Genomic DNA, 48,432 nt, shown 5'->3' with positions numbered 1-48,432 from the left:
ATAACAAACGTGTTCCAAACCATTACGGTCTCGGAAAGTTCCTGTTTTAGGGTTGAAAGAACGGTATTTTTTCTTGCAATAGTTAAGCCAATCAGATTCTAATGATTGCTGGAGTGGCTCATATGCCACCGTTTGCTGCACTTGATAAACTCTTTGATTTTGCGGAACTTTTTGATAAATTACCTGATTTTGTGGTACTATTTGATAAACCACTTGTGGCTGTTCTGGTTTTTTTAAAATTGTACCAAGAATCGTACCTGTTGCAAGACCAAGAATACCCACCGCTAAAGCATCTCCTGAGTTATCTATATGAATATTACTGTGTTTTGTCTTTTTGCGCTCGACGTAATGATATGTTTTGTTTTCAACATGATGATAATGGTGGTGGTGGTGATGATGGTGTTGTTGTTGTTCCGTCTTACTATGTTTGGCTACAGACCTTTCATGTTTGGCTTTAAATCTTCTCTTGTCGTCATCAGAACTCTTGTGGAAATCATCAACAAACTTTTGGAAATCATCAGATAAAAAGCTACGTTTTTTATCAGAACAATGGGAGCGAGAAAAACCGCAAGGCAGAATATCAGCTTTCTTCCTCATTTCCCTTATCGCATCATCTGTTTCTTTACGCATCTTCCTCATCATATCATCTATTTCTCTCGAGATAGAGTCACTACGATTCCATGCCATATCCGCAAGCGTTGCATTTAGCGGCATCAAAACGGTCACAGTTGACATTGCTGATAATACCGCTAACCTGATCACTTTTTTCATAATGATGCTCCTTGTGTAAATTCGTATTTTTCACATCCTACACGTTTCAAACTGAATAGAGCCTGAACAATTTTGGACTTTATTGTGACAAAAAAATAAAAATTTATTTAGTTAAATCTATCGCGGAGACAGTAAAATGAAATCATAACAGAATTTTGATTTCAATTAATGTACTCTGCTTGAGGTTAATTAATAAGTTTGTATTGAGAGTCCACGATTTTTTACTATGGAATATAAACTCTTTATTTAGGGATAATTTTTTATTGTTTGGTACAATATGAATTGAACAATAGGGATATGAATAAAAGTTATCATTTTTTATCATAGGCTTATGGTGCTATGATAAAGTCTTATTTTACTTTATTTGTATTATAGGACAGTGTCCTATTTGAATATTTTCTTGTAAGGATAAATAATATTGAGTTAGATATCAGAGTATAACTGTATAAAGATAATATATTTTAGAAATTTTTTATAAAATGTTCTCTCTCATGTTGTTTTAGACAAATTGAAGCACCCTTGATGTTGGAGGTTGTCTATTTTTCGGATAACGCTGTTTACTTTTGAGCTTTCGTCTTTTTTTAGAAGAGCTGAAGATTATTTTATGCGGTTTGAAATTTTTTGCTCCTTCATTGATTGCGTTTTTTTCGTTTTATTGTTGCTTGATTAGGGGTGTTTTTACGAGATTTTCCTTTTTGATTTTCCAAAATACCAGTGTCCATGGTTGGTCCCATGTGTGCAAGGTTTGGTTTGGAGAAAAGACTTGGTTGTAATACGCGCTCATGGGTGGATTGTTCGCTATGATGTGTTAAGGGATTTTCCGCGAGTTCTAGTTCTATCTTTTGTAATTGTTTGATTTCATCGCGAAGGTGTGCTGCTTCTTCAAAATTAAGATCAGCAGCTGCTTCATGCATTAATTTTTCGAGGTGTTTAATATGAGATGCTAAATTGTTGCCAACCATATTTTTTTTCTCGATGACATCAGGGATATTTGTACGAATATGGTTGTTTTCATAGCCTGAATTGAGAATATCTCCGATATTTTTTTTGATACTTTTCGGTGTGATATGGTGTTCTTCATTATAGGCTATTTGTTTTTGTCGACGTCTTTGTGTCTCCTGTAAGGCTCGTTTTATGGAACCAGTGATCGTATCTGCATAGAGGATAACACGGCCATCTACGTTACGTGCAGCACGTCCGATTGTTTGTATGAGGGAAGTTTCAGAGCGCAAAAAGCCCTCTTTATCGGCATCTAGAATGGCAACAAAACCACATTCTGGAATATCTAAGCCTTCTCGGAGCAAGTTGATACCGATGAGGACATCAAAGGTGCCAAGCCGAAGATCGCGTAGAATTTCAATGCGTTCTAATGTATCAATGTCGGAATGCATATAGCGTACACGAATACCTTGTTCGTGGAGATATTCCGTTAAATCTTCGGCCATACGCTTGGTTAGGACGGTCACTAGTGTGCGGTAGCCTTTTTGAATTGTTTTACGAATTTCATTCACAACATCATCGACTTGATTTTTGGCTGGACGAACCTCTGTTGGTGGGTCAACAAGCCCTGTGGGGCGAATAACTTGTTCTGCAAAAGTACCGTGAGATTGTTCTATTTCCCACCGTCCAGGTGTTGCGGAGACAGCAATCGTTTGTGGGCGCATAGCATCCCATTCTTCAAAGCGCAAAGGACGGTTATCCATACAAGAAGGGAGGCGAAAACCATATTCTGCTAAGGTTGCTTTTCTGCGAAAATCACCTCGGTACATACCACCAATTTGGGGAATGGTTACATGGCTTTCATCGATAAAAACAAGAGAATTGAGTGGAATATATTCGAATAAAGTTGGGGGTGGTTCACCGGGATTTCGTCCTGTTAAATAACGTGAATAATTTTCAATTCCCGGACATGAACCGGTGGTTTCCAACATTTCCAAATCAAAAACTGTACGTTGTTCTAAACGTTGTGCTTCTAAAAGACGTCCAGCTTCGTTCAACTCATCGAGGCGTTGAACGAGTTCCATTTTGATAGATTTCATCGCTTGGTTAAGTGTTGGGCGTGGTATTACGTAGTGTGAGTTGGCATAAATTTTAATTGATTGAAGATCGCCTGTTTTTTGTCCGGTGAGAGGATCAAATTCCGTAATTGTTTCCACTTCATCGCCAAAGAGCGAAATACGCCAAGCACGATCTTCGAGGTGGGCAGGGAAAATTTCGATTGTATCCCCTCGTACACGAAAGGAACCACGAACGAAGTTGATATCTTGTCGATAATACTGTTGAGAGACTAAATCAGCCAAGAGTTTTCGTTGATTGAGTTTGTCCCCTTTTTCTATTTCGAAGGTCATGGCCGTATAGGTTTCTACGGAACCAATTCCGTAGATGCAGGAGACAGATGCGACGATAATAACATCATCACGCTCTAAGACAGCGCGTGTTGCAGCATGACGCATCCGGTCGATTTGTTCATTAATTGAGGATTCCTTTTCAATATAAGTATCTGAGCGTGCAACATAGGCTTCTGGTTGATAATAGTCATAATAGGAAACAAAATATTCGACGGCATTATGGGGAAAAAAATTTTTAAATTCCCCATAAAGCTGCGCTGCTAGAGTTTTATTGGGAGCTAAAATCAGAGCTGGACGCTGTGTTTTTTCAATGATATTGGCCATTGTATAGGTTTTCCCTGAGCCGGTAACACCCAAAAGCACTTGTGTACGTTCATTTTTTTGAATTCCCTCAACCAGAGTTTTAATGGCTTGAGGTTGATCTCCCGCTGGTTTAAAAGATGTTTCGAGTTGAAATGGAATACCACCTTCAGATTTTTCAGGACGAATGGGGCGGTGAGGTGTCCATAATGCACCATTCTTAAAAAGAGGATTACCTGAAGCAATAAGAGCAGAAAGAGCTTCTACTGTTGCAGTAACACCATTTTTCATTGTTGTATCCTTTGATAGAAAAGTGCTGGTGATTTTAAAGAAAATACTAATTTTTACAAATTTATTACGACAACAGCAAAACGTTATTGAACAGATTTGTTTTGGTTTATTGGAGCCTTCATTAGGATATTGATCAAGTTTTTTATGAGACAAATTCTTCGAAGTATTTCTTTGGAAGGAGCATATTTGTGGTTGTTCGTGAACACTATTGTATTTTTGCCATGATGATATTCAAGAGGGCATAAGTTATTATGGCTGTTATGGAGAATAATCGGTACGTTTGGGCATTAAAGACATTGTATATGTGTGATAAAGATCATTTCCATCTTTAAATGAAAGATAACGAGATGACACCCAACCTATTTGAGTGTTATATCGGATATGGCACCAATTTCCTTCACAGTTTTTAACAAAAACTAATTCTCCAGCAGAGATTAAGCCGCAAAGTGCATATTGAGTGCTGGGACCTGTTCTAAAATTAAGATTTCTCGTAACAAAAGCATCTGCTGCCTCTGATATTGTTGTGGCTAAAAAGAAAGAGCCAAACATAAAAAAAATGACGATTTTTTTCATTTTTCTGTAAAGAATTTCTTTAGAGATTTTCTATCCTTCTCTCTTCATATTCTATATAATTTCTTTTACTAGATTATGATAAAACAGAAAAAAATACAATTCTTTCTTCTTTAGGACACTTTAAAGAGAAGAGTGAAGTTTAACGTTTTAAACACCAAAATGAGATGTTTTAATCACTATTTGTGCATGTTTTGTTTCCTTTATTTATTTTTATATGGAAAACAGCGATACTGTACTATATAATAAAAAAGATCGTAGTTTTCGGATTCCAAAAGTAATTTTGGAAGCCGTTTTTTGTATTTTTATTAAACCTTCCGTGTAATAGAAAGGGACGGATTATGGAAAAAGTTCCGATGACTACAGCTGGTTTTGAGAGTCTTAAAGAAGAGTTGCGTTGGCGTCAACAACAGGAGCGTCCGCGAATTATTGAAGCAATTTCTGAGGCGCGTGCGCATGGTGATTTATCTGAAAATGCTGAGTATCATGCAGCTAAAGAAGCACAAAGTCATAATGAGGGGCGTATAAATGAGCTTGAAGATTATATCGCACGAGCAGAAGTTATAGATGTCTCGCGTCTTTCAGGTGACAAAATAAAATTTGGTGCAACCATTAAACTCTTGGATGAGGATACTGAGGAAAAAAAAGTGTATCAGATCGTAGGGGATCAAGAAGCTGATGTAAAGGTTGGTAAAATCTCTATTTCTTCGCCTATCGCACGTGCACTTATTGGCAAGCAAGAAGGTGATGTGATTGAGGTGAATGCACCAGGTGGTGCGCATAATTACGAGATCATTAAGGTTCAGTACATCTAAATAACATATGGATTATTATGCGTGTATCTTTGGACGAAACTGAAATTATTGCGCCTCACTTTAAAAGGCGTTTGTCGGGAGTAACATCTACGATTATTCAGCTTATTCCACTGCAACGCGAACAGGGTGTGCGTATATCCACTTTGGGGTTTGGTTTACCACGAACTTTGCCAACTCTTGCCTTTAGGGACCTTTTCGGACTTTGGAAAAGTCCGAAAGGGAAGCCGTTTCGTATTTGGCATGCGCGACGCAATATTGAGATGCTTTGCGGGGTGTTTTTACGCGATGTTTTGCGAATGAAGCTTAAACTCATCTTTACTTCGGCATCTCGACGCGAACACAAGCCTTTTACCAAATGGTTGCTTCGTCGTATGGATAAAGTTATCGCTACTAGTGTATGTACGGGAACCTATCTAGAAGTGCCTCATAAGGTTATTATGCATGGAGTGGATATTAGGCGTTTTTCACCCCCAAAAATTCCTGATGATTACTTTCCAGCAACTGGGGTACCAGGAAAATATGCGGTAGGATGTTTTGGGCGCGTGCGCTATTTAAAGGGTACTGATTTGTTTGTGGACGCGATGATAGCATTATTGCCTGACTATCCCGAATGGACAGCACTTATCGCTGGTCGGACTACAGAACAGCATTATGGTTTTGAAAAGAAATTACGACAGAAGATTGCTGAAGCTGGTTTAAACGACCGCATTATTTTTCTTGGTGAAAGGCTTGATATACCTGTGTGGTATCGCCGTTTATCACTTTATGTAACTCCTTCTCGTTTGGAAGGTTTTGGTCTGACACCATTGGAGGCAATGGCATCACAGACGGCTGTAGTGGCGAGTGATGTAGGAATTTTTAAAGAATTGGTGGTCGAGGGAACAGGAACGGTTGTTCAAGCAGGAGATGGAGCGGCTTTAACAGCAGCAATTGAACCTTATTTTGCTGATGTAGAAAAAACATTGGCAGCCGGAAAGAAAGCTTTAACCCATGTTCGTACTCACTTTCCTTTGGAAAAAGAGGCAAGCAAGATTGGAAGTGTTTACAAAGAACTGTTTGCAGAAAAAACACTTTGATTATTATATCAAAAATCTTTTTGAGGAATGATAAAAAGTATTTTTCTTAAAGGTTTTTCATAGTCATTAAGAAAACAGCTCAATGATATAAATGTTATTTTACAAAATTTATATTGTCTTTAGTAGAACACTATAAGAAGTTCCCAAAATTTTGGATAAAAGATTAAAAATGTATACGCTTGAGAGCGATATGTAGTTTATGATAAAGCATACTACGAGAGAAGAAAGCTACTTTTATTCATTGATATTTTAGAATAAGAAAATAATGCTTTAACTCAAGTCTGGGGATTTATGCACTATCTTATACGGTGTCGTGCTGATATTGTTGGTTTTGTAAGACTTAAATAGATAGCAAAAAAAACGTTTTCTTGTCTTAAAAAGATAATGATGGTATCTCCATGGATAAAATAGTCGTACATATTTTCAATAAATTCATAATAAGATGGATTTAAGATCAATATATATATATATGATTTTTATAGATAATTTACCTTTTCAATTTGAATAAGAGCTTTGAGTACCGTAAGATTTTCTCATGTAAAATCTGTTGATATTAACAATGAGAGCTATCTTCTTGTACATCACAATTGGAAGAAGGCATGTGGTGGATAAAAACTATTGAAGACAGGGTGTAAAGAGATTTCTTATAAATTGTCTGAAATGCAGGCTGTTACGACATTAATAGAAAGAAAATAATATGGTGGTACTAATTTATATCTTATTTTTTGGTACCGACTTGCACCTTATTGTTATTTAAGTAAAAATGATGGTGCCCATTTTATATCTTTCATGAGGGCTGTCGTGAAATGGGGGTGATGAGTATTGTGAGATGTTTTTTACAAGCTTGTGAGTTCGTAATATAATAGCATTTTTTTCTATAAGGGTGTAACTCTATTAAAGAGAAAAAACACTTTTATCAGCAAATATTCATATTTTTTGCATGAGAGATTATTCCTAAAAAAGAATGTTCTATGCGTCCACTTTATTTGATAAAGAAGATCAATAAAGTGAAGTTTTATATGTTATGGCTTTGAAAATATTGGTATTTGATTGTTTTTGTTGAATTATTTTTATATCATTGATATGATGATTTGTATGGAAATTTTAGAAAATCTTCAGTGGATTGAGTAAGGGGTGAATATTATGACGCATACTGTTCTCGCCTTTTTATCTTGTCAATTTTTTATCATGGTAGCATAAAATACTCTATACATTAGAATTGTTCACGCCAGAAAGCGGGAATAAAAAGGACGAATATTGTTATGATTTCAAGGCGTCCAGCTAACATTAGAAAACTTAAAATCCATAAAGCATGATCGTTGATTGTAGAGAAATTACCAGTGGGGCCAATAATATCTCCAAAGCCTGGACCAACATTTGAAAGTGCGGTTAAGACCCCCGTAAAGGCAGAGGTAAAGTCAAGACCGGTTGTAAGCAAAAGTGCAGTGCCGATAACAAGGCAAAACATATAAAGACAGACAAAAAACAAAACGGCTTGAGCAACATCATTTGATATATTTGAGTGATCGTAGCGCGCTTTTACAACGACATTAGGAGAAAGAAGTTTTTCTATATTTGTTTGTGTAATACGCCAAAGAATAATGAGGCGATTGATTTTCATGCCACCAGAAGTAGAACCAGCACATCCGCCTGTAAAAGAAACAATAAAGAAAATTCCAAGCGCAAACGGTCCCCAAAGTTGATAATCTTCAGCGCTGTAACCGGTGGTGCTAATAATGGATGAAAGGTGAAAAATGACATCAAGGAAAATCAAGTGGAACGCGCGATGATCATAAAACCGTAGCCATGCCGCTAAAGCAAAGCTGAAAAGGAGAACGATATGGAGAAAAACAATCACTTGTGGGTCAAGGAAGCGTTTAGAGTGTCCAGGAAGGACTAATTTAACATAAAGTACGAAAGGTAAAGCAGAAAGCAACATGAAGATTGTTGAAATAATTAAGATGGCTGGTGTATCAGAAAAATAGCCAAAAGAAGCATCATGCGTTGAAAAACCAGCTGTTGCTACTGTACTCATTGCATGGTTAATGGCATCAAATAAATTCATGCCTGCAGCAAAATAAGAAAGCATACAAGCCAATGTTAACCCAACATAAGCGATGATAATTCCGTTAGCAATTTGGTTGATGCGAGGCAATATTTTTTCAGATTTATCAGATGATTCCATATGAAAAAGTCGCACGCCACCCACACGCAGTGAAGGCAAAATTAAGAGGGCTAAACCGATAAAACCAATGCCCCCAATCCAGCATATAAGAGAACGCCATAATAAAATACTTCGCGATAAATTATCAAGATCAGAAAGGACTGTGGAGCCTGTTGTTGTAATTCCAGAAACAGATTCAAAAATGGCTCCTGCTAGAGAAATGGGAAGAGGAGAAAGATAAAGAGGTAAGGCACCTACGATGCTTCCTGTAAGCCAAAGACAAACAGTGAGCATAAAGCCAAGCCGTGCTGAAAAGCGACAAGTAGCTCCCTTAGTTGCTAAAAGAATCAGCGTTGCTAACATGGTGGTTATGGCACAAGAATAGAGAAAGCTTATCCAATTACGATTGTTGTCGTGCAAATCCACAAAAATTGGCAAAAGCATTGCTCCTCCCATGATTAAGGCAAAACGTGCACAGACATTGATAATAAATTGAAAAATGATCGTTCCCTATCTTTGTATCTCTTTTTATTATGGTTTTGTGCTCATAAGAAGTTACATTTTTCTCTTTATAGGATAAGGATTAATTCTTAACATTAGCGTGCCTTGATGAATTAGTAATCAGACCTTTTCATAAAACTTGAAAAGAAGTATACATAACATAATTAGGGCTCTTGAAAAATATTTTTTTAAAAGGCTGCATTCCGTTATCATTTATAGAATAATTAATTTATAATAAAGTGAAGGGGATTTAATGGTACAATCGCATATTCGTCTGCTGATTATTGGCTCAGGTCCGGCTGGTTATACAGCGGCGGTCTATGCAGCAAGAGCAATGCTTAAGCCTGTTTTGGTGACGGGCTTGCAGCAGGGGGGACAATTGACAATTACAACTGATGTTGAGAATTATCCAGGTTTTGCAGATCCCATTCAAGGACCATGGTTGATGGAACAAATGGCAAAACAAGCTGAGAATATGGGGACAAAAATTGTTTATGATACAATTATAAAGGCTGATTTGTTGAAGTATCCTTTTGTCTTATATGGGGATTCAGGAACACAATATTCTTGTGATGCACTGATTATTGCAACAGGAGCTCAAGCGCGCTGGCTTGGTTTAGAAAGTGAACAGACCTTTATGGGCGGAGGTGTTTCCGCTTGTGCTACATGTGATGGCTTTTTTTATCGTGATAAGGACGTTATTGTCGTGGGAGGAGGAAATACGGCTGTTGAAGAAGCACTTTATTTATCGCATTTGGCTAAAAGTGTAAGCGTGGTTCACAGGCGGGGGCAGTTTCGGGCAGAAAAAATTTTACAAGATAGGTTGCTGGCTTGTAATAATGTGCGTGTTCTTTGGGATCATGTGGTTGAAGAAATTGTGGGGCTGCCAGCTCAAGATTCAATGGGCGCTGTTGTAACAGGGGCACGTCTGAAAAATGTTAAGACAGGTCACGAGATGAAAGTGAATGCAGAGGGCATATTTATTGCCATTGGGCATGATCCTGCTGTTTCTCTGTTTGAAGGACAGCTGAAACAAAAACGAGGCGGCTATTTATGGACAGCACCCGACTCAACAGCAACAAGCATTGCTGGTGTTTTTGCTGCTGGGGATGTGACAGATGAAACATTCCGCCAAGCTGTAACAGCTGCGGGAAGAGGATGTATGGCAGCGTTGGAAGCAGAACGGTTTTTGGATATACCCAGGCGTTAGTCATTCATTGAGAACATAGAGAATATAGAGGTAGAATTAATTGTGGCGCCACCGTTGGATTGGGATAAGTTAAGGGTTTTTCACGCTGCAGCAGAAGCGGGATCTTTTACGCATGCTGCTCAAAAACTTCATTTATCTCAATCAGCCGTTTCACGACAGGTTTCGGCTTTAGAACAAGAGGTTGGGGTATCCTTATTTCAACGTCATGCGCGTGGTTTGATTCTTACAGAACAGGGAGAAACTCTTTATCGTACAGCTCATGATGTTTTGATGAAGCTTGAAAGTGTGCGTTTGCAATTAAGTGAAAGCTATGCAAAACCAACGGGGCACTTGCGTGTGACCTCGACCTTTGGAATGGGGGCAGGGTGGATTGCAGAGCGTATGCCAGAATTTCTTAGTCTTTATCCTGATATGCAGGTTCAGCTTTTGCTTTCCGATGAAGAGCTTGATTTGACAATGTGTCATGCGGATTGTGCTGTTCGCTTACATCAACCCAAACAACCTGATCTTATACAAAGAAAACTCTTTACAATTCATATGCATGTCTATGCTTCGGAAAAGTATATTGCAAATTATGGAAAGCCGGAAAAATTGTCTGATCTCGATGAGCATCGTATTATTTCGTTCGGTGAACCTGTTCCACCTTATTTGTCTGGTTTAAATTGGTTGGAAAAGGCTGGTAGAAGTGATGGATCATTGCGCGTTTCAGTTTTACAAATCAACAATATCATCTCAATAAAGAATGCGCTTATGCGTGATCTTGGGATTGCTGTGCTTCCTGATTATATCGTCAATAATGATGAGCATTTAGTGCGTCTTTTTCCTGATATGGTTGATATTCCTTCTTTTGATACTTTTTTTTGTTATCCTTATAATTTAAAGAATTTGGCAAGGTTAAATGCTTTTCGAGATTATATTTTTTTAAAAGCTCGCCAGTGGTCTTTTTAATATTAATATCTTAATTTATAAGGAATAATTAGCTGTTTTGCAACTTGAGACTCCCGTAATATTCTTTCGTTTCAAATTTGCCTATATTGAATCAATTAAAATTATTTGTTGCACATTAAAAGTGGAGGGAGTCCGTACGGGTAAATATTTTTGAAAAGAGGGATAAATGTTTTTTATGAATACTAGCAACCGTGAGGGTTATTATATATTGAAAAATGGACAATCGTGTGATGGTGTAGTTAACATTTTTACTATTTAATTAAAGAGAGTGGTACATGATGGAGACAAATTTAAAGCTATGTGTTTATTGCATAGCAGATACGCTTAAGTCTTTATTGTGCTTTTCCTTATAAAATGACATAGAATACTATCTCTTGATTATGTTGCCTCCCAGTTTCGTTTTCTTGAGTGTTCCCTTACGAAGATCTATCAGATTGATTTTATCTCTGAGGATTTTCCAAATTTGCCGGACATATGTCCGGCTTTTTTTTAAATTTTTGAAAGAGTCCCTAGAAATTGCAATATATGGGAAGATGATAAAGAAAAAATTTCGAAACTGGTGGATATCCAACAATTTTTTTAAGAATACTAAAATTCAATGAGGAGTTTGAGAGGGGATATTCTATTGTACTGTAAAAGTCTGTCTTTTAGGGGTGTGATATAAAATATTTAAAACCTTATACATGAAGTGCTTTTTATTAGAATGTGAGGTGAATATTTAAGGCAGGTCTTGTTCATAAAGCCTATGAAGTAAATCAAGTAGTTATTAAATAGAACTTAAAGGAAACTGGATTGCTTACACAACGATGGGAGGTGGCTTCTTCTTCGTTTTAGGACGAAGAAGAAGCTGAGAAATAGAAGAGATTTTATTGTAAGGGCCTTTGATTATAAGGGCAATTGTGTTTAAAAGTGCTCGGTCTTTTTTAGAGTTATAAATTGAATGGAGAAAGTAGAATAGGCTTGTCATCTCTTATGATAATAGACCGATTCATTTATTTGATAGCTAAATTTTTTTGATCTTTATCTACAGCATCTATTTTTGTGTTTATTCATAGATATTTTTGCTGAATCGATAGATTTAGACCATGACACAGTTTCAGATATTTTCTCGGATATACTAACATTCGGCAAAAAACAATCACAAGAGATGATATTAAAAATTTTAAATTAAACTGTTGCAAAAACGCTGTATACGTATACAAGCTTTTTCAAGTAATTCTTCTGATGTTGCATAAGAAATACGAAAAGTTGATCCAAGTCCAAAAGCAGATCCTTGGACGACAGCAACAGCTTCTGTTTCTAGAAGCGCTATGGCAAAGTCTTCATCATTCGTAATACGTTGACCATTGGGTGTTTTCTTTCCAATAAGTCCGGTGCAAGAAGGATAAACATAAAAAGCACCCTCAGGCGTTGGACAGTGAATGCCAGGAGCTTGATTTAGCATGGAGACAACGAGATCACGGCGTGCTTGAAAAATACTTTTATTTTTAGCAATAAAGTCTTGTGGCCCGTTGAGTGCTTCAACCGCAGCCCATTGTGAAATGACACTTGTTCCAGATGTTTGCTGTCCTTGAATGGTATCCATGGCTTTAATGAGTTCTTGTGGTCCGCCTGCATAACCGATTCTCCATCCCGTCATCGCATAGGCTTTAGAAACACCATTCATTGTGAGTGTACGCTCATAAAGCGCTGGTTCTACTTGAGCTGGAGTCACAAAGGTAAAACCCTCATATGTGAGATGTTCATATATATCATCGGAAAGGATATAAACATGAGGATATTTTACTAAAACATCTGTAAGTTTTTTCAATTCATTATGTGTATAAGCGGCACCTGATGGATTTGAAGGAGAGTTAAAGATGAACCATTTGGTTTTGGGGGTAATGGCAGCTTCTAGCTCTTGTGGTTGGAGTTTATAAGAAAATTCGGCTTTTGTTTCTAAAAAGACAGGCGTACCATCGTTGAGTGCGACCATTTCTGGATAACTAACCCAATAAGGGGATGGAATGATGACCTCATCTCCTTTATTCAAAGTTGCCATGAATGCATTAAAGAGAATTTGTTTTCCACCGGTACCAACAATAATTTGTTCTGGTTGGTAAAGAAGATTATTTTCTCTTTTAAACTTTGCAGAAATTGCTTGGCGCAATTCTGGAATTCCTGATATGGGAGGGTATTTTGTTTCTCCCCTTCGAATAGCTTCAATAGCCGCGTTTTTGATGTTGTCTGGGGTATCAAAGTCTGGCTCTCCAGCACTTAAAGCAATAACATTGCGCCCTAATGCTTTTAAATGGCGGGCCTTTTGAGAAGCAGCAATTGTTGCAGAAGGTTTGATACGAGACAGTTTGTCGGCAATAAAAGCCATAATTTTAAATCCTTATATTATATCAACAAATGGTTATTGCTTTAAGGATATTCTATAAGAGATTATATTGTATGCAATAAAAAACTTCCAAAATACTCTTACACGGGCTTTATATTCTTCTTTTTTGAGATATTTTACAAGATAATCTCTTCGTAGATTTTATGAAAGTTTTTGAGGAAGTATAAGAGAGGTTTGATAAATTGTGCAAAGGAGATAAGCAGTCTTTTATTTTAACAAGGTAAAATAATGCTTTATACAAAATAAAAAAATCTTCGTCTTTACAGACGAAGATTTCTAAATAAAATATTGCAGAATTTAAACTTTAAAGTGCTGCAAGGTTACCAGCGGCAAATTTTCCTGAACGACGATCTTGAAGAACATCATAAGAGATTTTTTGCCCTTCATTAAGACTGTTTAGACCTGAACGCTCGACGGCAGAAATGTGTACAAATACATCTGCACTACCATCGCTAGGCTGAATGAATCCGAAACCTTTTGTTGTATTAAACCACTTAACTGTTCCTGTAGACATAGGAAACTCCTTAGAATATATAATTATATTGAGCATTGAAGCTTTCATTTCTTCAATACGGTTGTAGATCGAAATTAGGTGGGAGAAGTTTCGTCGAAAGTGCAGATTGCACAGGAAAGAAAGTCACGTAACCGAAAATTCGATGAAACCTCTATAAAAGTTTTTAGAACAAAAAGCAAGTCTTAATCAATTTTTATATAAAGAAAAAATAAGAAAACAGTGTATATTTTGCTAAGTAGAAAAAAATTCAACTAAAATAACTTTGTAGTGAACGTACCTCAAGGTGCCTTTTTTTGAGTGCTTTGATCGCTTCTACGACGGCTTCGGCTCCAGCTATTGTTGTATAATAGGGAACATTTTGCATGAGTGCTGCATAACGTAATGATTTTGAGTCTGAGATGGCACTGGCAGTGCTAGTTGTATTAAAAATCAATTGAATTTGGCGATTACGAATAGCGTCTTCAATATGGGGGTGTCCCTCTAGAACTTTGTTAATTTTTTTTGCTTCAACGTGGTGTTCGGTGAGAAATTTTTGTGTTCCACTTGTGGCGACAACAGAAAAGCCAAGCTCAGTTAAACGTTTTACAGGATTTAAGATGCGTTTTTTATCTTCATCCCTTACAGAAACGAACAAAGTTCCCTTTTTAGGGAGTTTTACACCAGCTCCAAGTTGGGCTTTAGCAAAAGCAAGCGAAAATTCATAGTCAAGTCCCATAACTTCACCGGTTGAGCGCATTTCTGGACCAAGAAGTGTATCAACACCTGAAAAACGAGCAAAAGGAAATACTGCTTCCTTGACGGCAATATGTTGTTTTTTTTGCAAAGAAGGTAATCCACCATAAGCTTCAAGAGCATCATGAAGCGTTTCTCCTGCCATAATACGTGCAGCCATTTTAGCAATAGGGCGACCAATCGTTTTTGCAACAAATGGGACAGTACGTGAAGCACGGGGATTGACTTCTAAGACATAAATGGTGTCATCTTTTATAGCATATTGTACATTCATTAAGCCGCGAACATGAAGTGCTTGTGCTAATGCTTTGGTTTGGCGCTCTAATTCAGTAACTATTTTATTTGAGAGCGTATGGACTGGTAGAGAACATGCTGAATCACCAGAGTGGATACCAGCTTCTTCAATATGTTCCATAATACCAACGATTAGTGTTTCGTTACCATCACATAGACAATCAACATCTACTTCAATTGCTTCTGTTAAATAGGTATCAAAGAGAAGCGGATTTTTACCAAGCAATATATTGATTTGTCCTGTTGTGTCGTTAGGATAACGGACTTTGATATCTTCTGAAATTAATTCAGGGACACTCTCAAGTAAATAATTTTGTAAGCTACGTTCATCACGAATAATTTGCATAGCACGTCCTCCTAAAACATAAGAGGGACGTACAACCAAAGGGAAGCCTAGTTCGTGGGCAATGAGGCGTGCTTGTTCAATGGAGTGGGCAATACCATTTTGAGGTTGTGTTAAATTAAGTTTAAATAACAGTTTTTGAAAGCGGTCTCTATCTTCTGCTAAGTCGATAGCGTCAGGTGAAGTACCTAGGATGGGGATATTGTGTTTTTCTAGAGCGCTTGCCAATTTCAAGGGTGTTTGTCCGCCAAATTGGACGATGACTCCAACCAAATCTCCTTTTTCCTGTTCTGCTTCTAAAATAGCGATAACGTCTTCTGTTGTTAAAGATTCAAAGTAAAGGCGATCAGAGGTATCATAGTCGGTTGAAACTGTTTCAGGATTACAGTTAATCATAATCGCTTCAAATCCTGCATCACGCAGTGCAAAAGCAGCGTGGCAGCAACAGTAATCAAATTCAATACCTTGCCCAATGCGGTTTGGTCCACCGCCTAAAATAGCAATTTTTTTGCGTTCAGAAACGTGTGCTTCCGAGTGCTCTACACCTGCAAAGGGAACTTCATATGTTGAATACATATAGGCTGTAGGAGAAGAAAATTCAGCGGCACAAGTATCAATCCGTTTGAAGACGTGTTTAACATTCAGTGATTTACGTAAAGCTGCGATATAATCGGGTTCTTTCCCTGTAAGGGAGGCTAATCGCGCATCTGAAAAGCCCATAGCTTTTAACATACGTAAATTATCTGCGTCTTGGGGTAATCCATGAATGCGGATACGCTGCTCCATTTCAATGATGGAGGCTATTTGTTCTAAAAACCACGGATCAATTTTGCTAATTTGGTGAATCTCATTTAAGGGTAAGCCTGTGCGCATGGCTTGAGCAATATAGCGTAGACGATCAGGGCTTGGTATGGCAATGGCTGAGCGTATAGAACTTTTTTCATCACCTTCAGCATGCTCTGGAATCACAATTTCATCAAGACCCGTAAGCCCTGTTTCAAGTCCACGGAGTGCTTTTTGTAACGATTCTTGAAAAGTGCGTCCAATTGCCATGACTTCTCCTACAGATTTCATCGCAGTTGTGAGGACAGGTGATGAACCGGGAAATTTTTCGAACGCAAAACGAGGAATTTTTGTCACAATATAGTCAATAGAAGGTTCAAATGATGCTGGTGTTGCACCACCCGTGATATCATTTTTTAATTCATCAAGTGTATAACCAACAGCCAGTTTAGCCGCTACTTTGGCAATGGGAAACCCCGTTGCTTTTGAGGCAAGCGCTGAAGAGCGAGAAACACGCGGATTCATTTCAATAACAATGAGGCGCCCATTTTCAGGATTGACAGCAAACTGTACATTGGATCCCCCCGTTTCAACACCAATTTCTCGCAAAACAGCAATCGAAGCATTACGCATACATTGATATTCTTTATCGGTTAAGGTGAGAGCAGGTGCTACAGTGATCGAATCACCGGTATGAATCCCCATTGGATCAATGTTTTCAATAGAACAAACGATGATACAGTTGTCGTTCTTATCACGAACAACTTCCATCTCATATTCTTTCCACCCTAAAACACTTTCTTCAATTAATACTTCTGTTGTTGGTGAAGCTTCAAGCCCACGTTCAATAATTTCATAGAATTCAGAGCGGTTATAAGCGATTCCACCACCAGTTCCACCAAGGGTGAATGAAGGACGAATAATAGCTGGAAGCCCAACAACATCAAGAGCTTGAACTGCTTTTGCTGTTGCATGAGCGATATAATGTTGTTTGCGATCAGCTTCGGTATGTCGCCAGTTGCGCTCAAGTTCTTCGAGTGCTTTGTCAAGCGCAGCACCAGAAAGTTTTGCTTTAAGTTCAGCACACGTTTTTGCGTGTTGTTGGCGATTTTCTTCTTTCAGTTCTGTTGCATTGGCTAACATAGAGCGTGGCGTTTCCAAACCGATTTTTGCCATCGCTTGGCGGAATAAAGCACGATCTTCAGCTTTATCAATAGCATCAGCATTGGCTCCTATCATTTCAACATGATAGCGGTCTAGAATACCCATACGCTTTAATGATAAAGCAGTATTGAGGGCTGTTTGTCCTCCCATAGTGGGCAAAAGGGCATCGGGACGCTCGTGAGCAATAATTTTGGCAACTATTTCAGGAGTAATGGGCTCTATATAAGTTGCATCAGCTAGATCTGGATCTGTCATAATCGTGGCAGGATTAGAATTTACCAAAATAATTCGGTAACCTTCTTCTTTTAATGCTTTACAGGCTTGAGTGCCTGAATAATCAAATTCACATGCCTGACCAATGATAATAGGTCCTGCTCCGATGATAAGAATAGATTTTATATCTGTGCGTTTGGGCATGACTTTTTCCTATGACAAATATCTGTGTGTGATTGTTGCGGGCAAAATATTTTAGTTCTGAGGCTACCGTCATTTTATAAGTTAAGTGAAAAAGAAAGTAAGCATTAAAATACCTTTTCCATGCTTTTTTTCATAAAATTGAAGATAAATTTCTTTTTTGAGTTGAGTCATCTCGTCAGTTTATCAAAAGTATGACCTTTGATAAAAAATAATAACAGTGCTCCAACAAATTAGAATATTCAAGCATACTGTGGAGCATAAAAAGCCGGAACATCTTTCCAATCCATTGCCGGCATACTTTCTTTGTGTTTTATGACGTTTTTTGCTTAAGAGAGCACGCGCTTTTTCTGTTGCTTGTAAAACATAAGCTATTATTTATGGTTCGATGGGATTTCGTAAAATAAAATGGGAAGCTTATCGTGTTGTTCCGTAAAATACTGCCGTTTAGAGTTGTGATATAAGGTATGAAAATTTACCACATTAAGGTGTTTTTGTTAGAGTGTATGATAGAATTCAGAGCAGGATTTGTCTGTAGAGAGCTTATGAAATAAACCATATCAAATGGGTTCAGTTGGAATCTGTTATATAAAAAGCAAGATTGTTGATAGATCAGCTCTGGTCGAAGTTTCCGTCTTAGGGTAGGAAGAAAGTCAATCTATGTATCTTTCCATTTCATAAAAAGGTGAGAGTGTATTTAATACAATGGCTAAGGAGATAATTTCAGAATGATTTTGTTTGTTTTTAAAAGATAGTGAATACTCTCCCTTTACTTTATGGATGATGTTCAAAACTTTTTAAAATATAAAGAAGGCTAAAATGCTGAATATTTCCCAAACGAGAGTATTCTGTCTGAAAGATGTATCAATAGGAAAGCTTTTGGTGGCTAGGTCTCAAAAAGGGATTTGTCATATAGCGTTAGGAGACACTATAGAGCAATTATTACAGGAGTTTACGATACGCTTTGGTGATGTACAACAAGTTGTAGGTGACAATACATTTAAGAGAGAAGTTGCCCATATTATAGCCATGATAGAAACACCTAAGCTGGTAAAAAAATATAATTTTCCCTTAGATATAAATGGTACAGTTTTTCAACGACAAGTATGGGCAGTATTATGTGATATACCATGTGGTGAAACAATTTCATATGAGATCTTAGCATGCCGTATTGGTATGCCGAAAGCTTTTCGTGCCGTTGCTCATGCCTGTGCACGTAACGAATTGGCTATTATCATTCCGTGTCATCGTGTTGTGCGTAAAAATGGTTTTATTTCAGGGTATCGTTGGGGGGAAAAACGGAAACAGATTTTACTACAACGGGAACAAAATGGAAAAATTTAACTTTGTGTGATGGGCATTATAATCGTTACAGTTGTTCCTTTCATTTCTTTTGAAGTAATTTCAAGTTTTCCTTTGTGGAGTTCTAGCAAGGAGCGTGAAATGGCTAATCCAAGACCTGAGCCCGTATGAGATTTAGTGAGCTGATTTTCGACTTGTTCAAAAGGTTGCCCAAGTTTTTTAATTGCTGATTGGGGAATACCAACGCCTGTATCTGTAATTTTAAAAATAAGGTTATTTTTTTTCTTGAAAGCGCAGACATCAATATTTCCGCCAGAAGGCGTAAATTTAACGGCATTAGAGATGAGATTAAGGAAAATCTGTTTCATTGCACGACCATCAACTTCAGCATGAAGTTCTGGGGTAATGTTTGTTGTAACAACAATATTTTTTTCTTGAGCTTGAGGTGTTAGTGTTCGTACTGCTTCACTAATGATGGGCTCAAGATCGGTATTTTTACAATCAAGCGTAAATCTTCCTGCTTCGATTTTTGACATATCAAGGATGTCATTGATAAGGGTTAGAAGATGGGTTCCTGAATTGTAAATATCATGCATATATTCCTTATAGCGTTGTGAACCAAGAGGACCAAAAGTCGATTGCAACATGATATCTGAAAAACCAAGAATAGCATTCAGAGGCGTGCGCAATTCATGAGACATATTGGCTAAAAATTCTGATTTAGCCTTATTAGCACTTTCGGCGCGTTCTTTTTCTGCTTTCAGACTTTTATTAAGTTTTTCAACTTCTGTTGCGCGTTGTTGAGCACTCCCTCGCGCGCGCTTGAGTTCTTGAATGAAAGAGAAAAGACGCCTTTCACTGTCTTCAAATTTTTCCTGTTGTTGTTTAAGCTCAGAAATGTCAGTACCAATACAAACCAATCCTCCATCTTGGGTTCGTCGTTCGTTAATTTTGAGCCAACAACCATCTGCCGTTTGGCGAATACTGGTTAAGTTACCAGTACCATCATCTTTAAGGGGATATTCACTGAGTGCAGGGCGTGCCATGGCTTCGACGGTTGCACGTTGGATACCTGATTGGAGAATTTGTTTAGGAATAGCGGCATATTCGCAAAATTTGCTGTTGGACATGACTAAACGTCCTTCAGCATCCCACAAGACGAAAGATTCTGAAATGTTTTCAATCGCATCACGGATACGAAGGTCGGCTTGCGCTGTTTGTTCAGCCAATTGTTGCTGTTCACTAATATCGAAGGAAATACCAACCAAATGGGGTTCTTCTTCTTCAGTAACTTCGGCACGAATGCGCATCCATACATAATGACCATCAGCATGACGCATAGGAACGTTAATATCGATATGCTTTTTTTTACCGCTCATTAATTCCTGAGCAAGGTCAAAAAAATTCGCATCATTTGGATTGATAATGGCGCTAATTTGGGAAATTGAGAGCAATGCATCTTGAGGGACATAGCCGAGCATTTCGTACATTGCTCGTGACCAGTAGACGCGTCCACTTGCCATATTCCAATCCCATAGTCCACAGCGTCCACGCATCATTGCCATATCAATACGGTTTTGAATTTTTTCTGAAACAAGATCTGTTTTGCGTGCTCGTACAATTTGGTTGTAATAAGCATAAAGAAGAGCAAGGATAACGCCACTAGTTCCAATGAACATGGTTATATTTAACGAGAGAGCTTTCCGCCATTCCATGTAAATATGTTGCATTTTTTCACTGATGAATACCCCATATTGTCCATTTTCTGTTTGCTGAAAGGAAGCGAGAGCAGGAATATCTTTTCCTATTGTAATTTTCATGATTCCAGCATGTTTTCCTAGAGCTTGTAAAGTAATGCTTTCAGAGGTAAAATTCTGTAAGGGTTTTCCTAAGACAATCTCGGAACTTGATGAAGCTAGGACATTGCCTTTTTGATCGACAATAGCAATAACAGCGCTGGTTTTTATAAAACCTTTGTTACGAAAATTAGTCAGGATATTTTGTAAATGATTATGAGAAAGAGCAGCAGCTTTTCCTTGTCGAGTGGCGGCAAGTAAGTCACGGTCGATTGTATTGGTAATATGAGAAGCTAAGAGAGCGATGGTAGAATGCGTGTTTTTATCAATTGTGTTGCGCCAATCATAGATTGATAGGAAACGGATTGCTGCTAGTATAACAAGAAATGCAAGAATTACAAATGGGAGTGAACGTCGCAGCCAAGGTTCAATAAAAAGAAGTTTTTTATAGGCAGAACCAGAAAACAGATTGGTACGCTCTGTCCGCTCCTTGCGACTTTGAGCGCTTGATTTTGAATCAGCATACATCTCCCTTGGCGCATTATATGCGTCCAATTTAGCCATTTCGCGTTCCTTTAATTCTGGAATAATGTGATTTAAAAACTGCTTCGATATTCATAGTAACCCCATCGAGTGCAATGAATCAAAACAGGAGTCTTCTGTCCAGTCTTTTTTTAAAAAAAAATAATTTTACTTTTATGATTTTGGAATATGAAAAGAAAAAAGTACTTTAAACGTGATCTATAAACAGGCTTAGATTGCCTGTTTATAGATTTAATGATGATCGAATAGTTTATAGAATTTATTTTAAAAAATATTATAGCATATTGATTTAAAATAATTTTTTGTTTCAAGTAAGCAGACGGTTGATGATATCAGCAACATCGCTTGATAATTTTGGCGCAGCAGCAATCATTTTTAATTCAGTTTCAAGTTTTTGTTGTCGAATAGGTTCTAATTGTCGCCAAGAGCGCATCATTGTTAATAATCGTGAAGCAAGCTGTGGATTTTTTTTGTCAATTTCCAAAATAACTTGGCAAAGAAAATGATAAGATGCTCCATCCATCCTGTTAAAGCCCGTGAGATTGTTAGAGGCAAAAACACCGATTAGAGAACGTACACGATTAGGATTATCTTGTGAAAACAGCGGATGTTGCATGAGCTTTTGAACATTCTCGAGTGTTGATGTGCCAGCAACCATTGCTTGAATAGAAAACCATTTATCCATGACCAAAGGGTCATTCTGATAGCTGTTTTCAAAATCATTTAAGGCATTTTGTGCCTGCTCATTTTCATTAAAACGCTTCACGAGAACAGCGATACTCGCCATACGGTCAGTCATATTATCAGCTGTTGCATACTGTATAGCAGCTCGATTTGGATTGGCTTCAGCAATGGAAAGGTAATCCAGTATGATATTCTTTAATGCTCGCTTTCCAGCTTGTGCAGTGTTTGGTGAATAGGGCTCTTGGGTTTGCATTTGTCCATAGAGTTTTGTTAAGAGCTCTTGGTGAGTTTGTGCAAGTGAAACTAAAAACTGATTGCGGACATAATGAATACGATCTGGGTCAATATTTTTACCGATTGTATGAGCAAGCTCAACTTCACTAGGTAAATTTAAACAGAAGGCACGAAATTCAGGCTCTAAGGTTTCATCTGTTATGATCGTTTCAATCAGCTTTAGCAAAGCAGAAGGGAGTGTTGCTTTTTCTTGTGTTTTATCTTGAATGCTTTGAATCAAAGCTTGCGTCATTAAATGATTAAGAGATTGCCAGCGATTGATGTGATTGTCATCATGTTGTGCAAGAAAAATAAGTTCTCTTTCATTGAATGGAGTGTGTAGAATGATTGGTGCTGAAAAGTCTCGCAGCAGTGATAAAACGGGTTTTTCACGCAGTCCCTTTAATGTAAAGGTTTGGCTTTCCTTGGATAAAAGCATAACATCTGATTGAATATTTGTATCTGCTTCATAGGTGAGGTTTTCTCCGTTAGGTCCTAGGAGTCCAAAAGCGATAGGGATAAACATGGGCTTTTTTGTTTTTTGTTGTGGGGTAACGGGAATATGTTGCTTTGCATGAATTGTTAAAACACCATCGCTATAATGACTATCGATTTCTACATTGGGTGTTCCTGCCTGTTCATACCATAGCATGAATTGGGAGAAGTCTTGACCAGACACTTCAGCAAAACAGGTAATAAAATCTTCAATTGTACAAGCTTGTCCATCATGACGTTGAAAATAAAGATCAGTGCCTTTACGAAAAAGAGTAGGACCTAAAATAGTCCGTATCATGCGAACAACTTCAGCACCTTTTTCATAAACAGTTGTTGTGTAAAAATTATTAATTTGGCTATATTGACGAGGACGCACAGGATGCGCAAGAGGTCCTGCATCTTCTGCAAATTGCGTTGCTTTTAATGCTTTTACATTTTCAATTCGCTGTAGGCTGCGTACATTTTGATCTGATGAAAATTCCTGATCACGATAAACAGTGAATCCTTCTTTTAAACAGAGTTGAAACCAATCGCGACAGGTAACACGATTACCGCTCCAATTATGAAAATATTCATGTGCAATAACACGTTCAACATTTCTATAATCCTGATCGGTTGCTGTTTCAGGATCGACAAGAACATATTTATCATTAAAAACGTTAAGGCCTTTGTTTTCCATTGCTCCCATATTAAAGTCGGAAACAGCAACAATATTGAAAACATCAAGATCATATTCGCGCCCAAAACATTGTTCATCCCAACGCATGGAACGTTTAAGAGCATCCATTGCATAGGTTGCGCGTTCGGTTTTTCCTTTTTCTACATAGATACCAAGCTCGATACGTCGTCCAGATACAGTTGTAAAATGGTCTTCTAACTTATCAAGATCTCCACCTACTAAAGCAAAGAGATAAGATGGTTTGGGATAAGGATCTTCCCAAATGGCAAAATGGCGATTATTTTCTAAAGTTCCTGTTTCCACCAGATTACCATTTGAAAGCAAGATTGGGATTGTTTGGGTATCTGCTTCAATTTTCACTCTATAGGTAGAAAGAACATCTGGGCGGTCGTAAAAATAAGTAATACGACGAAAACCTTCCGATTCGCATTGTGAGCAATAAACACCATTTGAAAGATAAAGCCCCATAAGTTGGCGGTTGCTTTCAGGATTCAGTTCCGTAACCAATTTCAATGTAAAAGGAACCGTTGGTGGCGTTGTAATTTCTAAACGTGAAGGCGTCACTTTATAAGTGTTTGGGGCTAATATCTCATCATTAATAGAAACGGAAATTAAAGTAAGATCATCACCAGAAAGAACAAGAGGTGTTAATTCTTTTGTATCGTGACGGGATTCAATAGACAATATGGCTGTAACATAGGTTTTTGTCGGTGCTAATTGGAAAGAAAGTTGTGTTTTAGGGATAACGTAAGGGGTTGGTTGGTAGTCTTCCAAACGATAAATAGATGTTATTGGCTGTTTCATAGTTTTTTCCCATTTGTATTTTAAGAGTTAAAGAAGGGTGTGTTAATTTTAGAAGCAATATAGGATTAAAGAATTACAAAAGGCTGTCGAGGCGATTTTTTACTTCTAAGAAGTCTATCCATGTAAGCTTCTTTTGACTAGGGGTTCTAAGAAGGTAAGCTGGGTGGAAAGTTGGCATAACAGGTATTTTTATATTATCCTCGCTTTCATAGATATGCCATTTCCCTCTTGTTCGGATAATCCCATTTTGAGATCCAGTAAGAAACTGTGCAGCAACGCCTCCTAGTGCTATAAGAACACGAGGACGCGCTAAATAAATGTGCCGTTCAATAAAAGGGCGGCACAAGGCAATTTCTCTTGGTGTTGGTGTACGATTTCCTGGCGGACGCCAAGGAATAGTGTTGGCAATGTAAACATTATTTCTTGTTAAGCCAATTGATGCGAGGATTTTATTAAGCAACATCCCAGCTTTTCCCACAAAAGGAATTCCTTGTATATCCTCGTCTCGTCCTGGTGCTTCGCCTATAAGCATCAGGGGGCTTCCTGCTGTTCCATCTGAAAAACAGGTATTTTTTGCTGTCAATTTTAATGAACAGCCATTAAATGCAAGGAGAGCAGATTTTAATTCATCAAGTGTCTTTGCACTTTTTGCACTCTCTATAGCTGTGGATTCATTTTGTATAGTCCTAGAGTTATGCAGCTGATGATGATCTAATTTTACGGTTGGAGATGTTTTGGGAGATGCTTGTTGATTATGAGAAATGTTCACGACAGATATTAATTTTCTCTCTGAACAAGCAGACTGCTTAAAACGATCAATAGGGAAATCCGTCAGAACGGCATCCGCACCACTTTCTTTATAAAAGTTTAAGAGTTCTTCATAGGAAATTGAGCATGGTGTTTGATTTAACATTTTATTTTTTCTAATGATCTAGCGATTATAGATCAAACAAAATTATCCTTCAAGTTTTATTAAATGTATTCGCTAGCCATTAATGTATAAGAACGCTGATAGGATTCTCTCTTTTCACAAAAAAGGCAAATCGTAAAATGCGAATGTTCGCGATTATATGCATCTTTAAATGTATAATTTGTTTAAATTGCGTTATTTCAACTTTTTAAACAGACTAAACTCACTCATACTAAAAGAATTTTTTACTGAATGCAAGTGGTGTGATAATATTTTTTATCATTATATTCTATATTTAATACTTAATGAAAGTGAATTTTGTATTATTTTATTTATAAGATTAATTATAAATTTTATATTATTATATTTTTTAATAACTTTTATTAAAAAAATTAAATATATTAATTGAAATATATAAATATTACTTTTATATGAGAAAATACTAAGACGTTATAAACTATTTTTACAATGGGTTAAAAGCAATGTGTGGATATATGCTTTTGCTTTTTTTACAGCTGAAATGAGAGGTTCATTTAATGCTAAATGCGCTGCAATAGCGCTTGAGAGAATGCAACCTGTTCCTCGCATTGTTCCTTTTAAACGTGGAGTAGAGATATTTATGACTTCAGTTTTGTCAATGAAGCTATCAATTGCAAGAGGCCCCTCTGCATGTCCCCCTTTTACTAAAATAGAGCGAGCTCCCAATGACAAAAGTTTTTTTGCTTGTTGTATTGCTTGCTTATCATGAGATGCCAATGGACTTTTGCTAAGAAGAGCGAGTTCTTCTCTATTCGGTGTTAAAAGATCAACATGAGGAAGCAGTTTATCGATCATCGTGTCGATGATTGTTTCCGTTATTAGTTTTCCTCCTGATGAAGCGACAAGTACAGGGTCCAAAATAACTGGAACATGGGGATAGTCTTTGAGTACGTTACAGATTGCTGCTATAATTGCTTTTGTCCCCGTCATACCGATTTTTATTGCGCTTATTGGATTTGCTTCTAGGGCAGCACGCATTTGCGCAGCGACGAGGTCTCCACGCATTGCAATGATTTCGACAACGCGATTATCATCTTGTACGTTAACACAAGTAATTGCTAAATTTGCTTTTATTTGAAAATGTGCAGAGGTTTCTATATCACGAACAATACCAGCACCTCCTGTTGGATCAGTGCCCGCAACAATAAGAATAGAAGGTATCAACGCCATGTTTGTGTCACTTTTATCCACTGCTGTACACGCTCTTCTGGTTTTTTATGGAGGATAATATCAGTCACAACAGCAGCACTATTTGCTCCTGCTTTTAAAACACCCACTGCGCGTTCTGGTGTTAAACCACCAATACCCACCAAAGGTAAAGCACCAATCCGCTTTCTCCATTGTTTGATTTTTTCTAGTCCTTGCGGCATCCATTTCATTTTTTTTAAGATTGTCGGATAAATAGGACCAAGTGCAATATACTCAGGATTAGCAGAGAGTGCGATATCCAATTCATGTTCATCATGTGTACTAAGACCAACTTTTATACCACTTTTACGAATTGCGTGAAGATCAGCATTGCTTAGGTCTTCTTGTCCCAGATGAATAAAATTACACTTTTCATCAATTGCTATTTCCCAATGATCATTAATAATTAATTGTGCTCCCAATTTATTGCATATGTTTTTTGCACGCTTGATATGTTGACGGATTATTTGTTGATTTTCATGTTTCATACGCAATTGTACGAGCTTGATACCAAGAGGAAGCAAACGTTCAATCCAATCAGCGTTATCAACGATGAGGTAAAATGGATCCAGTTTCATGAAAATACCGCTTTTCCAATGATTGGTGTTGAAGGGACTGCTACATTGCGTGCTTCGATCATGCCAGCTTTATATCCCATACGTCCTGCTTGAACAGCTTTAGAAAATGCTTCAGCCATTAAGACAGGATCACCTGCTTTAGCAACTGCGGTATTAAGCAGTACTGCATCATAACCGAGTTCCATCGCAATAGCGGCATGTGATGGGCGTCCAATGCCGGCATCAATAACAAGAGTAGCATCAGGAAGATAAGCACGGATAGAACGCAATCCATCAGTATTATGAGGTCCTTTGGCAGAACCAATAGGAGCACACCAAGGCATAATAACACGGCAACCAATGTCGAAAAGTTTTTCAGCAACAATGAGATCATCCGTTGTATAGGCAAAAATTTTGAAACCTTCATTGTTTAAAATTTGAGCAGCTTCGATTAAGGAAAAAATATTTGGCTGTAAGGTGTCTGAATTACCGATAATTTCGAGTTTAATCCAAGCTGTTTTAAAAAGATCTCTTGCTAATTGGGCTGTGGTTACGGCCTCTTTAACAGTATAACAACCAGCAGTATTAGGAAGCACTGTTACCCCAAGTTCTTGAAGAAATTTCCAAAATTGTCCACCTTGTTTTCCACCTGCAGTTTCACGGCGCAAGGAAACAGTTACAATTTCCGTATTCGATTTATGAATAGCATCACGAAGGATTGCTGGTGAAGGATATTGCGCTGTACCTAATAGAAGACGGGAAGAGAATTGTCGTCCATAAAGATTCAGCATAATTTTAGCCTCCTTGCATTGGGCTTAAAATTTCAATTTTATCTCCTTCATGCAAGACAAATTGGCTTCGTGCATCTATGGGAACAACTTCAGCGTTAACAGCAGTTGCAAGCCAATTTCCTTCATACCCCAATTCTTCAAGCAAGAGACCGAGAGTCATAACTTCTGTTTGGACTGTTTCACCATTAACAAATATTTGCATGTTTTATTCCAATGCCAATTCCATTGCTCGTTTTGCCATTTCTGGAGACAACAGAAAACCATGTCTATAAAATCCATTAATAGAAATAAAGTTACCATCTTTATGCACAGAAGGGAAGTTATTAGGATAACATGGACGAACACCAACGCCAGATTCAATAATTTCTGCTTCAGCAAAAGCAGGATGTAAAGTATAAGCCGCGTTGAGCAGTTCCATCATTGATCTTACAGAGATTGCACCATCAAAGTCACTTTCAATCATCGTTGCACCAATCATAAAAATATTATCTTGTCGAGGTACAATGTAGAGAGGAAACCGTGGATGAAGAAGACGAATTGGACGCGAAATTTTAATATCGGTGCAGCGCACGAGAAGCATTTCACCGCGTACGCCCCGTATATTTTTATCTTTTCCTAAACGTGCTATTCCTGTCGCATCAATAACAATATCAAATTTTTTTTCAGCCTTCTCTACATCAACAAAACAGGCTCCATTGTTGAGCAGCTTTTCTTTTAAAGCCATAAGTGCTTTGCGAGGATCAATATGGGCTTCATTTTCATAAAAGAGTGCACAGTTAAAACGTTCAGCAAGATCTGGTTCAAGATGAGCTATTTCTGTATTATCTACGGTTTTGTGATTATGCGTACGTACAGAAAATCGTTCGAGCTCTCCTCTATCTCGTGTAGGTGCAACCACTAAAGTGCCTTTTTGTATGACAAGGTTGGGGAGCGTTTTACGCCACCATTGTATAGCTTGTACACCAAGATCTTCAACAATTTGTTCTGCACTTTCCCTTTCACAGTAAGGTGCGAGCATTCCTCCTGCATACCAACTAGCACTTCCTATAGGTGAATGAGGGGGGGCTGATACAGTAACAGAAGCACCTTTTTGCTGTAACATAAAGGCAGCTGTTAAGCCGCCTACACCTGCACCTTTGATAAGAATGTTCTTCAACTATTTACTTTCTTTTTTTGAGGAGGAACAATTTCCATATAAAGGTCACCATTTTTCTGATATTTTTCGGCCATGGCGATCATACCTTCCCCTTTTGTTTTTCTTATTGCAGCTGCCTCACGAATATCATGGGAAATACGCATAGAACAGAATTTTGGTCCACACATGGAACAAAAATGCACTAATTTATGGGCTTCTTTAGGCATTGTCTCATCATGAAAGGCACAGGCTGTTTCTGGATCAAGAGAAAGGTTAAATTGATCGTGCCATCTAAAATCAAATCGTGCACGCGAAAGAGCATTATCGCGCAATTGTGCTCTAGGTAAACCTTTAGCAAGGTCAGCGGCATGAGCAGCAATTTTATAAGTGATCACACCAGTTTTTACGTCATTCCTATCGGGCAGTCCTAGATGTTCTTTAGGTGTTACATAACACAACATAGCAGTTCCAAACCATCCAATCATAGCGGCACCAATTGCTGATGTAATATGGTCATAACCAGGAGCAATGTCCGTTGTAAGAGGTCCCAAAGTATAAAAAGGCGCCTCATGACAAAGATCTAATTGTTGCTCCATATTTTCTTTAATTTTGTGCATTGGGACATGCCCAGGACCTTCAATCATAACCTGTACATCTTTTTTCCAAGCAATTTTTGTCAATTCTCCCAAAGTTTTAAGCTCTGCAAATTGGGCCTCATCATTGGCATCGGCAATAGAGCCAGGGCGTAATCCATCCCCCAATGAAAGAGAGATGTCATACGTGCGTGCAATATCACAAATTTCATCAAAATGTTCATAGAGAAAGCTTTCTTTGTGATGATGGAGACACCATTTTGCCATAATAGAACCGCCTCGTGAAACAATACCTGTTACACGATCAATGGTCATAGGAATAAATGGTAATCTTAATCCTGCGTGAATGGTAAAATAATCAACACCTTGCTCTGCTTGCTCAATAAGGGTATCACGGAAAATATCCCATGTTAAGTTTTCGGCAATACCCTGTACTTTTTCGAGTGCTTGATACAGAGGAACAGTCCCGATGGGCACAGGAGAATTTCGAATAATCCACTCACGAATATTATGAATATTTCGACCTGTTGAGAGATCCATAACTGTATCTGCTCCCCAGCGAATGGCCCAAACCATTTTATCAACTTCTTCTTCCATAGATGAAGTTACTGCTGAATTGCCAATATTAGCATTAATTTTAACACGAAAATTACGCCCAATAATCATGGGTTCGCACTCTGGATGATTAATGTTTTGTGGAATAATGGCGCGTCCACAAGCAATTTCATTGCGCACAAATTCCGCAGTATAAATTTCTGGTATTGATCCAGCAAATGTTTCATTTGATGGTACATTCTGCCGTTCTTCTACTGCTAATCCTTCATTTTCTCGTATAGCCACATATTCCATTTCGGCGGTAATAATACCTGCGCGTGCGTAAGCCATTTGTGTAATTGCTTTGCCATTTTTTGCTCGTAAAATAGAACGTTTTTGCTTAAAGGCTGGTGTAAGGTTTTTATCAGAAGTCAATCCATTATCTTCAGGTTTAACTAATCGTGCAGGATAAGTTTCAGTATCATCCCGCTTAGAGAGCCAAGGCAAGCTAATTGCTGGCAGGCCTTTTGTAATATCAATGATCATATCTTTATCTGTGTAGGGGCCAGAAGTATCGTAGACGTTTAAAGGTTTTTCACCACTGCCATCAGCCAGTGAAATTTCACGCAATGGTACGCGCACATCAGAAAAGAGAAGGCTCTGTTGATAAATTTTGCGTGAAGCGGGAAAGGGGCTACAACTGATTGATGGAGTATTTTTCTGCACAAACTTTTTCCTTATAGACACGGAGTTCAAAAATAGGTTGCGATGTTAATGGAGTTACGATGTTAATGGAGATGTATTCAAATTATCAATCACGAGCATTCAGATGAATAGGGATAGTATTGCTTTGTAGCAAAGAAAACCCAATACAGCTCAAGAAAAGTTATTTTGAAAAACTGATACAATATCTATTCTAATATTTGCATGCCTCCTCCCACTTGAAGTATTTTTGTTAATACGAATATGGTTGGCTTAAATATCTATATTGTCAATCATAAAAATATATTTTAAACGATTTTGGTGTGTTTTTAAGAGTGAAAATAGATATTATGAAGTGATAAACTATGATATTGAAGCTTTTATAAACCAGAATAAAGTTAAAAACGGATTATCAGGGAAAAGTAGATAGTTTATGGCTTTGATTGAGATTTTTTTCATATTAAAATAATAACTCAGAATACCATAAGATCCTCTCATCATATATCTTTTCGTATAAAAACACTTCCTTGCACGTCATAAGTGGGAGCGTATGGGGCAAAGCACTTGAAGAAAGGAAGCCAAATGTCATTTAATGAACATTCTAAGAGTGAGGCTGTCAAAACGTGGGAGCCAACAAAATGTATGATGGATTCCACTTGTATCTTCAAAAGCTTAAAGCTGATGATCTATAATGGCTTGCTATTGTATCATTGACGTGCGCTGTCGTAAAATGAAAGGAGTATATTTTGAGCAATATTTCTTAAAAAGTACGTAATATGCAATATCATTATATTTTGTTTGGGGTACTTTATTCTTTATGAGGGGGATGTTCCCATTAAGAATGCGATAAACAAAAGCGTGAAACAATACCTAATCTTTATTATAAAAATAATATTGCCTTGAATTAAGAAGAACACCAATAATTGCAAGATGTTGTTTAGAATGATTTATTGTTCTTGCAAAAAAAATATACATATAATAATATATAGAGGGAGATGTGCTAAGTGTGGGAGGGGAAAAGTTGGTTATGGGGCGTTTAAAAAACAAGGATATTGTTCATAAAAATTGGGGGAGGGGCTGGGTTATGCTTTTTAATTTTTTCCGGATCGGATACAACCTTCAAATTTTGTGAAGGTGTGTGATATTTAATATTTCAAAGTATTTTATTTCCAGTTTAATGAAAGTGTGGAGCAAATGTCCATATTGAATATATTCTCTGTGATACATTTAGATTGAACAAAAGCTTATTCAAAAAAAACATTGGTGCTAATCTTGTGACACAATTTCAGAAATCAATTGAATAAAATAGAACAAAGTATCTGCATGTGAATAAAAACATAATGAAGCATGCAAAAAATTTGAAGCTAATTTTTAAAGTTTTAATACAAATGATAGCCAAAAGATAGAATTTCTTTGTTTAAAATATATGGTATAAAATATCGACGAGATAGATTTAAACTATTGAAAAAAATAAAAAAAGATAATGTTTAAGTCAGAAACTTTCTATGTGGATGATAAGTTATTACATTCAGTAATGGTTATATGAAATCCATAATAAGAAAAATTTTGGAAGTATTTATAAATTTTGCAACAAGATGCAAGATTGAAAAAATAATTATATAACAACAGCAAAGCAACAAAACAAGATATTAAGTAACCTCAGATGAGGTGGTTACATTATACATTAGAAGAGAAAGCATTAATACTAATGTTATGAAAAGCGTCTGGTGAATTTAGGTTATAAAATTGGAAGGAGTGAAGAGAGATAAAATGCGTAAATAAGGATGGTGCAGTGGTTATGATGTACCAATCAACAGCGGCAGCACATTTTAGTGCACAGAACGAGAAGTTGTTAGAAAAACTATGAAAATAATGGGGGATTTAAAATGTCTAATATCTATGATTGGTCTCTAAAGGCTGATGAAAATGCTTATTCAGATAGTATCATTAATTGGGCAGAAGGACAGCCGCCTAGTTCTGTTAATGATAGTGCAAGGGCGATGATGCAGCGCGTGCGCGAATATCTTGCAGATAATGGTGGATCTATTAATTCAAGCTTTATAGTAAATTTGGAAGATAAAACAACATTAATTACCTTAAAGACAGTTTCGCCTATAAAGAAATACAACAATGATATCGTCATACGTTTTAAAGCTTGTGGTGTAAATATTGGCGTGACAACAATAACTGTTAATAATATAGGAGAAAAGCTTATCTATAAAGCCACTGATACGGGGGTTATACCATTAGAAGGTGGAGAATTTCAAACAGATGGCATTTATGAAATGGTATACAATAATGGTGTTTTAATAAAAGAGCATGAGGGTTGGTATTTATTAAACCCTACACCACCAAAGATAGAAAGTTTCCCCTCTGGATTTATTGCAACATTTGCTATGCAAAATGTGCCAAATGGTTGGCTTTTATGTGATGGTAAGGCCTATAAGCGTGAAGATTATCCGCAGTTATTCGAGGCAATAGGTGATAAATGGGGAAAAGACAGCAATAAAACTTTTAAAGTTCCCGATTTTAGAGGCATGTTTTTACGCGGCTTTGATAATGGTCGGGGTTTAGATGGTGGTAGAAAGTTTGCAGATGAACAACAAGATAGCATAAAATCACATACGCATATTGGGAGTATTGAAAACGCAGGCGAGCATGCGCATAATTTTGAGTATCAAGGGGTAGGATGGCCCGTTGGTGATATTGGGAGACTCCCGAATCATTATACTTATAATGCAACCCTGAAAGGGAGAACAGCTTCTGCTGGTACACATACACACAAGGTAACTCTTTCCCATACGGGTGAGGCAGAAACGCGCCCTGTTAATACAACCGTTGTCTATGCTATAAAATCATGAGTATGTTTAAGTAATAATAATCTATACACCTTGATAATTTTGTTAACGCGGAGCAATTCCGCGTTATTTTCTATGCATATGAAAAGGAAATCTATATTGTTAATAGAATACTTGAGAGCGTCAAAAAACAATTTTAAAATGATTGAAAGAAAGAGTTAAGGATATAATTTATTTTATAATTATATGATAACATAGGGAAAATGTGTAAAAATCATTTAAACTGTGCCGTGAAGAGATCTGGAGATATATTTTTTCACAAGGTGTTTTGATAGGGGAAGGTAATAAAATTATTCAACCTGAGGCATAAAAAAGTACAATATTTTTAGCGTTTTTTTGTGCAAAAATAGCATATCCCTGTATGAGTTAATTCATCTTATAAAGAGATTTCTCACCTTGTTGTCGATTTCATTTCTTTGCATTGCCATGGTAGGAGGCTTTATCTGTAAATGATAGTTCCCCTTTGAGTGGAATCATCATTATGCTTATGAAGCAGAAGACAAACGCTATTTCTATACTCTCTCCTCATCCCTATATTCCGCATTGTTTTTGCATTAGGGGGCTTACAAAAAGCGTTATTGAGTTTATTTTAAAGTTTTTATTCAATAGGTTAATTCTTTGTGATATGCCAATAAACAATTTTTTAATAGAGAGAGAAAAGTAAAAATATCATTGTAAATCAATATTTATTTATACAAATAAGCTAAAGTATATGTATTATAAAGAAAACATTACCATTAAAGTTACAAATAAATCTTTTATGCAGGGGAGAAAGGTACTTGATTTCTATATGGTCCTTAGAAGATATAATAATACACCCGTTATTATAACAAAGGCATTTATACGCATTTCTTGAATCATTTTTATAAAGATAAAAGTGATAGAAAGAGTGGGAAAACGCATGTTTATGTTGTATAAATTTGTATGATATAACAGTTTGATAGCAAATAAAATTTCACATGTTTTTAGTTACGTAAAATCTTAAAAGATTTTAAACTGGTATTTTTTTCCAAAAATATCTTTAGGGTAATTGGTCTTCTTTTTTAATGACAGATGACAAAAAGGAATTCATATGAAAATAAAAAAGATTCTTGAATATTTGCGTGTTTTATTTTGCTATGGACTTTAGTTTTTAGATTGAAGCCGATAGCCTAGAGATCTAATTTCATAGGAGGATGTCGTTTGAGGGAGTATAAAAGGGATATCTTCTTTAGGTAATTCAGAAACGTTTAAAGAACAATGATAAACATTGCGGAGATTTTGTGTTGTCAACACATTAGTTGCATTTCCTTCGCAATAAATCTCACCTTCCTTGAGCAAGATCATGTTATCTGCATAATGTGCCGCGAGATTGAGGTCATGAAGAACAGCAAGAACGCCGCCACCAGAATGAGCAAATTGTTTAGCAATATCCATAACGATGATTTGATGTTGAATATCGAGGCTAGCAATAGGTTCATCTAATATCATCCAGCGAGGAATCCCATTATGAACAGGTTTCCAGACTTGGCAAAGTACACGGGCAAGTTGTACTCTAGCTTGTTCTCCACCTGATAATTGGTGATAATACAGGTTGCCATAATCAGAAAGGTCAACGCACTCTAAAGCTTTCTGGATAAGATTTTGCAATTCGGCTTTGGCAATGCTAAATTGGTTTACAGAAAGGCCAAGCCCTACAACTTCATGGACTAAGAATGGAAATACGAGCGTTGTTGATTGTGGTAGTACAGCGCGCATTTTTGCCATTACATGAGTTTTTGTTTGGCATACATTATAACCATTTAAGGTTATTTTTCCACTGTAAGGAATTTCACCACTCAGAGCTTTGATAAAAGTACTTTTTCCTGATCCATTAGGACCAATAATAATGGTAAAAGCACCACTTTTAGCTTGAAGATTAATGTGTTTAAGAATCTGCTTCTTTCCGCGCTGAACACAAATATTTGTCGCTTCAATCATGAAAAGTCTGTTCCTCGTTTGCATATAAGGATCCATAGAAAGAAAGGTGCACCAAAAAGTGCTGTTACAATCCCAATCGGCAATTCTGCGGGGGCAACAATTAAGCGTGCAAACATATCAGCAAAAATAAGTAATGCTGCTCCCAAGAGAGCAGAGCAAGGAATGAGATAGCGATGATCAGGACCTATGAGCTGACGTAAAATATGAGGAACAATAATACCAATAAAACCAATACCACCACTGACAGCAACAGCACTACCGCACATAAGAGCAACAAGGGGAATAGCAATATTTTTGACGCGTTGAATATGGAAACCAATATGGCCAGCAACAGCTTCTCCAAGAGCAAGGGCATTAAGTGCTCGTGATAAAAAGGGAGAGAAAAGAAGACCAATAACGATAAAAGGGAGAACAAGCCATACTTTCAACCATGTAGCGCCCGCAAGAGAGCCCAGACTCCAAAAAGTGATATCACGCAGTTGTTGGTCATTTGCGACAAAAATCAATGTTCCGACAACTGCACTGCTTAATGCACCAAGAGCAATACCTGCAAGCAGCATGGTTGCAATAGAGGTAAAGCTGTTATGCGTTGCTATTATGTAGAGAATAATCGTTGATAAAAGTCCACCAAAAAAAGCACCTATGATAACTTTATAAGGCTCTAGAAAAGGTGCAAAAGAAACAGGAAAAGCAATGCCGACAACAATTGCTAAGACTGCTCCAAGTCCAGCACCTGCTGATACACCTACAATTCCGGGATCTGCAAGAGGATTACGAAAAAGCCCTTGCATAAGAACACCGGAGACAGCTAAAGCTGCTCCAATTAATAATCCCAAGATAACACGGGGAAGCCTTATGTCGATGAGCACGAGGTAATCACGCGTTTTACTACTTACCGAAAAATCTTGTGTAAGTATCACATGGAGGAGATCAACGAAAGAAACCTTTGCTGCACCATTCAAGAGCCCACCAAAAATACTGAAAATAAGGAATATTATTAAGCTTAATAATAAAATTTTTCCCTGCTTTGAACGGTTTATTTTTTTACCTTCTTTTTCTTTAGGTAAATGCATCTTGGATGTACCGTCTACCATTTTTATCAGCTCTTACCGTTTTGATGTGCACCATAAAGTATCTCAATAAGCTCTCTTGATGCGTCTGCAGTACGTGGACCAAATCCCAAAAAATACATAGCATCCATCTGTTTTATGGCATGATTTTTCGCTGCAGTTGTTGCTTGAATTGCCGGTATGGCTAAAATCTTATCAATGCTGGTTGATCTTGCACCATGTTTTACAAGCAAAATAACATCAGGATCTGATTTCAATAATGCTTCGCCGTTGAGAAGTTTATATCCTTTATAATCGGTGATAGCATTGATAGCACCTGAAAGTTTGATCATACTATCAGCTGCAGTACCTGTTCCAGATGCCATGACGCGTCCATTTTGCACAGAGAAAACAAAAAGAACACGCTTTGGTGTTGTTACTTTCGCCAAACGCGCATCGTTGTCTAAAAAATTACGCTTCAATTTCTCAATTAACGCCGCGGCTTGCACTTCCCGATGAATGGCTTGACCAACGAGGCGAATCTTTTCTATCACATTTTCACGGGAGTAGTCTTCTGGTATGATCACCAGAGGTATTGATGTTTTTTTGAGAATATCAATTGTTGAAGCGGGACCACTTCCTTCAACAAGCAATATACCCTCTGGAGCAAGTGATAAAACCCCCTCAGGTGAAAGAGCACGCATATATCCAAGCACAGGAAGCTTGAGCGCTTCTTGTGGGTAGACGCTTGTACTATCACGGGCGACAAGTTGATCTTGGGCTCCCAATGCATAGACAATTTCTGTAAGTGCTCCGCCGATAGAAACAATTCGAGCATTTTCAGGAAAACGCGTTGCAGGTTCAGCAATTACTTGTTTAGAAAAACAAGTAAGAGAGAGCAGTAAACACGTAAGAAAAAGGTTTGATAACCTATGTAAAAGAGATATGAACATGTCTAACCTTATCTTATCTTAGTTACTGCTGTTTTCTTGGCATGATGGCAAACTATTCAATAAAGAACGCCAATCTTCACGTTCTTTTTGACCCTCCTTGCGTACGCCAAAAAATTGAATAACCATCTCATCATCTTTATCGAAAACTTCAAGTGAACTGACATAACCATCACGGGTAGGTTTGCGAACATGCCATACTCTAGCAATCCCAGACGTGAGTAAATGAAGGTCAAATCTTGGATCAAGAACATTAAGCCAAGGTCCCATTTGCTTAATGTTTTTTACAGTCCCACTAAAAATTTGAATACACCCTTTATTCCCAACAAAACACATGATTGGCAGTTCTTGTTGTGCGACTTGGTTAAGCATTATTTCAACAGCATTTACCTGTAATTCATCGGCAAATTCATTACCAACATATTTTACAGCATGATGTCGATTAATTTTAAATTCGGAAATAATTTTGTGAAGTTGGTGTACATCTGTCATTTTCCGCCAACGATCCCGAAAACTCTCAATATCCAATTCTGTTATGTCACATTGGGCTGGGAGAGAAACGGGAAGAATGTTAAGAACAGGAGACTGATCTTCAAGAAGGAGCTTTTCAACAAGTTCATTCCACTCTTCCATATTTGTCATATCTTTAGAATAGACCTTTAAAATAGCAACGCCATGTTGATCAAAGAATTGCAGACTTTTTGTAGGTTTTCCAAGAATAACGACATCATATTCAAAACCGAACTTCCATTGTTTTGTAAAAATACGCAAATCAATTTCACCAAGTGTGATAGGAATATGTTCGTTTTGAACAATTTTTTCAAAGCGTCCCGTTATTTCGTGAACAGCATATTCATTGCGAGTTAAGACCATGACGGTTCCAAGTCGAGGTGCATTTTCCAAGAGAGTAGCAACATCAGTTTGTAGCCTTTTTGCTTTTCCAATGGTACAATAAGCCGCAATAAGCTCCGCTTCAGATATACCAATCGAAACCGCAAAATCGCGGTTTCGCATTTCTTTTTTTTCTTCACGCAAACGAAGAATCATTTCAGCTGTATGTGCCATGAATTTACCTTATGTTACTTAACTCAAAAACTAACTTTCAAATTTTACAATTCCAAGGCAATAAATTAAATTCTTTTAAGAGTTCAATCTATCACAAAATAACACTCTATCGCCAACAGCTGAGCAATCAAAAAACGATAAAACAGAAAGAATTAAAACTTTTCTACCAAATCTTTGTAATTTTAAAGATGTTGAAAATAGAAACACAATAATTAATCCTTTTATCAATACGATTTTATTGACCGAATAATTAACAGAAGTGACTAAAACTTTTGTACAAACGACACCTTAAAGTTACGACCAGGCTGGCTATAATAATCTTTTGGTGTTGAACTTTTACCTGAAGGAAGTTCAGATACATTCCAATATTTTGTATTGAAAAGATTATAAACACCGGCTCTTAGAATAGGTCCCGTTTCACCGAATGGTTTCCACCACCCTGTCATATCAACGACATGATATCCTGGAATTTTTTGGTAATCAGATTCTCCGGCTACTTTGTCACGTTTAGCTGCCAAAGTAAGGATAATATCGCTTCCCCAAACCTCTTTTGCATATCCTAATCCGATAACTGCTTTCAAAGGAGGAATTGAGTTAAGATACTCCTTTTTATCAAGATCTTTTCCTTGTGAATAAGCAAGAGCAACATTGCTATGAAAACCATTTTTAAGAACTAAATGGGCTTTTGTCTCAACACCAAAAATTTGCACGTGAAAACGATTCATGTAATGCCGACGCGCAAATCTAAATTCCTCTGATGGCCCTCTATCCTCAGTATCTATGAAATTCTTATATTTATTGAAAAAGGCATTGAAGGAACCACCGAAATTTACATTTCCATACCGTAGACCAACATCATACCCATTGCTTGTTTCTGGTTGAAGATCAGGATTCCCTTTCACGTAATAAGCAGAAGGTTTGATATAAGAGACGTAAAGTTCTGAAATACGTGGTGCACGAAAAGCCTGTGCCCACTGAGCATAGAGCGTTACTTGATTACGAACATCCCACTCCACGCGTAATTTAGGAGAAAAGCGTGAACCATTTCTTTCTGGAGGGAATTTATCAGAAATCAGTGCTTTCTCATAAGAAGGTGTTTTCTGAGGAACATATTTGTACCAATCATACCGGATTCCCGGTGTTATACGAAAACGATCATCAACCAACCCAATTTCATCTTCAAAAACAAAACCTAAATTGTAACCATTTGTGTCTGGTGAATCTGATCGATTAGCAGGAACAAAAAGACATCCCCGAGCGTATTCTTTTATATGACAATTGTCTTTACCTAACAAATAGTGATGAAATTTAGATGACGAAACATTCATTACAAACTTTAACGTATGGTTTATAGTGCCAAAATCCACTTTTTTAAGGGCATCAGCATTGAAACCATAATTGATATTACGCAAGAAATTATCTCTCAAATAATCCCCTTTGGGAGCTGAAACACGAACGCCTGTCATAACGTAACGACTTGATTGCCTTTGCCAATAAAGCTGCCCATTAAACGCATCAAGAACTGCATCACCATTACCATTATAATTATAAGAAAGAGAAAAGCGCTCACGAAGTTTATTATCCTGCTCATAAACGGAACCTGGAGCGTATCTTTTAGACGAATTTAATTCATGTGTGTTACTATTATGACCAAAACGCTCTGCGGTAAAACCAAGGCGGTGATTATCACTCAAATATTGATGAATTTTAAAAAGCAAGTTATTTTTATCAAAGTGAGAAGGGTTTTTGCGCGTGCGTTCCTCATACCCTTCTACTGTTCCCATATTTTTGCGCTCATGACCTTCTACATAAGATCCTTGAAAAAGTAAAAATGTTCGGTAATTACGCACAGCAAAAGCTTGATCGATGCGCCAGCTGTTATCAACAGAATTATAACCACCTTTTATAAGGCTTCCCCAATTCTTTTCTTCCACGATCAGGTCTTCAGGATCAAGGGTACGCAACGCAATGATTCCCCCTAAGGCGCCAGAACCATAAAGACTAGAATCTGATCCTTGAATAGTATCAAACGTAGAAAGAGCATTGAAATCAAAAGTTGTGTTTCCACCTCCACCACGGAATATATCATTAAACCATGGAAGAGAAATACCATCCATTGTCGTAAGAACACGGTTTGCATCTAAACCCCGAATAACGAAACTGTTATTTTCTGAGTTATAGGATACGGAAGGATTAAGACGACTCACATCATAAACATCAGTTATTTGTCTTTCATCAATATTCTTGTTGGTCTTACGATCAGTCAGAATGGTTATTGAATTTGAAGCATCTTCTATTTTTTTTCCTTTAATAAGGATTGGTTTGAGTTCAGTGACAGCACTTCCATCTTTATTTTGTGCAAAAACAAATGAAGGTATACAGACCGATAATGCACTTAAAATTACACAGCTTTTATAGATATTTTTTCGTCTTATTTGCATAACACATCATAACCCTTTTAAACATCCCCTCTCTGTTTTGAAATTTTTTAATACAAAAAGGCTGGACTCACTGATTAAAACTTGCCAGCCAAGTAGGAATGATTTTGACAACGGCACAAAATCATTAGAAGACCATATTAAACATGACAAAATCAGTCAAGAAAAAAGTTGCAATTTCAAAATAGCCTGTTTTAATGAGATTGAACACCAATATTAAGCTTAAAATAGTGGCAGAAGAAACGATGATTTTTGCAAATACGAAACAATTATTAACTCTTTGGATTGGTGCATTTATTGGGGCTTTCTTTTTGCATGTATTATTGGCAGCACAGTTTTATTTTCAAAGTACTGGTATAAGTAATGGTTTGCTCTCGTCGGAGATTATGCTGACTTTTATGCAAGAAACTGTATATCCGGATGTTGATACAGACTTGCCAGATATTCATAGAGAGTCGGATATTAATACAGAGCAAGAAGTATTACAGTCTGATCTCCTAGAGCAGGAGTCAGAAGGATTGGAATCCGTGGATGAAGTTCAATCGGAAGAACCTCAGCATATAGTAGAACAAGATGACTTAAAGCCTTTAGAAGAACCCCTACCTCAAAAAGTGGAGCATAAAGCGTTTATCAAAAAAACAATACCGATGCCAAAGGCTGTAGTAAAGCGCTCCAATGCAAAGGCGGTACGTTCTTCTTCCATCAACAAGGGCGGCGGTACAGCAGGGCTTGAAGATATGTTGTTAATGGAGTGGTTAGCAAAGGTACAGTCACAATTAGAAAGGCAAAAAAATTATATTGTGGGACAGCGCACCAATCGTACAAAAGGAACGGTGAAGTTAGAATTTATGGTGCATGAGCAGGGGAGTATTTTTTCTAGTCGTGTAGTAGTCTCTGCTGGTGACCCGGAACTTGATCGATTAGCGATGGCAGCCCTTCGACGCGTTGGTTCTTTTCCACCACCACCACCATCAAAAGTGAATAAAACAATTAGAGTATCCCTAATATTTAGCTGATTTTTTATGCGGGGCGCTTTCTTATAATATATTGATTTATAATGATTGTTTATAATTTTAATGAAAGTTCAAATATAATTTATTCGAATTTTTTTGATGTTGAATCAATCAAAACCATCCGCTTACTTATGATACAAGTTGAGGAGGAGCATGGATAAAAAACTTCTAAAAAGCAGTGAATATACTTCTTATGAGTGCTCTAAATGAAAGGGCTTTTGCAACATTGGGAGTTAAGGGATGATAGAGCTATAGCTTTTATTAATTAAAGGTCTAATCGATTTTTATACCATTCGTGAGAGGATTTTCGTAAGTACTTTTCAGATACACCGTTGTGAAATGGACTTAGAAACATTAAAATAAAACAATAATATAAATAAGAAAAACATACTATTTGGGGATACTCTGTTTTGTGTGAAGGATGTGAGCTTATATGTAAAGCTTATATGTAAAAATGAGAAAAACAAAAAGCAAAGTTTCATCTTCATTATTAAAAGATATTGACATATTTAAAAGTCGTAAAACCGAATGAAAAGGGAAGATGCAGAAGAAAATTGTTTGTCTTTAAAGGCTTTCTAACTCAATGTGTCTGTCTTTCTGTTATCAGAAATAATCCAAACGATATATATATATAATAACGTGCTCTTATTTGGTATAGAAATGTTATAAGCAGAAAAAATAGTTTTAAAAAATGCTGTTTCACAAGATTTGAATATTGTCTAATAAGCAGTAGTAAAAGGATGAGCTATTTGTTTCACTCTTTTCTTATATTTGTAATCTCTATGATATTGTCGTTTATGTTGAGAAGAAATGAACTATTTGTACGACATGTTTATTTATAATGATAATTCATCATTTTGTATTTGGAATAAAAGACCAAAATAGCGGAGGGTTTTCTCATTTCGAATTTATTAATACTGAATTAATTAAAATTACTTTTTATATATCCTAAGAAGGTTGGTATGTGGGTACTATTTAAAAAGGAATAAAAACACTTCTTGTGAACGCATTTCAAATGCTATTTGGGAAGTTAAGGCATATTATTTCCGTCGACCAGAAAGCAAGTCGGTTGTTATATCTATTTTCCCAGTGAGTCTTGCTTTGTAGACACCATAATTTTCCATGACACGCATCACGTAATTACGTGTTTCTGTATAAGGAATACGTTCAATCCAATCAATGACGTTATCGAGAGATTGACCTCGAGGATCGCCATAACGTTTTATCCATTCATTGACTCGACGGGGACCCGCATTATAGCCAATAAGAGTTAGTATATAGGATCCATTAAAACGTTCTAATTGTTCATTGAGAAAATGAGCACCTAATGTTGCATTATAATGAGCATCACTGCTAAATTTTTTAGGAGACCATGCGATTGAGTATTTTTTTGCCAGTGCTTTTGCTGTTGTAGGAAGCAATTGGAGTATACCTTGTGCACCTGCTTTTGATATGGCTGTTGGATTAAATTCGCTTTCTTGGCGTGCAATGGCATAGATAAGCGATTTTTCTTCTACAGAAATATTAGCAGAAGCTGGTATAGCTCCCAGAGGATGAGAGAGTGCACCGACATTTTTCCCCTGAAAAACAGCCATTTTTCCAATTTTGAGGCTGGTATAATAGTCTCCATTTTTTTCTGCCATAACAGCCAGAAGAGCTAATTCACCGGGGCTTTCTATTTTTTTTCCGAGCTCTCTATAAAAAATTTTAGCAAAATCAGCATAGCCGGCTGCTTCAAGACGTTGAATTGCTTTGATCGCTTTTCGTGCACTAAAATGTTGTCGCTCAGCGGTTGTTGGTTTGGGAAAGAAAACTTTAAGCTTTTTTTGGTTGAGTCGTGCAGCGGCTAATTGACCATAGTAAGTTGCACCAAAATGAGCTGCGCGATGAAAGTATTGCTGGGCATTTTGATGTTCTTCTAGCGTTTCTGCTGTTCGTCCCATCCAGTAATATCCACGTGATGCATAAAAAGGTAAAGAAGAGAGTTGAGGAATACGTGAAAAATGCTGCATTGCCAATTTAGGGTTATGAAGAAACCGTAGTGCATACCACCCTGCATGAAACTCAGCATCGACGGCTAATGCAGATGTTATACCAGTGTGCATTGCAACAAGTTGATAAGCAATTTTTGGTTTGTTTAAATCGAGCATTTCACGAGAAAGGGCGCGTTGTTCTTTCCACAATGAATGAGGGTTCATAAGGCGGAATGCATCTTTTGATGTTTTCATCATGAGTGCTGCTGCTGCATCATATTGCTCTGTTCGTCGAAGATGGCGTATTCGAGCAAACTGAAAAAGAGGATCTTTTTGCCATGATCTCTCTACAGCTTTTAATTTTTGTGTAGCTCTAGGATCATTTTTTTCAACGGCCACAAAAGCATTAAAAAGAGATTGAGCATGGGCTAATTTTGCAACGCGTGCTGCTGAATCAAAACGATGTGCATAGAGCATAAACTGCATGCGTCTCAAATGATCAATAGGTTTTAATGCAGCGTTTGCATTTTTAAGAACAAATACTTCTTCTTTTGCATTAAGCTGTGTTTTATGCCACCATGGCGCAATAACGTGTTGAGCACGAGTGGTTTGTCCCGTTGCGATAAGTGCTTTAGCGAAGAGAGCCATCCCTTGTGCTGTTTGGGGCGGGTGATGAGAAAATTTTTGGATGATTGCGCGTGTGACGTTGGTTTCGTTAAGAAAAGCACGTTCAGCATTGCGTTGCATCGTTTCTATACCGGGCCATCCTTTTAGCATGTTGATTGCATTAAATATTTCAGAACTGGGTATATTAGCTTGGTTTGACACCCCCAGCGCCCATGACAAAATATGACGATCAAGGCTATGTTTTTCCATTGAATTACGAAGATTTATTGTTTTTGCAATATTGTTGTTTGCTAGTGCATCTAGCCCAGTTTTCAGTTGCTGAAGTGTAGCAGTATTGTGTGATGTAGTGTGTATCTGTTGAAGAGATTCTTGAGCTTCTTTTGCGGTAAAGGGAGTAGGGCGAACCAAAGGGATTGGTACTTTCCCTTGCAAAAGGGGTGTTTGCGCGTATGCACTTGAAAATAAAATTCTTATTGCCAGTATAAGTGTAGTAAAGGTTGATACGAAAAGAGAGGTGGATAATACACGCATAGAGAAAAGACCTTGAGACCTTGCTTTTTGTAAAAACTTAAGGATTTATAGAACACAAGCATGAAAAACGCGTTAATATAGACGGCTTATTTTAAAGAAATGTTCAACATTTAAGGAGGGACATTTTCATCTTATGGGGGCTTTTTTTGAAATTCATCTTGCTTCAATGATAGAGCAAGATTATGTTCTATTTAAAATTTATAAAAGGCGATTATAAAAAAATAAAAGCAAACATTATAGGGAGTTTATCATGCTCAAGGGAGCTATAACTGCGCTTATCACACCGTTTGATAACAAGGGCGCGATTGATGAGAAGGCGTTTTGTGATTTTGTTGAATGGCAGATCACACAAGGGATTAACGGTGTAAGCCCTGTTGGGACAACAGGTGAATCAGCAACGTTAAGTCATGAAGAACATAAGCGGATTATAGAATTGTGTGTTGAGCAGGTTGCAAAGCGTGTTCCTGTTGTTGCTGGAGCGGGATCAAATAGCACAAGCGAGGCTGTAGAGCTTGCACAATACGCGCAAAAAGCTGGTGCAGATGCAGTTTTGGTTGTCACTCCCTATTATAATAGACCAAATCAATCTGGTTTATACAAGCATTTTTCTTCCATTGCCAAAGCTGTTTCTATTCCGATTATAATTTATAATATTCCTGGTCGTTCTATTATCGATATGGCTGTAGAAACGATGAAAGACCTTTATCAAGATTTTAACAATATCATTGGTGTTAAGGATGCAACGAGCAGAATTGAGCGCGTTAGTGAACAAGGTGAAAAGTGTGGAAAAGATTTTGTGCAGCTTTCCGGTGATGATTGTACGGCGTTAGGTTTTAATGCACATGGAGGTATGGGGTGTATTTCAGTTTCTTCTAATGTTGCTCCAAAGCTTTGTGCTGAACTTCAAGCTGCTTGTTTTCGTGGTGATTATAAAACAGCACGAGAATTAAATGATCGCTTGATGCCTCTTAATCGTGCTGTGTTTATTGAACCTAGTCCAGCAGGTATTAAATATGCTGCTGCAAAATTAGGATTTTGTGGTGATACTGTGCGTTCTCCTATTGTTCCATTAACAGAAAGAACAAAGAAGATTATTGATGCAGCCCTCAGTCATGCTGGTCTTTTAAAAGCATAAAATGATATTGACAAAGCCATGAATAAAAAAAAGAACGCGCCCGTACGGAAAATAATTGCTGACAATCGTAAAGCACGTTTTAATTTTGAAATCCTTAATAATCTCGAGGCTGGTCTTGTCCTTCAGGGAGCGGAAGTGAAGTCCTTACGTTCTAATCATGCCAATATTGCTGAAAGCTATGCGAGTTTTGAGAATGGGGAATTATGGTTAGTAAACAGCTATATTCCTGAATATACGCAGGCTAATCGTTTTAATCATGAACCACGACGTTTGCGCAAATTATTACTTTCAAAACGTGAGATGGCACGTTTTTTTAATGCAACGTCTCGTGAAGGAATGACACTTGTTCCTCTCAAACTTTATTTTAATGAACGAGGGCGCGTTAAGTTGGAGATCGCTCTAGCGCGTGGGAAAAAGCTTCATGATAAGCGCGAAACGGAAAAAAAACGCGATTGGGGACGTGAAAAAGCAAGACTTTTAAAAAGATATGGCTAATGGATGCGATCTAGATATTCTTTATTCATAGCGCTGTTTAAAACAGTTTTAGCATTGATCTAAGTATGTTTTTGCTGCTTGAAAGATTTGGTGAAACATGGCGTCTGTCAAGCGCCCAGTATTTGTATTATAACGAGAACAGTGATAGCTCGAAAAGATGCGTAATCTGCCGATATTATTGATTTCACCGTGTCCAAAAGGGTGAGATAAAACTTTTGCATTAAGGGCACGTATCGTTGAATGGTGCGCAATGGTGCCTAAGGTAATAACGGCTTTAAGTTTGGGAAGATTTGTTAAAAGAGGTGAAAAGAAATAGCGGCACGTGTTAATTTCTGCACCGGTGGGTTTATTTTCTGGTGGAACGCAACGAACAGAGTTAACAATTGCTGCATCAATAAGTTCAAGAGTATCGTCTGCTCTTTCTTCAAAGGTTCCTTGGGCAAAACCAAACTTTTTTAAAGTTGAATAAAGTAAGTGCCCAGCATAATCACCAGTAAATGGACGTCCAGTTCGATTTGCTCCGCGTAATCCAGGAGCAAGCCCAACAATAAGAAGGCGTGTTGTATCTGGCCCTTTATAAGGAAAGAATGGGCGCACCGGTGCGTTATACCAACTTGGTTCTTTTACACGCCAGCCAGCGATAAATTGATGAAGCCTAGGACATAAATTGCAATTTTGGGGTGGTTCTGGGTAAAGTGATGTTAATTGGCTATTCATGGTGTTAGGCATCAATCGTTTTTCTATTTTTTTGAGTCTTTATATAGCGTATATGACGGGTTATGTTTTGATAAACAATCTATAATGAATATAAATAAACTTTTTTAGAAGAAAGTTTAATATAAACTTATTGCTCATTATTGTGTAAAGAGAGATCATCTTTCAGTAATTTATTCGATGAATAAGAGTGCGATACACATGATGTTCAAAGAAAAAAGTTTTCTCTTTAGATAAAGATATTATCATAAAAAGTATGTATAAGGCTGCTGTTATTGCAAAGGGTTTAAACAGCAGGTATTCCTTTTAAAAGGATAAGGACTCCAGACAAGTATTTTGTCAAGAAAGACCTCCCTTTGTTTGAAGTCAATCTATTGGAATGCTTTTAAAAGAAATTTTGATAACAAGCATGAATAGGTTATACATTTTTATAAATTTTCCAAGAATTTTTTTAAATAAGTTCTTTAATCAAAAAATATAAAAGTTTGTGTTGTTTTTCTTGTATTTTATTTTGATTATTGTATATACTCCTCTATCCGCTATTAAATTTTTTTATTTGAGAAAGAGGCATAAATGGCCCGCGTAACGGTAGAAGATTGTATTGATAAAGTTGACAACCGCTTTGAATTGGTACTTTTAGCAGGTCATCGGGCGCGTCAGATTTCACAAGGAGCGCAGATTACGGTTGATCGTGATAATGATAAAAATCCAGTTGTTGCTTTGCGTGAAATAGCAGAAGAAACATTGTCGCCTGCTGATTTAAAGGAAGACCTTATTCATTCGTTGCAAAAGCATGTGGAAGTAGATGAGCCAGAAATGGCAAGTGAATTTATTACCCATTCAGGTGAAGCTGAAAGTGTTTTTAATACGTCGTCGCAAGAAGAAGGTACTTCATTTGATCATATGTCAGAAGAAGAGCTTTTAGCGGGTATTGAAGGTTTGGTTGTTCCAGAAAAAAGTGACGATTATTAATTGCAGC

The 48,432-nt window shown here is 37.2% G+C and carries 33 protein-coding genes; 10 read left to right on the top strand and 23 right to left on the bottom strand.

What is annotated here, in order from left to right; genetic code table 11:
• From ACFIMK_RS07220 to ACFIMK_RS07210, 3 genes are all read right to left on the bottom strand, one after another.
• On the bottom strand, nucleotides 1-771 hold a 771-nt coding region (locus ACFIMK_RS07220; protein ID WP_375674722.1), incomplete at its 3' end, for a BA14K family protein.
• A 629-nt stretch (nucleotides 772-1,400) separates the two neighbouring features.
• On the bottom strand, nucleotides 1,401-3,710 hold the full coding sequence (gene uvrB / locus ACFIMK_RS07215; RefSeq protein ID WP_375683101.1) for an excinuclease ABC subunit UvrB: 2,310 nt from the start codon (nucleotides 3,708-3,710) through the stop codon (nucleotides 1,401-1,403).
• 258 nt (nucleotides 3,711-3,968) lie between these two features.
• Nucleotides 3,969-4,283 (bottom strand): SH3 domain-containing protein, encoded by a 315-nt coding sequence (locus tag ACFIMK_RS07210; protein WP_375612971.1) that lies wholly within the window; start codon nucleotides 4,281-4,283, stop codon nucleotides 3,969-3,971.
• Nucleotides 4,284-4,621: 338 nt separating this feature from the next.
• On the opposite strand from ACFIMK_RS07210, the gene greA reads away from it, so the two are divergent.
• Together greA and ACFIMK_RS07200 are read left to right on the top strand one after the other, a co-directional pair.
• A complete protein-coding gene (gene greA, locus ACFIMK_RS07205) occupies nucleotides 4,622-5,095 on the top strand; it encodes a transcription elongation factor GreA (protein ID WP_007347010.1) in 474 nt (157 codons plus the stop codon).
• Nucleotides 5,096-5,112: 17 nt separating this feature from the next.
• A complete protein-coding gene (locus ACFIMK_RS07200; protein ID WP_375681173.1) occupies nucleotides 5,113-6,171 on the top strand; it encodes a glycosyltransferase family 4 protein in 1,059 nt (352 codons plus the stop codon).
• Nucleotides 6,172-7,384: 1,213 nt separating this feature from the next.
• Here ACFIMK_RS07200 and ACFIMK_RS07195 read toward each other — a convergent pair.
• Nucleotides 7,385-8,779, bottom strand: a complete 1,395-nt coding sequence (locus ACFIMK_RS07195) for a TrkH family potassium uptake protein (protein WP_375631664.1) — start codon at nucleotides 8,777-8,779, stop codon at nucleotides 7,385-7,387.
• A gap of 310 nt (nucleotides 8,780-9,089) precedes the next feature.
• On the opposite strand from ACFIMK_RS07195, the gene trxB reads away from it, so the two are divergent.
• Nucleotides 9,090-10,046 carry a thioredoxin-disulfide reductase gene (trxB, locus tag ACFIMK_RS07190; protein ID WP_375638079.1) on the top strand — a complete coding sequence of 319 codons (957 nt, stop codon included), beginning with the start codon at nucleotides 9,090-9,092 and terminating at the stop codon, nucleotides 10,044-10,046.
• A 42-nt stretch (nucleotides 10,047-10,088) separates the two neighbouring features.
• Nucleotides 10,089-10,994, top strand: coding sequence for a LysR family transcriptional regulator (locus ACFIMK_RS07185; protein WP_273791217.1), 906 nt, complete (start codon nucleotides 10,089-10,091; stop codon nucleotides 10,992-10,994).
• A gap of 1,162 nt (nucleotides 10,995-12,156) precedes the next feature.
• Here the strand turns inward: ACFIMK_RS07185 and ACFIMK_RS07180 are convergent.
• The 3 genes from ACFIMK_RS07180 to carB form a co-directional block, all read right to left on the bottom strand.
• Complete coding sequence (locus ACFIMK_RS07180; RefSeq protein ID WP_375612967.1) at nucleotides 12,157-13,359, bottom strand: pyridoxal phosphate-dependent aminotransferase; 1,203 nt, start codon at nucleotides 13,357-13,359, stop codon at nucleotides 12,157-12,159.
• 322 nt (nucleotides 13,360-13,681) lie between these two features.
• Nucleotides 13,682-13,891: a cold-shock protein gene (locus tag ACFIMK_RS07175; RefSeq protein WP_012754908.1), complete on the bottom strand. Its 210-nt coding sequence runs from the start codon at nucleotides 13,889-13,891 to the stop codon at nucleotides 13,682-13,684.
• A gap of 247 nt (nucleotides 13,892-14,138) precedes the next feature.
• Complete coding sequence (gene carB / locus ACFIMK_RS07170) at nucleotides 14,139-17,624, bottom strand: carbamoyl-phosphate synthase large subunit (RefSeq protein WP_375628664.1); 3,486 nt, start codon at nucleotides 17,622-17,624, stop codon at nucleotides 14,139-14,141.
• A gap of 816 nt (nucleotides 17,625-18,440) precedes the next feature.
• Here carB and ACFIMK_RS07165 point away from each other — a divergent pair.
• The gene (locus tag ACFIMK_RS07165; protein WP_375611196.1) at nucleotides 18,441-18,965 is read left to right on the top strand and encodes a methylated-DNA--[protein]-cysteine S-methyltransferase; all 525 of its coding nucleotides are present in this window, start codon (nucleotides 18,441-18,443) and stop codon (nucleotides 18,963-18,965) included.
• Here the strand turns inward: ACFIMK_RS07165 and ACFIMK_RS07160 are convergent.
• The 9 genes from ACFIMK_RS07160 to thiC all read right to left on the bottom strand — a co-directional run bounded on the left by ACFIMK_RS07160 (nucleotide 18,962) and on the right by thiC (nucleotide 30,670).
• The gene (locus tag ACFIMK_RS07160) at nucleotides 18,962-21,283 is read right to left on the bottom strand and encodes an ATP-binding protein (RefSeq protein ID WP_375638080.1); all 2,322 of its coding nucleotides are present in this window, start codon (nucleotides 21,281-21,283) and stop codon (nucleotides 18,962-18,964) included. The two genes, ACFIMK_RS07165 and ACFIMK_RS07160, sit on opposite strands and share 4 nt — an antisense overlap.
• A 286-nt stretch (nucleotides 21,284-21,569) precedes the next feature.
• Complete coding sequence (pepN, locus tag ACFIMK_RS07155) at nucleotides 21,570-24,197, bottom strand: aminopeptidase N (RefSeq protein WP_375683100.1); 2,628 nt, start codon at nucleotides 24,195-24,197, stop codon at nucleotides 21,570-21,572.
• Between the two features lie 73 nt (nucleotides 24,198-24,270).
• Nucleotides 24,271-25,110, bottom strand: coding sequence for a uracil-DNA glycosylase family protein (locus ACFIMK_RS07150; protein ID WP_375638082.1), 840 nt, complete (start codon nucleotides 25,108-25,110; stop codon nucleotides 24,271-24,273).
• A gap of 447 nt (nucleotides 25,111-25,557) precedes the next feature.
• Nucleotides 25,558-26,316: a hydroxymethylpyrimidine/phosphomethylpyrimidine kinase gene (locus tag ACFIMK_RS07145; RefSeq protein WP_375683102.1), complete on the bottom strand. Its 759-nt coding sequence runs from the start codon at nucleotides 26,314-26,316 to the stop codon at nucleotides 25,558-25,560.
• Complete coding sequence (locus tag ACFIMK_RS07140; protein ID WP_375611199.1) at nucleotides 26,307-26,912, bottom strand: thiamine phosphate synthase; 606 nt, start codon at nucleotides 26,910-26,912, stop codon at nucleotides 26,307-26,309. Before ACFIMK_RS07140 ends, ACFIMK_RS07145 begins: the two co-directional genes overlap by 10 nt.
• Complete coding sequence (locus ACFIMK_RS07135; RefSeq protein WP_375629378.1) at nucleotides 26,909-27,682, bottom strand: thiazole synthase; 774 nt, start codon at nucleotides 27,680-27,682, stop codon at nucleotides 26,909-26,911. Before ACFIMK_RS07135 ends, ACFIMK_RS07140 begins: the two co-directional genes overlap by 4 nt.
• A gap of 4 nt (nucleotides 27,683-27,686) precedes the next feature.
• Nucleotides 27,687-27,884, bottom strand: a complete 198-nt coding sequence (thiS, locus tag ACFIMK_RS07130) for a sulfur carrier protein ThiS (protein WP_273791115.1) — start codon at nucleotides 27,882-27,884, stop codon at nucleotides 27,687-27,689.
• A 3-nt stretch (nucleotides 27,885-27,887) separates the two neighbouring features.
• On the bottom strand, nucleotides 27,888-28,838 hold the full coding sequence (locus tag ACFIMK_RS07125; protein ID WP_375611201.1) for an FAD-dependent oxidoreductase: 951 nt from the start codon (nucleotides 28,836-28,838) through the stop codon (nucleotides 27,888-27,890).
• The gene (gene thiC / locus ACFIMK_RS07120; RefSeq protein WP_375674703.1) at nucleotides 28,835-30,670 is read right to left on the bottom strand and encodes a phosphomethylpyrimidine synthase ThiC; all 1,836 of its coding nucleotides are present in this window, start codon (nucleotides 30,668-30,670) and stop codon (nucleotides 28,835-28,837) included. Before thiC ends, ACFIMK_RS07125 begins: the two co-directional genes overlap by 4 nt.
• 1,862 nt (nucleotides 30,671-32,532) lie before the next feature.
• Between thiC and ACFIMK_RS07115 the strand changes: the two genes are divergently transcribed.
• A complete protein-coding gene (locus ACFIMK_RS07115; RefSeq protein WP_375629316.1) occupies nucleotides 32,533-33,507 on the top strand; it encodes a tail fiber protein in 975 nt (324 codons plus the stop codon).
• A 1,122-nt stretch (nucleotides 33,508-34,629) separates the two neighbouring features.
• Here the strand turns inward: ACFIMK_RS07115 and ACFIMK_RS07110 are convergent.
• From ACFIMK_RS07110 to ACFIMK_RS07090, 5 genes are all read right to left on the bottom strand, one after another.
• Nucleotides 34,630-35,463, bottom strand: coding sequence for a heme ABC transporter ATP-binding protein (locus ACFIMK_RS07110; RefSeq protein WP_375629313.1), 834 nt, complete (start codon nucleotides 35,461-35,463; stop codon nucleotides 34,630-34,632).
• Nucleotides 35,460-36,557: a FecCD family ABC transporter permease gene (locus ACFIMK_RS07105; protein ID WP_375638085.1), complete on the bottom strand. Its 1,098-nt coding sequence runs from the start codon at nucleotides 36,555-36,557 to the stop codon at nucleotides 35,460-35,462. The genes ACFIMK_RS07110 and ACFIMK_RS07105 overlap by 4 nt, the downstream gene beginning before the upstream one ends.
• 5 nt (nucleotides 36,558-36,562) lie before the next feature.
• A complete protein-coding gene (locus tag ACFIMK_RS07100) occupies nucleotides 36,563-37,465 on the bottom strand; it encodes a hemin ABC transporter substrate-binding protein (RefSeq protein ID WP_375638086.1) in 903 nt (300 codons plus the stop codon).
• 18 nt (nucleotides 37,466-37,483) lie between these two features.
• Nucleotides 37,484-38,527, bottom strand: coding sequence for a hemin-degrading factor (locus ACFIMK_RS07095; protein WP_375638087.1), 1,044 nt, complete (start codon nucleotides 38,525-38,527; stop codon nucleotides 37,484-37,486).
• A 263-nt stretch (nucleotides 38,528-38,790) separates the two neighbouring features.
• Nucleotides 38,791-40,968, bottom strand: coding sequence for a TonB-dependent hemoglobin/transferrin/lactoferrin family receptor (locus ACFIMK_RS07090; protein WP_375611208.1), 2,178 nt, complete (start codon nucleotides 40,966-40,968; stop codon nucleotides 38,791-38,793).
• Nucleotides 40,969-41,210: 242 nt separating this feature from the next.
• Between ACFIMK_RS07090 and ACFIMK_RS07085 the strand changes: the two genes are divergently transcribed.
• A complete protein-coding gene (locus tag ACFIMK_RS07085; RefSeq protein WP_375611295.1) occupies nucleotides 41,211-41,981 on the top strand; it encodes an energy transducer TonB in 771 nt (256 codons plus the stop codon).
• 1,037 nt (nucleotides 41,982-43,018) lie between these two features.
• On the opposite strand, the gene ACFIMK_RS07080 is transcribed toward ACFIMK_RS07085, so the two are convergent.
• Entirely contained in the window at nucleotides 43,019-45,109 is a 2,091-nt protein-coding gene (locus tag ACFIMK_RS07080; protein ID WP_375683099.1) for a lytic transglycosylase domain-containing protein, read from the bottom strand.
• 250 nt (nucleotides 45,110-45,359) lie between these two features.
• Between ACFIMK_RS07080 and dapA the strand changes: the two genes are divergently transcribed.
• Nucleotides 45,360-46,244, top strand: coding sequence for a 4-hydroxy-tetrahydrodipicolinate synthase (gene dapA, locus ACFIMK_RS07075; RefSeq protein ID WP_375612952.1), 885 nt, complete (start codon nucleotides 45,360-45,362; stop codon nucleotides 46,242-46,244).
• Between the two features lie 18 nt (nucleotides 46,245-46,262).
• Nucleotides 46,263-46,739, top strand: a complete 477-nt coding sequence (smpB, locus tag ACFIMK_RS07070) for an SsrA-binding protein SmpB (RefSeq protein ID WP_012231306.1) — start codon at nucleotides 46,263-46,265, stop codon at nucleotides 46,737-46,739.
• A gap of 48 nt (nucleotides 46,740-46,787) precedes the next feature.
• Here the strand turns inward: smpB and ACFIMK_RS07065 are convergent, their stop codons facing one another.
• Nucleotides 46,788-47,456, bottom strand: a complete 669-nt coding sequence (locus ACFIMK_RS07065; protein ID WP_375638131.1) for a uracil-DNA glycosylase — start codon at nucleotides 47,454-47,456, stop codon at nucleotides 46,788-46,790.
• A gap of 570 nt (nucleotides 47,457-48,026) precedes the next feature.
• Here ACFIMK_RS07065 and rpoZ point away from each other — a divergent pair.
• Entirely contained in the window at nucleotides 48,027-48,425 is a 399-nt protein-coding gene (rpoZ, locus tag ACFIMK_RS07060; RefSeq protein ID WP_273791104.1) for a DNA-directed RNA polymerase subunit omega, read from the top strand.
• The last annotated feature ends 7 nt before the right edge of the window (nucleotides 48,426-48,432 follow it).

Source organism: Bartonella sp. AP280QHHD, assembly GCF_042196125.1.
Classification (GTDB): Bacteria; Pseudomonadota; Alphaproteobacteria; order Rhizobiales; family Rhizobiaceae; genus Bartonella.
Note: the sequence above shows the minus strand (reverse complement) of the source record. Positions and strands in the feature narration are given on the sequence as shown.

What these genes read in the sequence shown, in the direction of transcription:
- uvrB (WP_375683101.1), bottom strand. Translation starts at nt 3,710, where the DNA reads ATGAAAAATGGTGTTACTGCAACAGTAGAAGCTCTTTCTGCTCTTATT.
- ACFIMK_RS07210 (WP_375612971.1), bottom strand. Translation starts at nt 4,283, where the DNA reads ATGAAAAAAATCGTCATTTTTTTTATGTTTGGCTCTTTCTTTTTAGCC.
- greA (WP_007347010.1), top strand. Translation starts at nt 4,622, where the DNA reads ATGGAAAAAGTTCCGATGACTACAGCTGGTTTTGAGAGTCTTAAAGAA.
- ACFIMK_RS07200 (WP_375681173.1), top strand. Translation starts at nt 5,113, where the DNA reads ATGCGTGTATCTTTGGACGAAACTGAAATTATTGCGCCTCACTTTAAA.
- ACFIMK_RS07195 (WP_375631664.1), bottom strand. Translation starts at nt 8,779, where the DNA reads ATGCTTTTGCCAATTTTTGTGGATTTGCACGACAACAATCGTAATTGG.
- trxB (WP_375638079.1), top strand. Translation starts at nt 9,090, where the DNA reads ATGGTACAATCGCATATTCGTCTGCTGATTATTGGCTCAGGTCCGGCT.
- ACFIMK_RS07180 (WP_375612967.1), bottom strand. Translation starts at nt 13,359, where the DNA reads ATGGCTTTTATTGCCGACAAACTGTCTCGTATCAAACCTTCTGCAACA.
- ACFIMK_RS07175 (WP_012754908.1), bottom strand. Translation starts at nt 13,891, where the DNA reads ATGTCTACAGGAACAGTTAAGTGGTTTAATACAACAAAAGGTTTCGGA.
- carB (WP_375628664.1), bottom strand. Translation starts at nt 17,624, where the DNA reads ATGCCCAAACGCACAGATATAAAATCTATTCTTATCATCGGAGCAGGA.
- ACFIMK_RS07165 (WP_375611196.1), top strand. Translation starts at nt 18,441, where the DNA reads ATGCTGAATATTTCCCAAACGAGAGTATTCTGTCTGAAAGATGTATCA.
- ACFIMK_RS07160 (WP_375638080.1), bottom strand. Translation starts at nt 21,283, where the DNA reads ATGGCTAAATTGGACGCATATAATGCGCCAAGGGAGATGTATGCTGAT.
- pepN (WP_375683100.1), bottom strand. Translation starts at nt 24,197, where the DNA reads ATGAAACAGCCAATAACATCTATTTATCGTTTGGAAGACTACCAACCA.
- ACFIMK_RS07150 (WP_375638082.1), bottom strand. Translation starts at nt 25,110, where the DNA reads ATGTTAAATCAAACACCATGCTCAATTTCCTATGAAGAACTCTTAAAC.
- ACFIMK_RS07145 (WP_375683102.1), bottom strand. Translation starts at nt 26,316, where the DNA reads ATGGCGTTGATACCTTCTATTCTTATTGTTGCGGGCACTGATCCAACA.
- ACFIMK_RS07140 (WP_375611199.1), bottom strand. Translation starts at nt 26,912, where the DNA reads ATGAAACTGGATCCATTTTACCTCATCGTTGATAACGCTGATTGGATT.
- ACFIMK_RS07135 (WP_375629378.1), bottom strand. Translation starts at nt 27,682, where the DNA reads ATGCTGAATCTTTATGGACGACAATTCTCTTCCCGTCTTCTATTAGGT.
- thiS (WP_273791115.1), bottom strand. Translation starts at nt 27,884, where the DNA reads ATGCAAATATTTGTTAATGGTGAAACAGTCCAAACAGAAGTTATGACT.
- ACFIMK_RS07115 (WP_375629316.1), top strand. Translation starts at nt 32,533, where the DNA reads ATGTCTAATATCTATGATTGGTCTCTAAAGGCTGATGAAAATGCTTAT.
- ACFIMK_RS07110 (WP_375629313.1), bottom strand. Translation starts at nt 35,463, where the DNA reads ATGATTGAAGCGACAAATATTTGTGTTCAGCGCGGAAAGAAGCAGATT.
- ACFIMK_RS07105 (WP_375638085.1), bottom strand. Translation starts at nt 36,557, where the DNA reads ATGGTAGACGGTACATCCAAGATGCATTTACCTAAAGAAAAAGAAGGT.
- ACFIMK_RS07100 (WP_375638086.1), bottom strand. Translation starts at nt 37,465, where the DNA reads ATGTTCATATCTCTTTTACATAGGTTATCAAACCTTTTTCTTACGTGT.
- ACFIMK_RS07095 (WP_375638087.1), bottom strand. Translation starts at nt 38,527, where the DNA reads ATGGCACATACAGCTGAAATGATTCTTCGTTTGCGTGAAGAAAAAAAA.
- ACFIMK_RS07090 (WP_375611208.1), bottom strand. Translation starts at nt 40,968, where the DNA reads ATGCAAATAAGACGAAAAAATATCTATAAAAGCTGTGTAATTTTAAGT.
- ACFIMK_RS07085 (WP_375611295.1), top strand. Translation starts at nt 41,211, where the DNA reads ATGATTTTTGCAAATACGAAACAATTATTAACTCTTTGGATTGGTGCA.
- ACFIMK_RS07080 (WP_375683099.1), bottom strand. Translation starts at nt 45,109, where the DNA reads ATGCGTGTATTATCCACCTCTCTTTTCGTATCAACCTTTACTACACTT.
- dapA (WP_375612952.1), top strand. Translation starts at nt 45,360, where the DNA reads ATGCTCAAGGGAGCTATAACTGCGCTTATCACACCGTTTGATAACAAG.
- smpB (WP_012231306.1), top strand. Translation starts at nt 46,263, where the DNA reads ATGAATAAAAAAAAGAACGCGCCCGTACGGAAAATAATTGCTGACAAT.
- ACFIMK_RS07065 (WP_375638131.1), bottom strand. Translation starts at nt 47,456, where the DNA reads ATGAATAGCCAATTAACATCACTTTACCCAGAACCACCCCAAAATTGC.
- rpoZ (WP_273791104.1), top strand. Translation starts at nt 48,027, where the DNA reads ATGGCCCGCGTAACGGTAGAAGATTGTATTGATAAAGTTGACAACCGC.